Origin of the sequence: Hymenobacter defluvii, assembly GCF_017589435.1 — a bacterium.
GTDB classification, from domain to species: domain Bacteria; phylum Bacteroidota; class Bacteroidia; order Cytophagales; family Hymenobacteraceae; genus Hymenobacter; species Hymenobacter profundi.
Genome location: NZ_JAGETX010000006.1, coordinates 228554 through 286224, shown reverse-complemented (window position 1 = coordinate 286224; position 57671 = coordinate 228554). Strand labels below are relative to the sequence as shown.

Here is a 57671-nt window from a genome sequence, read left to right as displayed (position 1 = left end):
AGTTCGCGCACCATTTGCTGGGCCAGCGGTGTGTGCACTTCTTCGTCCAGCTCGATGTGGCGGTTGAGGTAGTACGCAAACGTATCGAGCTGGCCGGGGAAGCGCCGCTGCAAGTCGGCCACGAGGTGGCGAAACATATCTGGAATCACGTCTTCGCGGCCAAACGTGAAAGCCGCAGCCACGGCGTGCGGCTTGCCCGAGTCGATGATAGCAAACGTGCTCAGCACAAACTCCCGCACCGAGGCTGGTGCTTGCGCGGCTTCTAGAGCTTCGGCTACAGTTTTGCCCTCGGCCAACGTCGCCAGCAAGCGCTCTGCCGGCTGGGTATCAGCACCGCACTCCTGCATGGAGCGCAGGTACAGCTCGAAGTGGCTGCTGGGGCGGCCTTCAGGATCTACGTCGGTTTCCTCTTCCAGCACGATGTCGTTGATGAGGCGGCGAGTAGCGGGGTTACCCTTAGGCACCCAGGGTAGGGTTACACACGTTAGCTCACGCTGCAACGCTTTCAGCAGCGACATGAAATCCCACACGGCAAAGACATGATGCTGCATGAACGTGCGCAAATCGTCGAGCGACGTGAGCGCGTGGTACACACCATGGTCGACGAGTTGCTGACGGGCGGGAGCTAACTGCTGTTGCAGACCTTCTATGGAATTGAGATGAGCGGACATAAGTAGGAAAATAAAAAATGCCGCTAAGCCGAAGCTCAGCGGCACAAAAATACAGTTCAGCTTAAGTTATTTCGCTTTCTCGAAAGTCATGCCATACGAGTCCATGCAGTAGCGCAGGCCGGTAGGCTTAGGGCCGTCATCGAAAACGTGACCGAGGTGGCCGCCGCACTTAGCGCATACTACTTCATCGCGGCTCATGCCGAAACTTTCATCACTGGCTATCTTCAGGCTAGCATCTGTAGCAGGCGCCCAAAAGCTCGGCCAGCCCGTGCCCGACTCAAACTTGGTGCTGGAGTTGAACAACAGATTGTGGCAGCCGGCGCAGTAGTAGGTGCCCTTGGCGTGGTTATCCCAGTAAGGGTTGTTGTACGCGCGCTCGGTGCCTTTCTCACGCAGAATGTAAAATTGCTCGTCGGTGAGTTGTTTTTTCCATTCAGCGGTGGTTTTCTGCACCGGAAACTCGCCGGGCTTTCCCGTCACGGGCTTAGGCGCAGCATATTTCTTATCCACGTTGTTGACGGTGCGGGCCGGCACGTCGGGGCCATTGGGGACGGTTTTGGTTTTATTCTGAGAACAAGCCGTGGTGCTGATGCCAAGGGCTAACAGCAAAGCCAGCAAGGAGGTACGCATGAGGGTAGGAAATGAAAGGCCGGAGGAGACAACGGGTAGGAAACCCGTCTGTAATGAAACGTACGCAGTTGGCTTTGCGTTCGGTTCTGTCACGCAGCGCGGCTCTTTCAGTCACAGTGAGTTATCTTTTTGTTGCTGTGCGCTTTTGCCGCTAAAAATGCGTACCTTTGCACCCGCAAAACCCTTTGTATGCAGAACATTCGGAACATCGCAATTATTGCGCACGTTGACCACGGCAAGACTACGCTGGTGGACAAAATCATTCATGCCTCGAAAATCTTCGACGAACACCAGCAGTTCGACGACCTGATTCTCGACAACAACGACCTGGAGCGCGAGCGGGGTATCACCATCGTTTCCAAGAACGTGTCCGTCCGCTATAAGGACGTTAAAATCAACATCATTGATACCCCTGGTCACGCCGACTTCGGTGGTGAGGTAGAGCGCGTACTGAAGATGGCCGACGGCGTATTGCTGCTCGTCGACGCCTTTGAAGGCGCCATGCCCCAGACCCGTTTCGTGTTGGGCAAAGCCATCGACCTGGGCCTGAAGCCCATCGTGGTAGTAAACAAGGTAGACAAGGAAAACTGCCGTCCCGACGAGGTACACGAGCAGGTATTTGACCTGATGTTCAACCTGGGCGCCTCGGAAGACCAGCTCGACTTTGTGACCCTTTATGGTTCGTCGAAGCAAGGTTGGATGAGCACGGACTGGAAAGTACAGACCGACAACATCATCCCGCTGCTCGACGCTGTGGTAGCTTCTATCCCCGCTGCACCAGTGTTGGACGGCTCGCCCCAGATGCAGGTTACCTCGCTCGACTACTCGTCGTTCGTAGGTCGTATCGCTATCGGCCGTGTGCACCGTGGTACGCTGAAAGAAGGTGGTAACATGAGCCTGATGAAAGCTGACGGCTCGGTTAAGAAAGTTAAAATCAAAGAACTTCAGATTTTTGAAGGTCTTGGCCGTGTGAAGGTTCCCGAAGTTAGCTCAGGCGAGATTTGCGCCGTAACGGGCATCGAAGGCTTCGACATTGGCGATACGATTGCCGACCCGGACAACCCGGAAGCCCTACCCCGCATCAGCATCGACGAGCCGACGATGAACATGCTGTTCACCATCAACAACTCGCCGTTTTTTGGCAAAGAGGGTAAGTTCGTGACCTCCCGTCACCTGCGCGACCGTCTGTACAAGGAAACTGAGAAAAACCTGGCGCTACGTGTGAAAGACACCGACAAGGAAGACTCCTTCCTGGTGTATGGCCGTGGTATTCTGCACTTGTCGGTACTCATTGAAACGATGCGCCGTGAGGGCTACGAATTGCAGGTAGGCCAGCCCCAGGTACTGTTCCAGGAAGACGAGAGCGGCCACCGTTTGGAGCCCATCGAGCACTTGGTAGTAGATGTGCCCGAGGAAACCGCCGGTAAGGTGATTGAGCTGGTGACGATGCGCAAGGGCGAGCTGACCATCATGGAGCCGAAAGGCGACTTGCAGCACCTGGAGTTCAACATTCCGTCGCGCGGCCTGATTGGCTTGCGTAACAACGTGCTGACCGCTACCGCTGGTGAGGCCATTATGAACCACCGTTTCGTGAAGTACGAGGCTCATAAAGGCAACATCCCCGGTCGTATCTCCGGCTCGCTGATTTCGCTGGAAACGGGTCCCGGCACCGCTTACACCATCGACAAGATGCAGGACCGCGGCGAGTTCTTCGTGGATCCAGGTGAGGAAGTATACGCTGGCCAGGTTATCGGTGAGCACACCCGCCCCAACGACTTGACTATCAACATCCAGAAAGGTAAGAAGCTCACGAACATGCGTGCTTCGGGTACCGATGACAACGCGAAGATTGTTCCGAAGCGTCAGTTCTCGCTGGAAGAAGCCATGGAATACATCCAGAAGGATGAGTACCTGGAAGTGACGCCGAAATCGGTGCGGATGCGTAAGATCTACCTTGACGAAAACGAGCGTCTGCGCTACGCCAAGCAGGCTGACTAGTTTATCAGCTTTGCTCTATAGTTTGAAAAGGCCCGACATCTGTCGGGCCTTTTTCGTTTTTACCGTCTCACTTCGAATTCAGTGTAGCCCTGTACTTTCCCTACCGCTTCCTCTACCCGCTCTACCTTGGCGGTGCTGGGGCCGTGCTGACACCAGGCGGCCAGCTTGTTCAGCGTCTCCGCAGGCCCTTCGGCCTCGATTGTAACGGTATTATCATCGTTGTTACGGGCGTAGCCAGTGAGGCCGAGTAGGCGCGCTTCCTGTTTTGCGCTCTGCCGAAAAAACACGCCTTGTACGCGTCCATAAATGCGAAATGTGCGGTGTTCGTGTGCCATAACGTATGCCTACGGTAGGGCAAGGAGGCAGGTTGAGCGTGAGAACATCAACTGCTTTCAATACCCTACCTACTCATCGCCGTTTAGTAGCTTATCACAACGCTTCCCTACACCCACTTACTCCGCAACCATGTCCTACCTGCTCACCAATTGCACCATCTACAGCGGCACCACTGTTTTGCACGACCACGCCGTGCTGATTAAAGGAAGCCATGTGGCCGCTATTGTACCCGAAGTGGCCGCTCCTGCCGACGTGGACCGCGTGGATGGCCGCGGCTGCAACGTGAGCCCCGGCTTTATCGATTTGCAGATTTATGGGGGCGGCGGAGCATTATTTTCGGTCGATCCGACAGTGGAATCGTTACAAAAGCTACAGGCCTACGTGCGCCGCCATGGCACCACCAGCTTCCAGGCTACTATGCCCACCAACTCGCCCGAGATGATGCGGGAAGCGCTGCAAGCTGGCCACGACTACCAACAAGCCGGGTACCCCAGTCTGCTGGGTATTCACCTAGAAGGTCCCTACATCAACCCCGTCAAGAAAGGCGCGCACCAAGAAGAGTTCATCCAACAGCCCGCTACCGATGCGGTGGCAGAGTTACTTACGATAGGCAAAGGCGCCCTACGCATGATGACCCTGGCACCTGAAGTAACCACGCCGGAAATAATAGCCCTGCTGCGTCGGGCTGGAGTAGTCTTGTCGGCGGGGCACTCCAATGCGACGTATGCGCAGGGCGCGGCGGCGTTCAAAGAAGGTTTCACTACGGCCACGCACTTGTTCAATGCCATGTCGGCGCTGGAAAGTAGAGCGCCGGGACTGGTGGGCGCCATCTACGACGCCGATTCGGCCCACGCCAGCATCATTGCCGACGGCGTGCACTGCGACTTTGCGGCCGTGCGCATCAGCCACAAAATGCTGGGCAAGCGGCTATTTCTGATTACCGATGCCGTGGAAGCCGGCACCCACGGCGCCTACCGCTTCCGCCGGGCCGAGAACTGTTTCGTGGATGAAAACGGGACGCTGGCCGGCTCAGCCCTCAGCATGATGGATGCCGTGCGCAATTGTGTGCAAGAGGTGAGACTACCCCTGGAAGAAGCCCTGCGCATGGCCACCCTCTACCCCGCCCAGGTCCTCGCCCTCGATGATGAGCTAGGCCTCATCCAACCCGGCTACCGCGCTGATTTATGCCTATTTAATGCTGACTACGAGGTGCAAGGCACTGTGCTGGCAGGAGAGTTAGTTTGGAATGAGTAGTGAGATGGTGAAATGGTGAATACAAAAGTGTCTGTCCTCCTGAGCTTGCGAAGGACTTTATACCAATTGAAAGAGTCATTGGTACGATGGTCGTTCCCGCGTGATAAGGTCCTTCGCAAGCTCAGGATGACAGCCGTAATTTTTACTCACTACTCACAATTTCGCAACTTCACAAACTCACCATTTCACCTCTCTGCCGCACAGCTTCAAACGTCAGTATCGCAGTGGCTGTACTTACATTGAGGGAATCAATGGCGCCGCGCATGGGGATGATGATGGTTTCGTCGCAGGCCTCGCGCAGCTCGGGGGTCAGGCCGTCGGCTTCGGTGCCCATTACGAGAGCTGTAGGGCCACGAAAGTCGCGGGTAGTGTAGGGTAGAGCCGCGTCGGTGAGGGCAGCGGCGTAGGTGCGGATGCCGTGCTTTTGGCACCACGCCAGTAGTTCGGGCCGAGAGGTAGCTATTGTAGGCACCGTGAAAATACAGCCAATGCTGCTGCGAATGGCGTTGGGGTTATAAAGGTCGGTGCGCGGGTCGCAGACGATGACGGCGGTAGCCTGCGCGGCGTCGGCGGTGCGCAGAATGGCACCCAGGTTACCGGGCTTTTCTACGGCTTCCAGCACCAGCAACAGTGGATTGGAGGGTAGATGAATGTCGGCTAGTGAGTGGTGGGGCGGACGTACCAAGGCCAGCACACCATCAGAGCCTTCACGGTAGGCCACGCGCTCGAACACAGCTTTCGATACGGTTACCCACTCCGTGCTTTTGTCGAGCGCCGCGGCGAGGGTAGGCGGTTGCGCAGCGCCGGCCAGTTCGGGGCAGATGAACACGGTGGGCACCACTACACCTGCCTGCCGCGCCACGGTCAGCTCCCGCAGGCCTTCTACAATGGTCAGGCCCTGCTGGCGCCGTTCCGACGACTTTTGCTGCAACCGTAGTAGGGCTTTGATACGTGGATTCTGGGGGCTGGTGATGAGGTCAGACATGGTGGGCAAAGATACGGGCGGGTTGGTACCGACAGGCAATAAACTGGACGTTTGCGATTGCCTTAGTCTCATACCATACCCAAACTTTCCAACGTTATGCAACCATTGGATAGCCAGTGGTTATCCATGTGCTAATGGTTTGGCCGTTCCATCAATTTTCGGCTAGCAGCGTAGCAAAATTAATTTTACCTTCATGCCGACCCCGTTTTTTTGGGCTTCTGTTTTTTCTCTACGTCCCATGACTTGCCGCTCCTTTCTCTTCGCCGTACTCTTGCTGGGTGCGCCCGCCGCATGGGCGCAGCAGGAGGGCCCTCGCCAACTCAACACGCTGCCGCAAGCAGCCCCCACGCCCGTAGCCGCCCCCGACACGGTGCGGCCCCAACTGGCGCCGCCGCCCACCGTATCGGAGGCCGAGATGCGCCAGCAACAGCGGCAACGCCAGATGCAGAGCCTACCCCCGGCCAATACCAGCCGCTACGCAGTGGGCTTGAAAAGCGGGCAAGTATACCGCGCCTACGACGTCGAAATCAAGCAGCCCGTGTTTGGGCGCAACTTCCTGCTGCTTGACGGTCAGCAGCGCATCGACTTCGATCAGGTGCGGTATTATGAAGATGAAACCGGCTTCTATGTGCGTACTACCCTGCCTAAGTCGCGCCGCGAGGCTACCCTGCGCCGCGACCGGGTAGGCCGCCTGAGCCTCTATTCCATCACGCGCACGCAGTACGCAGGCGGTAGTCCTTTCGGATATAGCCCGTTTGGCTACGGTGGCTTCGGCATGCCATACGGCGGTGGTTTTGGGGGCTATCCTTATGGCGGCTACCGAACCGTTAAGACTACCTACTTCAGCAAGGAAAACGGCCCGGTACAGGATTTGAACATACGCAACCTCGGCGTAGCCGTATCTGACAACGCCGGCGCCAGCGCCCTGCTGGCCCAGGCGCGCCGCTACCAAACCATCACTACCCTTAGCTACGTGGCTGCTGGCGGCTTGCTGGTGGCCGGACTGGTATCCTCGTTTAACCCCAACCCGGGCCAGTCTGCTGTTTCGCCGTTGGTATATGCTGGCATCCCGCTGCTGATTGTGCCGCTGGTGTTACAGGGCAAGCAGCAAAACAGCATCAGACAAGCCATTACGATCTACAACAGCGGCAACAACGCCGGTCGGTAAAGTAGCGCGGGCAACCTTGCAGCCGGCGCTTTGCGTAGGCAAACAAGTGAAGCCCTCTCCCGCCGCCGACTCCCCTACCTTCGAAGCCTGTCAGGAAAAGGCGCTGCTGGTACACACGCGCCTCTGCGCGCAGTACGGCGCACCTTTTCCGTTTTTCAGTGAGAAAGACCCGCTGAGTGAGCTGATTAGCTCCTTGCTTTCGCACCGCACCAAAAACCAGGATTCGCACCGTGCCTACCAGCAGTTGCGCGCCCGGTTTCCGACTTGGGATGCCGTGCGCGATGCCCCTACGGCGGAGGTAGAAGCGGCCATCAATCCCTGCACCTGGCCCGAACAAAAGGCCCCGCGCTTGCAAGCCGTGCTGCGCGAGGTAAGCACCCGCTGCGACGGCCCCTGCCACCTGGAGTTTCTGGCTGAGTTGCCCATACCGGAGGCCCGCGCCTGGCTGGAACAGCTGCCGGGGGTAGGCCCCAAAACCAGCGCCGCCGTGCTGCTGTTCAGCACGTTGCACCGGCCCGCCATGCCCGTCGACAGCCACCATCACCGCGTGGCCCAGCGCCTGGGCCTGATTGGCCCGAAGGTAGGCGAAGGCCCAGCGCACGCCCTATTGGCCGCCCTCCTACCCCCCGATTGGACTGCTCAGCAAGTCTACGACCACCACGAAGCTCTCATGTTTCATGGGCAAAAATGCTGCTACTACGCTGCCCCCGCGTGTGGGCGTTGCGTAGTGCTGGACCAGTGCCCTTTTGGGCAAGTACGGGTAGGAGGTTGATTGTTTGATGAGCTGGTGTATTGATGAGCTGATATGCGCATAGTTTGATGTGCTGGGGTACTCATGGAGAATACTATCCCATCATTTCAACCATCTGAAGAAAACGGCGTTTCAATACTGTGTGCCGAAACCAGTAGATAGCACACCATCATATCAAACAAGCAACTAATGAAACAGACCTACGGCGTTCCAGCCCTCGTTTCCATGTTTTTGCCCGGTTTGGGCCAACTGATTAAAGGTCAGATCCTGAAAGCGCTGTTCATTTGGGTGATTAGCGGTGTGGTTGGCTTCTTCTTGTGGTGGACGTTTATTGTGCCTTTCCTGGTATGGGCCTGGAACGTGTACGACGCTTACAACGACCCCGCGTAAGGAAGCTGTTTTGGCCGTTCTGCACCTTAAAGCTAAGCCTAACGCCCGCCGCAACCAGTTGCTGGTAGCCCCCGATGGCACCGTAACGGTGCGCCTGCAAGCGCCCGCTCAAGATGGCAAAGCCAACATTTGTCTGCTGGCCTACCTAGCTGAGCTGTTTGGCATAGCGAAATCAAGTGTTGAGCTTCTGAGTGGTCACACGGCACCTTTTAAAAAAGTAGCCCTCCATGATGTGTCAGAAATTGACTTGCAAACGGTTTTGCAGCAATATAACACAGATTAGTTAGCACAAAACCGCGAAAGGGCGTAGCTTGCAAGTACAACGATTCGTGTTTGCTTATGGCTACTTTACCCGATCCATCCGCTATTCAACCACTGCTGGAAGCGCTTACCTTCTCGCCAGATAATATACCCCTTCGCAAGCACGTAGCCGGCCTGCTAGTGCAGGCACAACGCCTGCCCGAAGCCGAAGAATTGTACCGCACCGGCTTGCGGCAGGCACCCGCCGATACGGATTTGCAGTTGGGTCTGGCTGAGGTTTACACGGGTTTGCACAAGACCTCGGCAGCGTTTGTAGTAGTAGAAGAACTACTGACCAGCGCCCCTGAACACGCCCGCGCCCACTTATTGCACGCGCGCCTGCTTGCCCAAACCGGCCAGCAGGTAGCCGCCCGCGAGGCGTACGAAACCGCTCTGCACCATAACCCTACCCTGGAAGACGCTGCATTGGCGGCCCAACTGCGCGAATCGGCCACGCCTGTGCCCGCACAAGGCCCGCGCCCTACCGACAGCGCGCCGGTGGTAGACGAGCAGGCCCTGTTTGCCGGCCTCGAAAAGCCCAAGATCAACTTTGCCGATGTGGGCGGCATGGAAGCGGTGAAAGAGGAAATTCGCCTCAAAATCATTCATCCGCTACAATTCCCGGACCTCTATAAAGCCTACGGCAAAGCCACCGGCGGCGGACTGCTGCTGTATGGCCCGCCTGGCTGCGGCAAAACCCACTTGGCCCGCGCCACCGCTGGCGAGGTGCAGGCATCGTTTATCAACGTGGGCATCAACGACATTCTGGATATGTGGTTGGGCAACAGCGAGAAAAACCTACACCAACTGTTTCAGATGGCCCGGTTGCAGGCGCCGTGCGTGCTATTTTTTGATGAGGTAGACGCTCTGGCTGCCAACCGCCACGACTTGCGCCAGAGCGCGGGCCGCACGGTTATCAACCAGTTTCTGGCCGAGTTGGATGGCGCCGTTAGCGCCAACGACGGCGTGCTCATCATGGCTGCTACCAATGCGCCCTGGCACTTGGATGCGGCCTTCCGCCGTCCCGGCCGCTTCGACCGCATTGTGCTCGTAACGCCCCCCGACGAGGCCGCCCGCCAGGCTGTGTTGGAGGTGATGCTGCGCGAAAAGCCCCTGGCTGCCAACGTGCAAGTGGCAGCTTTGGCCGCCAAAACCGCTGACTTTTCCGGCGCTGACCTCAAGGCGTTGGTAGATGTGGCCATTGAAAACCGACTGCGGGAGTCGATGAAGCAAGGGCGCCCCCTACCCCTGGAGCAGGCCGATTTTCTGCAAGCCGTTGGTCAGGTGCGCCCCAGCACCAAGGAGTGGTTTGCTACGGCTAAAAACTACGCGCTTTACTCCAACGAGGGTGGCGTGTACGACGATATCCTGACCTATTTAGGTATCAAAAAACCGCGGGAGTAGGCAAACGGCTTGTGTGATGAGGCAGGAAGAAGAATGGTTTGCCCGGGCAGCGCTCCTGCTTCAGCACCACCGCCCCGTCGATGCGGCCCAGTTGGCCATGCGCCGGCTTCAGCAGGAACCGTACGACGTGCAGGCACACCTTACGCTAACGGAGGCGTTGCTGCGGCAGCGCCGGCTATCCGAAGCGCTGGAAATGAGCCGCACAACCATTGCACTGGCCCCCGAGGAGCCCAGCGCTTTCTTCCTGCTGGCCCAAGTGCAGCACCTGCTCAGCCGCTATATGGCCGCCGATGAGGCCATTATCCAGGCCCTACGCCTGCGCCCCGATATGGTGCGGTATTATGCTTTGCGGAGCCAGATTTTGTGGTTTGCAGGCTTGTATGTGGCCGCTACCGAGGTAGCCTATGCGGGGCTCAACCTGGAGCCCCAGCATGCGGGCAACTTATTGTGGTTGGGCATGGGCCTCAACAAACTGCACGACTACACCACCGCCGACGCCGTGTTTACGCAGCTGTTGGTGCTGGCACCGAGCACGGCCATCGTACGGCTCAACGTGGGCTCGGCGCTGCTGGAACGGCAGCAGGCCGCTGCCGCCCTACCCCACTTGCGCGAAGCCCTTCGCCTCGACCCTACTCTACAGGTAGCGCACCGCCTCTTACAGCAAGCTATCCACGATACGCACTGGTGGCGACAGCCTATTATGTGGGCCGTCGCGCAGAAAAATAAAATTCAGCACCATTGGCAAGCGCCGCATCTTCGGAGCAAGCTGTGGGCGGTTTTCCTGACGTTGTGCTGCTGCTTACTACTCCTACCCCTGGCTGGTGCATGGTTGCTGAGTGCCGTGTTGGACTGGCGATACCAGCAGCAGCAACGCGCCCCCACGCCTACCGATGCCTGGTTTTATGGTGGGCTGATCTGGGGAGGCGTTACCATCGCCAGTGCCGCCCTGTTGCCAGCCAGTCTACCCTTGGTATGGGCGCTGGTAGGAGGCGGGCTGGTTTTTCCGCTGCGCAACGCGTGGCGGCGCTTCCGAGAGGGCGACAAGCGGCTTCCCCTGGGCTTACTGTTGCTGCTCTCGCCGGGAGGCAATGCCCTGCTTATGCTATACGGCTTTTGGCAAAATCCTGATTCTGCTACCGAAAGCCGGGGCTTCCTGGCTATTTTTGGTCTTTTCCTGCTGATTTATCAGTTATTCCGGCCCGCTAAGCCACATGCTCAGCAACAAGAGTAGCAGGCCCCACTTACGCTGTTCTTCATGCCCGTAACTCACTGGACCGAACGCATCCTGCTGCTCCTACGTCAAGAGCGTGCCCCGCAAGCTGAGCAGGAGCTGCGCCAGATGCTGCACGACGACCCTACCGATGCCCTGGCGCACGGCTGGCTGGGCATGGCCTTGCTGGAGCAAAACAAGTTGGAAGAAGGACAGCAGGAAGCGGAACTGGCCATCCACCTAGCGCCGGAATACGATTTTGCCTACTACCTGCTTAGCCTGGCCCACCTGCGTCAGCATCGGCCCCAGGAGGCGCAGCAGGCCATTGAGCAGGCGCTGGCGCTGGACCCCGCCGACCCCAACTACCATCACACGCTGGGCATCATCCGGTTTCGGCGGGGGCAATGGGAAGCTGCCCTGCGCGCTGCCGAAACCGGCCTGCGCTACGACCCCGCCCATATCGACTGCCTGGGGCTGCGCGGACGGGCACTGGCTCGCCTGGGTCGCCGCGCCGATGCCGCCGATACGCTCCAGGAGGCCCTGCGCCACGACCCCGACGCGGCCGGCACCCACGCCGATGCCGGCTGGGTAGCCCTGGAAGCTGGCCGGCCTAAGCAGGCGCTGGGGTTCTTCCGCGAGGCCCTGCGCCTTCACCCTACCTCCGATTACGCCCGCGAAGGCTTGGTAGAAGCCCTCAAAGCGCGCTACTGGCTGTACCGCGGCTTCCTGAAATTCGCGTACTGGTCTACTACGCTGAGTGATGGCACCCGCCGAGCCTTGTTTATTGGATTATGGGTGCTGGCGCGGTTCGTGCCGCTGCTACTGCCTTTGTACTTGCTACTAGTGTTCATGAGCTGGTTTGCTGATCCGCTGTTCAACTCCTTGCTGCGCTTAAACAGCCACGGCCGCCACGCCCTCAGCCCCGACCAAGTGCGCCAGTCAAACCAGTTTTTGGTGCTGCTGCTGGGCGGCACGGTGGCGGTGGCAGGCGGGCTACTGGGTCAGTTGCCGGCCGTGGAGTTGCTGGGCTATGCCACGCTGGGGCTACTGTTTCCGGTAGTGGGCACATGGCGGCTGCTGGCACCCAAACGTCAGCGCCAGTCGATGTGGTTTGCGGGCGGCCTGGCGGTGGTAGGGCTCATAGCCGTCGGCTTAGTGGCGCTTGGCTTGCCACAAACCTACGTTACGCCCGCGCTGGCTTTGTATTTCGGTGGCCTGGTGGTGTACGTCTGGACGTATGCGTTGCGATAGAAAACTTTGCTCTGAAGCTGTTTAGACTTAAAACACGCTGTAAACACGAACGTCCCGCATTCATAAGGCGGGACGTTCGTGTTTACAGCGTACTTCTTCGCGTTTACCGAGAAATCAGCTCTGGCTCCGACTCATGTTGTGCCGGACTCTTGCGGAAGGTGCGCTCATACTCCTCATCAACGTGGTAGGTCGATTCTTCGTGCTGGCTCAGGTCGAGGCCTAGTTCCTCGTCGGCTGGTTTCACACGTAATCCGAAGATGCTGGCCGTTATTTTCAGCAAAATCCAGGAGCCTACAAAGGTGTAGGCTACTACGATAACCAGCGCCAGCACGTGGTAGCCAAACGTGGTAGCCGACCCGTGAATCAGCCCTACCTTATCAGCAAACACACCCGTGAGCAACATGCCTACGATACCGCCCAGGCCGTGGCAGGGGAAAACGTCGAGGGTATCGTCGAGAGTGGTGCGGCTGTTTTTCCAGTGCACGGCGGCGTAGCTAATCAATGAGGAAATAACCCCAATGAAGATGCTGTGTCCGCTCTGCACATAGCCGGCCGCGGGCGTGATGGCCACCAGGCCTACCACTGCTCCAATGCAGGCGCCCAGCGCCGTGGGCTTGCCACCCCAAATGGTTTCAATTAGCATCCAGGCAATGAGGGCCGCCCCCGAAGCCAGGGTAGTATTCACGAAGGAAAGAGCTGCTATATCGTTGGCGCCCAGCGAGGAACCAGCGTTGAAGCCAAACCAGCCGAACCACAGCAAACCAGTGCCCAGCATAACGTAGGGCACATTAGGCGTCGAGAAAGAACTCTGACGAATGTGCGTAGAGCGGCGCCCCAGCACCATGGCCCCGGCCAGAGCCGCAATGCCGGCCGAGATGTGCACCACCGTACCACCCGCAAAATCGAGCACACCCCACTGTCGCAGGAAGCCCTCGGGGTGCCAGGTCCAGTGGGCCAGCGGGCAGTAAATGAACAGGCTGAACAGCACCATAAACGCTAGGTAGCCCTTGAAACGCACGCGTTCCGCAAACGAACCGGTAATCAGGGCCGGCGTGATAACGGCGAACTTCAACTGAAACGCGAAGAATAGCACAAACGGAATAGTAGCCGCAAACGCCGGATTGGGCGCCGTACCTACATTACGAAGGGCTATAAAGGTCAAAGGATTCCCAATCAATCCGTGCCAGGAGTCACCGTAGGCCAGCGAGAAGCCTACCAGGTAGAACAGCACCGTGATAACGCCCATGGCTACGAAGCTCTGGAGCATGGTGCTGATAACGTTCTTGGGGCGCACCATGCCGCCGTAGAAAAACGACAGGCCCGGCGTCATAATCAGCACGAGGGCGGTAGCGGTGAGCATCCAGGCAACGTCGGCGCCATTCAGCGAATCGGGCGCGGCGGCGGGGTGCTCCATGGGCACCAGCGCTACTACTAAGCTAATGGCTACCAGCGCGAATAGCGAAAACAGGGTGTAGCTTGGCCGTAGAGTAGAAGGGGAAGACATACGTAGAGGTGATTGAGAGGACCAGGGGGTATAGTTTCCAAGGGCAATATACACTCGAAACGCATTTTTCATCCAGATACCCTGCAATATTTACCCCCTTTTTCTCAAAAACATCCATTATTTACGATTTATACCTATAAAGTTTATATCAAACAACACGTAATACTGCTCTTTTCCTTTTTCATCTTCTCTTTCAGTATTTTCTCTACCCCCTGGCCCTGCCAAGAACATTATCCAGATATTTCTGACCTGATCCAGTGTTTAGTAGCAAAATTTGCTCGTCGGGGCTGATAGTGCCGGCAGCTAGCAGATGACGCGTGGCCATCCACACGGCGGCGCCTTCGGGCGCTACAAACAGGCCCTCTAGCTGGCCTAGCTCGCGCATTCCTTCCAGCATATCTTCGTCGGAAATGCTTACCACCGTGCCGCCGGATTCTCGCAATACGCGCAGCATCATTTGCTCGCCCAGGGGGCGCGGCACCGCGAGGCCATTGGCAATGGTAGGCTGCCCCACATAAGCGGCGCAATTGGCCTGACGACCGAAATAGGTGTCGGCCAGCGGCTGGCAATTTTCGGCCTGCACGGCTACCATGCGTGGTAGCTTCGCGTTTTCAGGTAGCCAGCCCAGCACCTGCATCTCCCGGAAAGCCTTCCAGATGCCAATGAGGCCAGTGCCGCCGCCAGCAGGGTAGAGCAGCACGTCGGGCAGTTGCCAATCGAGCTGCTCGGCCAGTTCATAGCCCATGGTTTTCTTGCCTTCGAGGCGGTAGGGCTCTTTTAGGGTAGACACGTCCAGCAGCTCGTTGCGGCTATTCAGCTCGCGCACGCGGGCGGCGCAGTCGTTGATGAGGCCATCCACGAGATGCACTTCGGCGCCATACCAGTAGCATTCTTCCCGAAAAGCCGTGGGCGTATGGCGCGGCATCACTACCACGGCGCGCAGGCCAGCGCGGGCGCAGTAGGCCGCCATGGCCACGCCCGCGTTGCCGGCCGTGGGGATAATGCACCCCGTACTTCCTAGCTCCTTTGCCTTCGACACGGCCATGCTCAGGCCACGGGCTTTAAAGGAGCCGGTCGGGTTCTGGCCTTCATCTTTGAGCAATAGCTCGCGCAGATTATAACGGCCCGCCAGCTGACGCAGAGGCAGAATAGGCGTGAAGCCTTCGCCCAGGGTCACCTTGTTTTCATCGTCGAGCAGGGGTAGCATGGCCCGGTAGCGCCACATAGAGGCGTCGTGCACGTTGATGGCCGCGGCGCGGGTGAGGCGCGGGCGCTGGTCGTACACTGCCTCCAGCGGCGCCGCGTGGCACTCCGACACGGTTTGCAACAGGTAGGCAGTGTGAGGCTGGCCGCACACCGAGCAGTGTAGTTCGTGCAGACGAGAAATGAGTTCAACGGAAGTCAGCATAGTAGTAAAGTCTACGCAAAACTCCGTCCTGTTCATTCCTGAACCTAACAGCTATTTGGAATAGGCTATGCCAGTTTGGAATACTGGTTGTGTATGTGCGTCTGTCATCCTGAGCTTGCGAAGGACCTTCTCACGTGTGAACGACTATCGTACTAACGACTCGTTCAACGGGCAGAAGGTCCTTCGCAAGCTCAGGATGACAGACAACTTCAACCGCTCATCTTCTCTACCCCCCTCACCTATAATACCGCTGCGCGAACTGCACGAAGCTCTTGTAAGGCAGGTTGTTTTCGGTGCCTTTGCGCTGCACGAAATCGAAGTGACGCACCAGGTTTAGGTCGTGCACGGGCACTTCTACCAGCTCGCCGGCGGCCAGCTCTTTCATCACCGCTTGGCGGGGTAGGAAGGCCAGACAGGTATCTACGCGCACAAAATTTTTGAGCGCTTCGGTGCCGCCCAGGCGCACCTTCACGGGCAGGTCGGTTAGCTTGATACCTTTCTCCAACAGCGCTTCTTCCAGCACTGCCAGCGTGCCTGAACCTACCTCCCGCAGAGCCACGGGCACCCGAAGCAAGTCCTTCGCCAGCAACTCTTTCTGCCGAAACGGGTTGCGGGCCGAGCATACTGCTACTACCTCGTCGGTGAGCAAGGGCGTGTAAGTGACGTTGCTGACTTTGTGAATGCCTTCAATAATGCCCAGGTCGATTTCGTGGTCGAGCAGGGCTTTGAGTATGTTCTCGCTGTTGCGGTTTTTAAGCGTGAGCTGGGTGTTCGGGAACTTGCTGAGGTAAGCCGAGAGCACCGGCGGAATCACGTAGAGCGAAATGGTGGTGCTGGCCCCAATGACCATGTGCACCTGCGGCGAAAACGCCTCGCTGAGCGCCGCCATGTCGCGGTGCAGCTCGTGCTGGAGTTGCCGGGCCAGCAGCAGCTTCTGGTAGAGCAGTTCGCCCACGGGCGTCAGCTTTACCGTGTTGCCAAGGCGCTCAAACAGCCCCGTTTTGTAGTGCTCTTCCAAGGCCTTCACTTGCTTGCTCACCGCCGACTGCGTCACGAAAAGCGTTTGGCTGGCCTTGGTGAAGCTCAGCTGCCGGGCCACTTCCAGAAAAACTTCGTGCGGGTAGGAAAGCATCCAGCAAGTTTACTGTTTACAGCGAATTTCAGACTTGTACACGAAGCAAAAAAGCTTGCTTGTGCACGCCAGCAGCTGGCAGAAGGAGCGGCTCGATCTACATTATATGCTTTCGGGCTTCTGGCGTACCTTTGTCCTATCGTTATGACGATCTACCTTCTCGCGCCCATTCCTACTCCACCCTGAGTGACTTTCGCTCAGCTTAGTTCAGCCCCTACCTTCTGTAGCGGCTTTTTCGCGCGTTTTTAGTTTTCTGATTTTTTAACAGATAGTCTCTACAAGGCTTTTCTGGCCGACTGCGCACGCTGATCGGCATACCCCTCCTTTGCATGATTCTTCTCGATAAGTTAACCAAGGGCTACAGCCCGAAGGACGAAGTATTGGCCGGCCTCACTACCGCCCTGGCCCTGGTGCCCGAAGTAGTTGCCTTTGCCTTGCTGGCCCACGTGAGCCCCCTGGTAGGCATTGGCTCAGCCTTCATCATCTGTTTGATTACCAGTATTCTGGGCGGCCGGCCGGGTATGATTTCGGGCGCGGCTGGCTCAGTGGCTGTGGTAATTGTGAGCCTGGTGCAGCAGCACGGTGTGGAGTACCTGTTTGCCGCCGTGGCGCTCATGGGCCTGATTCAGATTGGGGTAGGGCTGCTGCGCCTGGGCAAGTTTATCCGGCTGGTGCCGCAGTCGGTGGTGTTTGGCTTTGTCAATGGTCTGGCTATCATCATCTTTATGGCGCAGCTAGAGCAGTTTAAGACCGAAGATGCCAGCGGCGCTACCCATTGGCTCACGGGCGGGGCCTTGTGGCTGATGCTGGGACTAGTGTTGCTCACCATGGCCATTGTGTACTTCCTACCCAAGCTCACGAAAGCTGTGCCGTCGTCATTGGTGGCCATTTTAGTGGTGTCGGCGATGGTGATTTTTGGCAATCTGCCTACCAAGTCAGTGGGCGATATTGCTTCTATCAGCGGTGGCTTGCCCCTACCCCACCTGCCTTCCATCCCCTTCACCTGGGACACGCTGGCGCTAGTGTTTCCTTACTCCGTCATCATGGCGCTGGTGGGCCTCACCGAAAGCCTGCTGACCCTGACGGTAGTAGACGAGCTAACCGATACCCGCGGCCGGGGCAACAAAGACTGCGTGGCCCAGGGCCTTGCTAACGTAGCCTCGGGCCTGACGGGCGGCATGGGCGGCTGCGCCATGATTGGCCAAACCATGGTGAACATCGAGTCGCGGGGGCGGCACCGGCTGTCGGGCATTGTGGCGGCGGTGGCGCTGGCGCTGTTTGTGCTGGTAGGCTCGTCGCTAATTGAGCGGCTGCCGCTGGCGGCGCTGGTTGGCGTGATGTTCATGGTGGTCATCGGCACCTTTGAATGGGCCAGCCTGCGCATCATTGGCCGCATGCCGCTCACCGATGTGGTGGTGATGGCGCTGGTGACGCTGGTAACGGCCGTGTCGCAAAACCTGGCGCTGGCCGTGCTCATTGGCGTGGTGATTTCGGCGCTGGCTTTTGCCTGGGAAAACGCCCTACGCATCCGTGCCCGCAAGCACCTCGACGAGCAGGGCCGCAAGCATTACGAGATTTTCGGGCCGCTGTTCTTCGGCTCCGTGGTAGCCTTCAACGAGAAGTTCGACCCGGCCGGCGACCCGCAGGAAGTTATTATTGACTTCCGCGAAAGCCGTGTAACGGATCTATCGGCCATCGAAGCCCTCAATAAGCTCACGGAACGCTATGCCAAGCTGGGCAAAACCCTACACCTGCGCCACCTCAGCCCCGACTGCCGCCGCCTACTCACCAACGCCCAGGCCCTGATTGATGTGAATTACTGGGAAGACCCTACGTATAAGGTGGTGGCCGACACGGCGGAATAAAGCGTAATCAGAACGTCATGCTGAGCGAAGCGGAGCGTAGTCGAAGCATCTCTACCGTGAGTAACTCCTGATGATAGAAACGAAGTGGTAGAGATGCTTCGACTGCGCTCCGCTTCGCTCAGCATGACGTTCCTTTTAACTCTTTTCACTTCTTTCTCGCATCTACCCTATGCCCTGGCTTCTCTTGTTTATTGCGGGTTTGTGTGAGGTAGGCTTTGCGGCCTGCCTAGGCAAGATGAAAGAAACCACCGGCAACGCGGCAACGCTGTGGCTGCTGGGCTTCTTCGCCTTCCTCACGCTTAGCATGACGCTGCTCTACCGCGCCACCCAAACCCTACCCATCGGTACGGCTTATGCCGTCTGGACGGGCATTGGGGCTGTGGGCACGGTGCTGGTGGGAATTGTGGTATTCCGGGAACCGGCCGACTTCTGGCGGGTCTTTTTTCTGACTACGCTCATTGCCTCTATTATTGGTCTGAAGTTCGTGTCGAATGAATAGGGCTATGGTTGAACTGTTGGCGTATCTACGCCTTAAACTATTAGATTGCGCACTGGCCTTCCTGCCCGCCGGAACGGTGTAGAGACGCATACTTACGTCTCGTCGTTGAACGATTCGGGCGGCAGACGTTCAACGACGAGACGCAAATATGCGTCTCTACACCGCGCCAGACTAACTCAACACAACTCATGGCCCTACCCTACCATCGTCTCGTCGTCAAGATTGGCTCCAACGTACTCACTCAGGCCGACGGCACGCCCGATCTGGCTCGTATTGCCCACTTGGTAGAGCAGATTGCTACGCTGAAACAGCCGGGTCGGGAGGTAATTGTGGTGTCGTCGGGGGCGGTGGCGGCGGGGCGCAGCCTGGTGCAGGTGCCCGACAAGGCCGATGCCGTGAGCAGCCGCCAGCTGTTGGCCGCCGTGGGCCAAGTGAAGCTGCTGACCACCTACGCCGAACTGCTGGCCCACCACCAGCTCACGTGCGCGCAGGTGCTGGTCACGAAAGAAGATTTCCGCGACCGGCAGCACTACCGCAACATGCAGAACTGCTTCCGGGCACTGCTCCAAAACAACATCATTCCGATTGTGAATGAGAATGATGTGATATCGGTGACGGAGCTAATGTTTACTGACAACGACGAGCTGGCCGGCCTGCTCGCCGCTATGCTCGACGCCGACGCCCTGCTGATTCTCAGCAATGTAGACGGCATCTACGACGGCGACCCGAAAGACCCCAGCTCCCACGTTATCCGCGAGATTGGCCCCGATACGCCCGATTTTTCGGCCTTCGTGACCACGCAACGCTCCCAGTTCGGGCGCGGCGGCATGATTACCAAGTGCCACATGGCCCACAAAGTGGCGCAACTGGGCATTGCGGTGCATATTGCCAACGGCAAAACCGAAAACGTGCTGCCCCGCGTGCTGAGCGGCGAAGTAGTGAACACGCGCTTCCTACCCAGTCGCACAGCCTCGGGCCGCAAGAAGTGGCTGGCCCATGCCGAGCCAGCCGCCAAAGGCACCGTGCGCCTCAACGCAGGCGCCTGCGCGGCCCTCAACACGCCGGGCAAGGCTACCAGCTTGCTACCGGTAGGCGTGGTGGCGGTGGAAGGCGAGTTTGAAAAGGGCGACATCATTCGGCTACTGGCTGAGGATGGCCGCGCCGTGGGCCTGGGCATGGCGGAGTACGATGCCACGCAAGCCCGCGAGCGGCTAGGCCAACAGCAGCAGAAGCCCCTGGTGCACTACGATTATCTGTTTTTGAACGCTGATATTTAGCTGTTAGCTGATAGCTTCCAATCACGAACAACAGCTATCAGCTAATAGCCAGCAGCTAACAGCTAATAGAAACCACGCCTATGAACCTTACGCCTACCTTCGAAGCCACGCAGCAAGCCAGCCGCACGCTCGCGCAAGTCTCCCCCGACACCATCAACGCGGTGTTGCTGGCGGTGGCTGATTCCGCTGTGCAGCACACCGAGTTCATCCTGACCGAAAACGCGAAGGACATGGCCCGTATGGCTTCCGACGACCCCAAGTACGACCGGCTTCAGCTTTCGGCGGCGCGCATCCAAGCCATTGCCGACGACCTGCGCAACGTAGCTTCTCTACCCTCGCCGCTAGGCACCGTGCTCACCGAAACCGACCTCGCCAACGGCCTACACCTGCGCAAAGTGCGCGTGCCGCTGGGCGTGGTGGGCATCATCTACGAAGCGCGGCCCAACGTGACCTTCGACGTGGTAGCGCTGTGCCTGAAAACCGGCAACGCCTGCGTGCTGAAAGGCGGCTCCGATGCCGATTTTTCCAACCGCGCTATCATCTCCGTTATCCATGAAGTGCTGCGCCAGCACGGCCTTGACTCAGCCGTGGCTACCCTGCTCCCCGCCGACCGCGAAGCCACCGCTGCCCTGCTGCAAGCCGTGGGTTATGTGGATGTATTGATTCCGCGCGGCAGCCAGCAGCTCATTGATTTCGTGCGCAACAACGCCCGCGTGCCCGTCATCGAAACCGGCGCGGGCATTGTACACACCTACTTCGACGAAACCGCCGACTTGGCGAAAGGCCGCGCCATTGTGGCCAACGCCAAAACGCGCCGCGTGAGCGTGTGCAACTCGCTGGACTGTCTGCTCCTGCACGAAAGCCGCCTAATCGATTTGCCTACCCTGCTAGCACCGCTGGCCACTGCGGGTGTGCTGTTGCACGCTGATGAGCGTGCCTACCCCGCCCTGCGCGGCGTGTACCCCGCTGAACTGCTGCAACCTGCCCGGCCCGAGGATTTCGGCACTGAGTTTCTGTCGTTGCAGTTGGCTGTGAAAACGGTGGGCAGTCTCGACGAGGCCCTGGACCATATTGCCCGCCACGGCTCCAAACACAGCGAGGCCATTGTGTCGGAAGACGCGGCGCACATCGAGCGTTTTTTGAACGCCGTGGACGCCGCCGCCGTGTACGCCAACGCCTCTACCGCCTTCACCGACGGCGCACAGTTTGGCCTAGGGGCCGAAATCGGCATCAGCACGCAGAAGCTGCACGCCCGCGGCCCGATGGGCCTAGAGGAGCTGACTAGCTACAAGTGGCAAGTGCGCGGCGACGGGCAGGTGAGGGCATAGCGGCACGCGCTATATGCTGGCGCGTGCCGGTCCGACGCCGTAGGCGTCCGACCAGTTGTCGTTGCCCGAGCTTCGTGCTGACGCTTGCCTCTCCTACCTCTATTGGCGCGAACATCAGCAACGAAAACCGGTCGGACGCCTACGGCGTCGGACCGGCAGACGACGGCAAGCAGCTACAAATCCTGCACACACCGAAAGCCCACGTGCATGAGGGCGGTTTCGGGGGTGCTACCCGCCCTACCCGACACGCGGTAGCCGTGGCACCAGCCTGGCTCGCATAGGAAAGAACCGCCCCGCTGGGCGCGCTCGGTGGTAGGCGAGTTGGCCACGGCCACCGAGTCCATGATGTCGGCGTAGGTGAGCTTGTAGTTGGCGCACCACTCCCACACGTTGCCCGACATATCGGCCAGGCCCAGCGGCGACGTGCCGAACGAGCCTACCGGCGCGGCGTAATGGAAGCCGTCGGTCTGGCGGTCAAAATCGGGGAAGGTGCCGTTCCAGGTGTTGGCCGTGAACCTGCCCTGCACTTGTAGGCTGTCGCCGGCGGGGTAGAGCGTGCGGGTGTTGCGGCCATTGCGGGCGGCGTGTTCCCACTCTATTTCATCAGGTAGGCGCTTGCCGGCCCACTTGGCGTACGCCTGCGCATCGTTCCACGATACTTGCGTGACGGGCTGGTCGGGCGCGGCGGGGCCGGCTTCGGGGCCGTAGGGGTACTGCCAATTGGCCCCATCTTTCAGGCCCCATTGCTTGGTGGTTTCGTCCAGCACGCCACCGTTGCCGAAGTGCTCGGCCTCCGTTTTGTAGCCGGTAGCCTGCACAAAAGCCCGAAACTGCCCTACCGTCACTTCGTGCTGATCTAGTAGAAATGGCTTCACCAGCACCCAAAACGCGGGCTTTTCCTGCGCCACGCCATCGGCGGAACCAACTTGAGTGTAGCCGCCGGGCACGTACACCATCCCGGCCGGCACGGCAGCGGGCAGAGCGTTGGTTGGAGCTATTTTCTGTGCCGGCTCGTGAGCAAACACCGTGATGGTAGGCGAATACTTCCGTTGCTCAAGTGGGCCAGATTCGCAGGCGCTTAGTGCCAGCAGTAGGCTACTGGCACACAGACTATTCAGAAAATGACGCATCAGCATACATGACGAAAGATTGGTCGGGGTAGTACAGCACGAGTAAATGTCAGCACATACTGCTTGCGAAAGCAACCGGATTGCGGTTTGTTCACGCCAATAGAACACAAATCTTTATAGGCATCATACTCAATATGCTAAAATGATTTAGCTTGTCGGCTGGTTCTTCTGGGTTAATGAGGTTCGCGGCATCCTTGCGCGGTGGGCTTCCGTGTCTCTTATCAGCAATAGCATGTTTCGTCTACCAGTCAAAAACACTGGGCGCTACGCCTACCACGCCGTTAGCAGTGCACTGGCCTTGGTGGTGCTGATGGGCTCAATGGCCTTCACCCTGGCGCCATCCAAATCGGCCAAACGCCCCAACATCATCCTCATCATGGCCGACGACCTGGGCTACTCCGATCTAGGTTGCTACGGCGGCGAAATCAACACGCCCAATCTGGACAAGCTCGCCAAGGATGGGCTTCGTTTCAATGCTTGCTACAATACGGGGCGGTGCTGCCCTACCCGCGCTTCCATGCTCACGGGCCTGTATCCGCACCAAGCGGGTATTGGCAAAATGACGTTTGCTGAGGGCAAACCTGGTTATCAGGGCACGTTGGATAAGCACACCGTAACCATTGCCGAGGCCTTGCGCGCGGCCGGCTACCAGACCGGTATGGTAGGCAAGTGGCACATTTCGGAAACGGTGGGGCGCAAAGACAACGCTGAGCAACTGAAGTGGCTGGCCCACCAAGCCGACTACGGCGCATTTTCTGACCCCAATACCTACCCCACGGGCCGCGGCTTCGAGAAGTTCTACGGCACCATTTGGGGCGTGGTCGATTACTTTGACCCGTTCAGCCTGGTGTACGGCAACCAGCCGGTGAAAACGGTGCCCAAAGATTTCTACTACACCAATGCCATCGGCGATACGGCGGTGTCGTTTGTGCGGCAGTTTGGCAAGCAGGCTGATAAGCCGTTTTTCATGTACGTGGCCTATACGGCCCCGCATTGGCCCATTCAGGCCCTACCCGAGGATATCAAAAAGTACGAAAACACTTACAAAAATGGCTGGCAGGCGCTGCGGCAGAGCCGCTACAAGCGCATCATCGACCTGAAGCTGTTTGACCCAGCCACCACGCCGCTGCCGGACTTTATGTTTCCGAAAAAGGACTGGGCCACCAACCCTACTAAGGACTGGGACGCGCACGCTATGGCCGTGCACGCGGCCATGGTCGACCGCATGGACCAGAACATTGGCCACCTGATTGCGGAGCTGAAGCGCACCAAACAGCTCGATAACACTATCATCATGTTTTTGTCCGACAACGGCGCCAGCTCAGAAGACCCCACCGAATACGGCCCCGGCTTCGACCGGGCCGGCAGCACCCGCGAGGGCCAAACGGTGGCGTTTCCGACCAAGAAAGAAGTCCTGCCCAATGGGCAACTAGTGCACGCTGGTATTGGCGCAGTGTGGGCGCACAGCATCAACACACCGTTTCGCTACTACAAGGCCAAGCAGCACGAAGGCGGCATTGCCACTCCTTTGATTGTGCATTGGCCCCACGGCGTGCAGCAGCCCGGCCGCCTGGTGCGCGAGCCGCTGCACGTGATTGATATGATGAGCACGTTCCTGGACCTGGCGCAGGCTTCTTACCCTAGTACCTTCGAGGGGCGCACCATCACACCTACCCCCGGCAAGAGCTTCGTGCCATTGTTGACCTCGGCCAAGGCGCCAGCCCAGCGTATTCACCCGGAGTTGTTCTGGGAGCATTTCGGCGCGGCGGCGTTCCGGCAGCAAGATTGGAAGATTGTGCGCCTAGACGCCAACGCGCCCTGGGAGCTGTACGACCTCAAAAACAACCGCTCCGAAACCAAGAACCTGGCCACCCAATACCCCGACCGCGTGACGGCTATGAGTCAGCGCTGGCAGCAGTTGGCCGAGGAATACAAAGTCTTTCCGAAGCCCACGGCCCAGCAGTAGCCTCTCCACCAAGTACTGAAACTACTTCGGAAGCGACAAAGGCAGTAGCAAGCGGCTTCGGTCGGCTTCTCCCATCCACCCTACCTTCCTACCCTATGACCTTTCTCTCCCGGCTTGTTTTTTCGTTGACCGTGGCGCTGCTCCCCCTACGCGTGTACGCCCAAACGCCGCCAACACCTACCCCTACCGCTCCCAAATCAGCGGCTTTTCAGGCTAGTGCGTTTCAGATGATGCCTCTGGGTGCGGTAAAACCGGCGGGTTGGCTTCAACGTCAGTTGCGCATTCAGGCCGATGGGTTGACAGGCCATTTGGACGAGTTTTGGTCCGATGTGGGGCCGAACAGTGCTTGGTTGGGTGGCTCGGGCGAGGGCTGGGAACGAGGCCCCTACTACCTCGACGGCCTCTTACCCCTGTCCTACCTCCTCGATGATGCTACCCTGAAAGCTAAGGCACAGAAATGGATTGACTGGACGTTGCAAAGTCAACGGCCCGATGGTGCCATTGGCCCTGCCAAGAATAAGGATTGGTGGCCGAATATGCTGGTGCTTAAAAGCCTGATGCAATATCAGGAAGCGACAGGTGACAAGCGCGTGGTCCCCTTCATGGAGAAATACTTCGCCTACCAGAGTAGCCAGTTGGCCGCTAATCCGCTACACGAGTGGGCCAAATACCGCTGGGCCGAGGAGCTGCTGCCCATTCGATGGGTGTACGAAAAGACCAAGAATCCGCAGCTGCTGACGTTGGCCCAGCAGCTGGCCGGGCAGGGCTACAACTGGCAGCAGATGTACGCGCAGTTTCCCTTCACCGAGCCAACATCGGTGGAGAGCTTGGGCCTATCGAAAGGATTGACCAACAAATCCTTGCAAGCCCACGGCGTCAATAATGCCATGGCGCTGAAAATGCCCGCGCTTTGGGGCATGACTGGCGGCACCACTGCTGACCGTCAGAGCATCTACCAACAAATCAAGGTATTGGACCAGTACCACGGGCTACCCAACGGCATGTATAGCGGCGACGAGCACTTCTCGGGCCGCAACCCGTCGCAGGGCATTGAACTGTGCGCGGTGGTGGAGGCGCAGTACTCCTACGAGCAGCTGCTGGCCCTGCTCGGCGACCCTGCTTTTGGCGACCGGCTGGAGAAAATCACCTTCAACGCCTTACCCGCCACCTTCGACCCTACCATGTGGGCGCATCAGTACGACCAGCAGCCCAACCAGGTGCTGGTGAGTAAAGCCAAGCGCCAGTGGTCCACCAACGGCGACGACTCCAATGTGTATGGCCTGGAGCCGTGGTTTGGGTGCTGCACGGCCAATATGCACCAGGGCTGGCCCAAGTTTGCGGCCAATCTCTGGATGGCCTCGCCCGATGGTGGCCTGGTGGCCGCGGCCTACGCGCCCAGCGAGCTAACCACCCAGGTAGGCAAAACGGACATCACCATTCGCGAGGAAACCGACTACCCCTTCCGCGACAATATTCGGCTTGTGGTAGCGAAATCAGCTAAGAAAGTGACTTTCCCGTTGCGCCTGCGCATCCCGGCCTGGGCCGATAAAGCGACGGTGACGGTGAATGGCAAACCTGTGGCCGATGCTCCGAAGGCTGGTACTTTCTACCAGCTAAAGCGCCGCTGGCAGCAAGGCGATGTGGTGGAGCTGCGCCTACCCATGGACGTGCGCGTGCAGCCGGGCTACAACCAATCGGTATCGGTGGAGCGCGGGCCGCTGGTGTATGGGCTGAAGCTGGGCGAGCAGTGGGACAAACTGCGCGACCGGCCCAACCAAGCCGATGACTACACCGTGCGGGCCACTACCCCTTGGAACTACGGCCTGTTGCTACCCTCAGCCAACCCCACCAATGCATTTCAGGTGAAGGAGTTGCCGACTACTGGCGTAGTCTTTTCGCCGGATAGCGCACCCGTTGAGTTGCGCGTGCAGGGCATGCGCCTACCCGAGTGGCAAATGGCGCAGAACTCGGCTGGTCCGCCGCCGGCCAGTCCGGTAGCCCGGCCCGCCGGGTCCACTCCCGAAACGCTGACGCTTATTCCGTACGGTGCTACTAATCTACGCATTACGTCCTTTCCGGTGGTGCGGCCGTAGCTCAGCGTACACTACCATCGCATAGCTCGTCAAAAATCACTTGTTAGCATGAGTAGAGTCTACTGGCCGCTACAGCCATCAGGCCCAACTTAGCCGGGTATAGTTACGTTGGAGTAGACCTCTTTTGGTTTGTTCCGCATGCTATTACTACACCGCCTTACGTGGTTTCGGGTGGCCCTGGCCTGGGGCGTGTTCACGCTGTTCATGATTTTGCTCGTGTATGGGCAGGCCCTCACCAGTGGCTTGTCGGTGCACTGGCGCACGGCGGTGCTGGGGCCGCTGGTCTACGGCATCATTGGCACCCTGCTCACGCCGGTGGTCTTTGAGCTGGCTACGCGCTTCAATCTCACAGCAGGTCGGCGGCGCTGGCTGGCCTACCTGCTGGTGCACGCCGTAGCAAGTGTACTGATTACGGTGCTCTACCGAGCCACCTACCTCGCGCTGCTCTACCTGATGGCGGTGCCGGGCGTGCGTCTTTCCTGGGCGGCCATTCTGGGCTCGGTCAACGTCTGGATTCCGATTTACTGGATGGTGCTGTTTGTGGCCTACGCCCTAGACTTTTACCACAAGTGGCAGCACCGCAGCCTGGAGGCCGCCCGCCTGGAAACTCAGCTGGTGCAGGCCCAATTGCACGCGCTGAAACAGCAGCTCAATCCGCATTTCCTCTTCAATACCCTCAACGCCCTTTCTACGCTGATTGAGGACGAGCCCCGCGCGGCCCAACGCATGACCGCCAAGCTCGGCGAGTTTCTGCGCTTGGTGCTCGACCACACTGAAGCTCAGCAAGTACCCCTGGCCGAGGAGCTGCATTTTGTGCAGCTCTACCTCGACATCGAGCAGGTGCGCTTCTCCGACCGCCTCACCTTCACGCACCACGTAGCGCCTGCCGCCCTACCCGCCCTGGTGCCGCACCTGCTGTTGCAGCCTCTAATTGAAAACGCCGTGCAGCATGGGCTGGCGGCGGTGGGCGGCGGCAGCATCCAGCTGCAAGCGCATCGGCAGGATAACCAGCTTGTGCTGGAAGTGCACAACAGCGGCAGCAGCCCCCATGCTGATAGTGTACGTGGGGTAGGGCTGGCCAATACCGAGCAGCGGCTGCGCACCTTGTACGGTAGCCGCTACGTACTTACCCTACGCTCGGGCGCAGAGCAGGGCACGGTGGTTCGCCTGGAGCTGCCCTTCCAGACAAATTAATCCTACCCTATTCCTGGTTTGCTGCTTCCTATGTCGTCGATTCGTACGTTGATTGTAGATGATGAACCGCTTGCCCGCCGACGCATCACCCAGCTCCTGACCCATGCTCCCGACTTCACGGTGCAGGGCCAGTGCAGCAACGGCGCCGAGGCCCTGGCTGCCCTATCTGGCGATGCGGAGGTAGACTTAGTGTTTATGGACGTGCAGATGCCCGACTTCACAGGCTTGCAGGTGCTCCAGCAACTTCAGGAGCAGCCGATGCCGCTGGTGGTCTTCGTGACGGCCTACGACCGCTACACCCTACAGGCTTTTGAAGCCCATGCACTCGACTACTTGCTCAAGCCCCTCGACCCCGACCGCTTTACCCGCTGCTTGGCCCACGTGCGCCAGCGCATGGCGCAGCACCAGGCCAAGCAGTTGCACCAGCAACTCACTTCCTTCCTGAGCACCCTACCCAGCCCCGCCGCTGCACCCGCGTTTCCTACCCAGTTGCTGGTGAAGCAGCCGGGGCGGCTTTACTTTGTGCCCACGGCGCAGGTGCAATACCTGGAGGCCACCGGCAACTACGTAACTGTGCATGCTCAAGGGCAGCCCCACGTGTTGCGCTCTACCCTCAGCCAGCTAGAGCGCCAGCTCGACCCCAGCGTGTTTCTGCGCATTCACCGCTCGCTTATTGTGAACACCCAGCAGGTGAAAGAGCTGCGGCCCTGGGCCCACGGCGAGTACCTACTCACGCTACAAGACGGCCAGCACCTGACCTCCTCGCGCAGCTACAACGACGCCATTCAGCAGTTTTTGAAGCAGTTTATTTCTTGAACTGCTTGTGAGTAGCTTGGCTAGCTGAACAGGCAAACCGGACTGCCTACCCCTTTTACAGTACAGCTTGTCCCTAATAATAGCCAGCTCGTCCCTACCAAGAGGCGGGTATGCATCAGTAGGCGTATGAGGGGTGACTCGTTAGCCAGCGGTTTTGATTAGGCTAACGGGCTCCACCCCTCACCCTTATGATGAACTTCATGAACAATCATCTTTCCTCTCTGACCACTGCGCGGACCTGGTCCCGGCGCGTGGTTTCTGCGCTTTTCCTGGCTGGTGTACTGGCCGGCGCTACTTCCTGCAACGACGATTCTGACTCCGATAGCTCGGGCATCAAACCCGCCGGCCCAAAGCCCGAATGGGGTCCAACGATTCACCCGGAGATGCAAACCGTCATCGAAAAGCTCGACCAGCTTAGCAATGGGGTTGCGCTCACGTCGCTCACGCCGCAGCAAGCCCGCATGGCGCCTTCGGCTACCGATGCGGCCATGGCCGTGATGCGTGATTACAACATACCCGCTCCCGTGTCGCAGGTAGACACCACCGGGCAGCGCATTCCGGTATCGGGTGGCACGATTCGCGTACGCATCTACCGTCCCAAAAATATGACGGGTACCTTGCCAGCCATTGTGTATTACCACGGCGGCGGCTGGGTTATTGCCAACCTGAACACCTATGATCCATCGGCGCGGGCCTTGTCGGAGCAGACGGGCGCCGTAGTGGTATCAGTGGCCTACCGTCAGGCGCCAGAGTTTAAGTTTCCTACCGCCCACAACGACTCGTTTGCAGCCTACCGCTGGGTACGTGACAACGCGACTACCCTCAACATCAACGCCCAGCGCATTGCGGTAGCCGGCGAAAGCGCCGGGGGCAACCTAGCCGGGGCAGTATGCCTAATGGCCCGCGACGCTTCGGTGCCGCTGCCCGTGCACCAACTGCTGGTGTACCCCATTGCCCGCTACGACATGAACACGCCGTCGTATACGCAGTACGCCAACGCCAAGCCGCTGAGCAAGCCGCTGATGCAGTGGTTCTACGACAAGTACCTGACGAGCTCTGCTGACGGCACCAACCCACTGATTTCACTGGTGAATGCTACCAACTTGGGCGGCCTACCCCCAGCTACGGTCATCAACGCTGAAATTGACCCGCTGCAAAGCGAAGGTCAAGAGTACGCCAGCAAGCTGAAAGCCGCCGGTGTATCCGTAACATCGAAGGTATATGAGGGCGTGACGCACGAGTTCTTCGGCATGGCCACGGTAGTACCCGAAGCCCGCGAAGCGCAGGCCTTGGCTGCCTCAGAACTGAAGAAGAGCTTGCAGTAGCCTTCTGCTACTTTAATAGTAGCTTAAGCCTAGTTTCTTATCAAAGCCAAAACGGCACGGTGTCCACGGAACGCCGTGCCGTTTTGGCTTTGATACAGTGCTCTGTTAGCAGACGGTTAATCCTGTGTTATTCAAAGGCTGATGAAGACACTAAAAAATAGTCGTTATGGGCTACTACCCTGTCGTTCACACGGTCGCGAAGCAGAGCTTCACGTTATTTGCTAAGTTAGACCCAATAAGGCACCGTACACGCCATCAACTACCTGCGCCATGCGGTGAAAATCCAGTGTATCGATGGTATCGGAGGTCTAGTGAGTAATTGCCGGTATTGGGATATAGTGCCGCCAGTTCTGGGAGCCGGGCACGTCGCTAAAGTACCCGATCATCTCGTAGCAGATCATGGCCCACACTACCACACCCGCTTCCTGCAACGACTTGGCGTGCACGGCGCTGCCCATGTTATCGGTGGCAAAGTAGGGCGGCTCTTCCAGGCAATACGCCACCAAGTCGAGGCGGTAGCATAGGGCGGGGCGCTGCTCGTGTAGCAGACGAGCCGTTTCCAGTAGGCCAGCCACGGCGCTGGCGTTGTCGTCGGCACCGGGCTGGTCGCCGCACACGTCGTAGTGCGCCCCTACTACAAGGCGCGGTGCATCGGGCGGCCCGTAGGAAGCAATGACGTTGCGATATTTCTGGCCATCGACGCGAAACACTTGGTCTTGCGGCTGGCCGCCAGCTTGGCGTAGCGCCGCCTGAATGTAGTTGGGTGCTTGGTTGAGCGAGGCCAGGTTGCGGTAGTTGCGCGCCGGTTGCAGTTCGGTCAGGAACTGCACATCGGCGTAGAGTCGGGTGTGGTTGGCAGCCATAGGAAGAAGCGTGGGCGTAGTGGAGTATCAGTTACTATACGACTGGCAAGGCTTTGTCTGCCTGAAAACACTCTTTTCTCTGGGTAGCTGAACAACACCTGAGCGCCCAAATGCCTACTCCTATCCCAACAGCTCCTGAAGTAACTGATACCCCTGCGGCCACAGCCCCAACCCTGATTCGGAGTTTAGATGCCCTAGCGCACCTACATTCACAAACCGGCTACCCCAGGCCTCCGCAAACCGCTGGGCTCTAGCTAGGCTGACGTACTGATCATCGGTGCTGGCTACCACGATGCTGGGAAACGGTAGGCGCGCCAGTGGCATGGGCGCAAAGCCTACTACTTCGGGCGGGAAGTCGGGCCGGTCGACATCGGCGGGCGCTACGAGCAGAACGCCTTGCAGGTGGTGGCGAGTAGTAGCGGCCCAGTGCACCACCGTAGCGCAGGCCAGGCTGTGCGCTACTAGTACCACTTGCGGGCCGGCAGCAGCTACGGCAGCTTCAAGCGTTTGCACCCAATCAGCGCAAACGGGGTGGTTCCAATTGTGTTGCTGCACGCGTTGGTAGCCGTACTGCTGTTCCCACTGCGTTTGCCAGTGTGTCGGGCCAGAGTTGCCTAGTCCAGGCGCGGTGAGAATGGTAGTAGGCATAAGGAAGTGGTTGTCTTGCGACTGTAAGCGCTTGCTGTGTAAGCTACGCCAGCGTGAAGCAAGGTAACTAGCGCAAGTTTAGCACAGTGTAGCTCGTGCCGACTATGCCGGGAGTTGTGCCTGCCTCACCAGAACGATGCTATGTGAACAGCACGGTCCTGCTATGTGGCAGATAAGGTGCAACCTCATCCTCGAAGCGAACCGAAGCACGAGTTACGTTACGCTAAACTCAGGCTAATTAAACAGGTATTTCGCTCATGTTAAGCTGAATTTAACATATACAAAAAAGCATATAACACCCGTTTTCTATACCTTACCCTTCTATCCAACTCCACTATACACAATGCCCCGTCTACCCCGCTTGCCGCTGCTGTGGCTGCTGCTATTCCTATGCGCCTGCACAAAAACCACCTCGCCTATTGCCCCCAACGGCGAAGAAATCGACCCTTACCAAAACCTGGTATTTGAGTTCGACCAAGCGGTAGTAGAGCCGGAGCAGCAAGACCGCTGGGATACCACGCAGGTAGTAACATTTGAGCCGGCCATGCGGGGCAAGTTCAAGTGGACCAACGACCGGGAGCTGATCTTCTCGCCCCTCACGCCGTTCCGACCCAGCACTACCTTCCGGGCGACGCTGCGGCCCCAGGCCCTACCCACCGACAAGCGCGACGTGGAACTGCCGGAAAACCGCCGCGTATTTCACACGCCCTATCTCCAGCCGGGCACGGTGCAAGCTTTTTGGGGCCGCTCGCGGCGGGCGGCGGGCACCGCCGAGTTGCGCCTCGACCTACCCTTTAACTACGCCGTGCGGTCCGCCGATGTACGCCCGCTGTTGCGCCTGACGCAGGACGGGCAGCCGGTGGCCTTCGAGGTGCTGACCACCGAGCCAGACCAGACCATCCAACTTGCCCTCACGCAGGACGTACGGCCCGGCTCCCCGCTCACGGTGGCGCTGGCGGCCGGGCTGCGCGCCGCTGGCAGCGACCAGCCCACTACGCAGGACTTCACCCTACCCGTAGATGTGCCCGACCCGCAGGCCCTGGCCGTGAGCAGCGTATCGGGCTACTTGCAGGGCGCCGACCCGGTTGTAACGGTGCGCACCAACCAGCCCGTAGCAGAGGGCGACCTGACAGGCGTGCTGGCCGTGTCGCCACAGGTGCCGTTTGCAGTGGAGACGCAGGAGGGCGGCTTCACGTTGAAAGGCGGGTTTGAGGTAGGCAAGAGCTACCAGGTGCGCATCGGCAGCGGCTTGCGCGGCACGTTGGGCGGCCAGCTGGACGAGGACGTGACCCAAACCGTAAGCTTCGGCAACGAGCGGCCTACCATCAGCTTTGCCAGCGGCGACAAGGCCATGTACCTCGACGCGCTGGGCGCCCGCAACCTGGGCGTGCGCATCAACGAGGTGGCGCAGGTGAAGGTGACCATTGCGAAAGTCTACGCCAACAACATACAGCAGCTGTTGCGTAGCGGCTCGCAATACGGCTACCCCGAGTACGACCCCGATTCTGAAGAAGACAACACGGACGACAACGGCGAGTACATCGACCGTTCGTTTCAGTATTACGACGTGGAGAACCTAGGCAACGTGCTGTCGGAGCGCACCTACACGGTGGCAGGGCTGCCCAAGCAGCAGGGCTTGCGTTTGCTCAACCTCAGCTTGAAAGAGCTGGAGTTTACCGACGGGCTGAAAGGTCTTTATATCATCAAAATACAGGACACCGAGCGGCAGTGGCTGCAAGTGAGCAAGCTGGTGGCCGTCACCGACATCGGCCTGATTGTGAAACAGGGTGCGGCGGGTAGCACGCTGGTATTTGCCAACTCCATCCGCGACGCCAAGCCACTGGCGGGCGTGTCGGTGCGCTTTGTGAGTAGCAACAACCAGGTGATGGGCACCGGGACCACGAACTCTGATGGGGTAGCGAAATTCGACAGCACCGCCGCTACCAGCCGGTTCCGGCTGGGCATGGTGATGGCGCAGCGCCAGGCCGATTTCACGTTTCTGGATTTGAGCCGCAGCCGCGTGGAAACGTCGCGGTTTGAGGTAGGGGGCTTGCAGCGCAACGCGGCCCGCTACCAGGCCTTCCTGTACGGCGACCGGGACCTGTATCGCCCCGGCGACACTATCCGCACGAATACCATCATTCGGACCGAAACCTGGCAGGCGCCACCCAAAAACCTACCCGTCAAGATTCGCCTGCTCCTACCCACCGGCAAGGAATACGCGAGTTTGCGCCAGCAGCTGTCGGCGGCGGGGGCGTTTGAGGCGCGGTTTATCCTACCGCCCAGCATCATGACAGGCCTCTACACGCTGGAAGTCCTCACCGGCAACGACGTGCTGCTGACCTCGCGCCAACTGAGCGTGGAAGAATTTATTCCGGACAGACTGAAGGTGACGGTGAAAGCCTCGCGGGCCGTGGTGAAGCCGGGCCAGCCGGTTTCGGCCCTCATCACGGCGCAAAACCTGTTCGGTCCGCCCGCCGCCGACCGCAAGTTTGAGGTGGAGTTTTCGCTGAAAGAAAAGCCCTTCACCCCGAAAAACTACCCCGATTATACTTTCGCCATCAACAGCGGCGAGAAGCGGCGCGGCAATTACGGCTACCAAGAGCAAACGCCGATTTCGGCCCGCTTCGAGAAGACGGTGCGTGAAGGCACTACCGACGACGCCGGCCGCAGCACCGCCACCTACCAGGTGCCCGACTACACCGACCTGGGTACGCTGGAAGGCGCAGCCTTCACCACAGTGTTCGACGAAACCGGCCGCCCCGTGAACCGCCTGGCTACTTTCGAAGTGCAGACTCAGCCTGTCCTTTTTGGTATTCGGGCACTGCCGGAGTTGGTGAGCACCCGCGAGAAGGTGCCGGTGCAGGTGGTGGCCCTCACGCCCGCCGGCCAGCCCACCAGCGCCCCGGCGCGGGTGCAGGTGGTGCGCCTACTCTGGGAAACCGTGATTGAGCACCAGGGCGGCCGCTACATCTATAACTCGCAGAAGCGCGAGCAAGTGGTATCTAGTCAGCAGGTTACCGTGGGTGCGGGTGGCGGCGCGGCGGTTCAGTTTGCGCCTACCTACTCCGGCGAATACGAAATCAGGGTAGCGCGGCCGGGCGCAGTTACCTACGTGGCTCAGCAGGTGTACGCCTACGGCTACGGCGACACCCAGGCCAACAGCTTCGAGGTGAACAACGAGGGCGAGGTGACTATTGATCCCGACAAAGCCAAGTACGAACCCGGCGAAACGGCCCACCTGCTGCTGAAAACGCCCTTCCCCGGTCGCGTGCTCGTGACCGTGGAGCGGGACAGGGTGCTGAACAGCTTCTACGTGACTACCGACGAGAAATCGGCGAAGGTAGACGTGCCGATTCGCGCCGGCCACGTGCCCAACGTGTACGTGACGGCCACGGCCATCCGCGAGATTCGCGACAACCACCTACCCCTCACGGTGGCCCGGGGCTTCATGCCTTTGATGGTAGAAAAGCCCGATTCGAAGCTGGCCGTCAGCATTAAAGCGCCCGCGCAGAGCCGCTCCCAAACCTTCCAGACCATTGAGGTGAGCACCGCCCCCAAGGCCCAGGTGACGCTGGCTGTGGTGGACGAGGGCATTTTGCAGATGAAGGACTACCGCACGCCCGACCCGCACGGCTACTTCTACCAGAAGCGCGCCCTGGAGGTGCAGGCCTATGACGTGTACCCCTTCCTCCTACCCGAACTCGGTACCAGCAGCAGCGGGGGCGACGCCGCCGACCTCTCCCGCCGCACCACGCCCGTACCCTCGCGCCGCGTGAAGCTGCTGGCCAAATGGAGCGGCGTGCTCACGGCCGACGCCAACGGCAAAGTGCGCTACCGCGTGCGAATTCCGCAGTTTTCGGGAGCCGTACGCGTCATGGCTGTGGCCTATAAAGACGACGCATTCGGCGCGGCCGAGCACACCATGCGCGTCGCCGATCCGGTGGTCATCAGCACTGCCCTACCCCGCTTCCTCAGCCCCGGCGACACGATAGACGTGCCGGTGACGCTGACGAATACGACGGGGAATATCCTGGATGTAAGGCTATTCCCTTCTAATGGTTTGATAAAGCATGTGCCCGATGCTATTTCACCGCTAGGTCCCGTCTACAACATTCGTGATGTCGTGCTAAAGCCCAATGCAGAGACTCGTGTAAATTACCGATATACTGCATCAACTATTGGGACGGGCTTTGTTAAAATTGAAATTCACGCTTATGAACGCAAAAAATCAAATGTGTCCGCTATACTGACACACGTTAATGACCCAAAACCAACCTATGTTTCAAGCGAAACCATCGAACTCCCCGTCCGCCCGGCGTCGCCGTTGCAAAAGCGCAACGGCTCTGGTGAGGTAGCGGGTGGCGCGACGCAGCCGCTGAAGCTGCAAACGGATTTCATCCCCTCGTCGCTGCAGAGCCAGTTGGTGGTGAGCCGCTCGCCGATGACGGTGTTTGCCAAGGACTTGCGCTACCTGTTGCAGTATCCTTATGGCTGTTTGGAACAAACCGTGTCTGCCGCTTTCCCGCAGCTGTATTACGGTGATTTGGCGGCCACGCTGGGGCAACAAACTGGCAAGGCCGCAAAGGCGAGTCTGTATAACCCCAACTACCACGTGCAGGAGGCCATCCGCAAGGTAGAGGCCCAGCAGATGTACAACGGCAGCCTCAGCTACTGGCCCGGCGGCGATTACGACAACTGGTGGGCCACAGCCTATGCCGCCCACTTCCTGCTCGAAGCCCAGCAGGCCGGCTTCCAGGTCAACAAAACCGTGTTCGACCGGGTGCTGCGCTACCTGCAAGCCCGCGTGCGCAAGCGCGAAACCGACACCTACAACATCATCCAAACTGGCGGCGCGATTCAGCCCGTCACGCGGGCTAAGCGCGAAACCACCTATTCGCTCTACGTGCTGGCCCTGGCCGGTCAGCCCGACGCGGTGGCGCTGAACTACTACAAGGCCAACCGCAGCCTGCTCACCGAGGATGCGCGCTGGGTGTTGGCCTGCACCTTTGCCGTGGCCGGCAACCAGCGCAGCTTCCAGCAACTCCTACCCGCCCGCTTCGCCCCCAAAACCACTGGGGACCGCGAGCTGGCTGGCTCGTTCTCCTCCCCCATCCGCGACGAGGCGCTGGTGCTCAACGCCCTCCTCGCCGCCGACGCCGACCACCCGCAGGTGGCCCCGCTGGCCCGGCAGCTCAGTCGGCAGGTGCAGCAGGCAAGTTGGCTGAACACCCAGGAACGGGCGTTTTCGCTGCTCGCGCTGGGTAAGCTGGCCCGCCGCAACGCCGCCAGTACCGTCACGGCGGCGCTGCTGGCCGATGGCAAGGTGGTAGGACAGTTCTCGGGCAAGGATGTGTCGGTGACGAACGTGGCCAACCGCCCGCTGGTGCTGCGCACGCAGGGTAGCGGCAAGCTTTACTACTTCTGGGAAATGGAAGGTATTTCGCCCACCGGCCGCGTGCCCGAGGAGGACAAGTACCTGCGCATCCGCCGCGAGTTCCTGAACCGCAACGGCCAGCCTGTGGGTAGCACCGCATTCAAGCAAAACGACCTGGTAGTAGTCCGCCTAACCCTGCAAGCCGCCGAAATGGCCGGCACTGTGGAAAACGTGGCCATCACGGACCTGCTGCCTGCCGGCCTGGAAATCGAAAACCCGCGCATTGGTGCCGTACGCGACCTGGCCTGGGTGAAAGATGCCGCCCAACCCGACTACCTCGACGTGCGCGACGACCGTCTGAACTTGTTCACCACAGCTACTGCTCAGCCGAAAGTGTTCTATTACCTGGCGCGGGCGGTGAGTAAAGGCACGTTCAAGCTAGGCCCGGTGAGTGCCGATGCTATGTATAATGCGGCGTATCACTCTTACTCGGGCGCGGGCGTGGTGCGGGTGCGGTAGAGCAAACTAACTTACCTTTGCGAGTAGATATGAATTACTTAGTTTATGTTGCCCAAGGTGCCGCAGTATACCGTGGAGAGGCTCTGTATAGCTTACTTTCCTATTTCGAAGTCGCGCCCCCTCTTCTAGCCAATGTACTGATTTATACGGATGCCCCAGATGCTTTCCGAAGAGTATTGGGTAGCCGTCCAGATGTCCACTATCCTGCAGTTTCTACTGCCGACTGGAAGGCATGGCGTGGGAAGTTCGACATGCCTTATATGTTGAAGATTAATGTATTAGAGCACGCCGCCACTTATTATCCTGGCAACTTGCTATTTCTGGACACGGACACCATCTGGCAGCGTGACCCTACTCCTATTTTCGAGCAAATTGAACAAGGTGTACGCTTCATGCACGAGGATGAGGGAACACTTAAAGACGGCAGCCCGCTGAGCCGCAAAATTTACCGACGCTTAGGCGGGCGAGAGTTTCAGGCAGGCGCCACACAAGTGCGCATCAGCCCAGAATCTAAGATGTACAACTCTGGGGCCGTAGGATTACGTAGCCAAGATGCTCATGTACTGCATGATGTAGTGCAGCTAGCTGATACGCTGTACGCTACCTATTGCAAGCCTGTAATGGAGCAGCTAGCCTGCTGCACACGTTTTGCACTGGACGGACCGGTGCAGGAAGTTGCGCCGTATGCAATACATTATTGGAATGTAAAAGTAGCCCGACCTTTACTCGTTAAGCTGTTTGATGAATATCAGGGCGGCTCACACGCAGATTTATTAGCCCGCGCCCACCGCATCGATTTACCCGGCCTACAAAAAACCGAAATGGCTTACCGTACCTTACCCAATTGGCGCCGGACTTTACTGAAGCTGGTAGGTCGTCAGTACAAAGAGCCTCGTATTCAACTCTAAGCTGCTGCCTACCCGTGCAATTGCTTACCCTGCGGTATGCCAATCATATCCATGTGGGGCCATTTCAGCATATCCTCCCGCTTCGTAATAGCAATGCGGTCGTGCCCTTGCAGATCGCCAATACGGTGGAGAGAGTAGCCCAGGCCTATCACGGTGTCAAATAAGTCGAAACGCTCGGCTTCGTTGAGACGTTTGTAACATTCCGTAATCAGAAAAGGCTGCCAGCGCGTAAGAATCTCGCGGATGGACTTGATGATTTCTTTGTCGTAGCCTTCCGCATCCACTTTCACAAGAGCCAATTTGGATAACAAGGCTTCGTGATTCGCATGCAGGAAATCGGGCAGATTTCTACCTGTCACTTGAAGTGTATAGGCATGTTTGTGGTTCTGATTTTCAATTTCAGAAAGGAAACCACCATTGCAAAAAGAAGCATCCGAGTAATTAAATTCGAAAGTGCCGTTCTGCTCGGTTACGGCGAAGTTGAGCGGTTTAATGTTCGTTTGAGTCGGGTTCAAGCTGGCGTTCTTTTCCAGAATCTTGTACACATATTTGTTTGGCTCTATAGCCAATACGCAGCCAGCTTTACCAACTGCAAGCCCCATTGGGACTGACGTATCGCCAGTGTGCGCACCAATGTCGATGGCTAAGTCACCTTCTCGTAGAAACAGCTTATAAAAGTTCACACTTTCTGCATCCATGACCTTCTCCCCCTCAAAAGGATGCTGCCATTGGGCATATTCTACTTCTCCGATAGTAGGAATATTGAAACGCTTGACTTCGTAGCCGTACTCTTGAAAGGTACGTTTTTGCTGATAGCGGGCAAGTTTCTCTTTAAAGTAGCTCAGCATAGTTTTAAATGAGGAAAGTGTACTAGAGTAACGGACAAAAATCGAATTCAAAGCTAGACATTTTCGGAAACAGCTAGCCGTAAATGATTCACCTATCGCTACACCCCTTCAAATACCTCCGCCTACTCCAACGTAAGGCCGGGCAGGGTGCGCGTCGAAATGGGGCCTGGCTGATAGAACGCGCCTTGTAGCTGATACTGCCCGTTTTCCAACACGTATACGATTACGTTTTCAGGCCAGGATCAACCATCCAGTATTCCTCTACCTCATTTTCCTCGTAGAGGTCAAACTTAGTTTTGCTGTCGTGCGTCATGCTGCCGAGGCTCAGGATTTCGATGATCCAATTGGGGTACCCACGCAGCCGAATTCGTTTAGCTTGGAAGGGTCGCAGACAACGCAGAGGTCGGGCTGTACGGTCGCGTCGCCGTTGGAGGCAGCTTTGATGAGACGCATATTGAAGGGCGCAAAAAAGACTTCGCATTTGTTGGTATCAAGTTGCTGGTCAATGGTCCATACCGGGTGGCGGCCTACCTTCTGATGGCGTACCCGCAGCGTGGGCTCATGCGCCGGATTTCCCTTTAATTAGCTCCATGAACTCGCTGAGCCGCCACGTAAGGTAGTCGGCGTAGGTGTACATTTTGGCAAAGTCGAGTTGAGAAATATCTGTGATAGTTGGCATGGCGAAGTGGGGTTGCGCTGATAAAGCAGACACGAGACTTTGCGTTACACTTACCTTTTTAACCCTGTATCTTGCAGCCATGAAACGGCGCACCAGCATACGGCTCCTCGTAGCACTAGGATTGCTGATTGTGCTGCTGTTCGGCCTTGACTGGGCGTTTCCTCTACCCCCCACCCCGCGCTATTCCCCTCTGGTGCTGGCCGCCGATGGCACGGTGCTGCACGCCTACCTCAACCCTACCCAAAAGTGGCGGATGAAATCGGAGCTACAGGATATTACGTCGGCACTACGGGCGGCTATTATCGAGAAGGAGGACCGGTATTTTCGTTGGCACTTCGGGGTGAATCCCGTGGCGGTGGTGCAGGCCGCTGGGCGCAACGTGCTGGGCCACGGACGCACCACCGGGGCCAGCACCATTACTATGCAGGTGGCGCGGCTGCTGGAACCCAAGGAACGCACCTTGGGCAACAAGCTGGTGGAAATGCTGCGCGCCGTGCAGTTGGAGGCACATTATAGTAAGGATGAAATCTTACAGCTCTACCTGAATCTGGTGCCTTATGGGGGCAACATTGAGGGCGTGAAGTCGGCTGCGCTGCTCTACTTCCAGCAGCCTCCACACTACCTCTCGCTGGCCCAAACCGTTACGCTGGCCATCATCCCGAATCGCCCTACCAGCCTCGTGCTCGGCCGCGACAACGGCAGGATCATGCAGGAGCGCAACCGCTGGCTCCGGCGCTTCGGCCGCGAAAAGCTGTTTCCGCCGAAAGACATTGCTGATGCCTTGCTGGAACCGCTCGATGCCCAGCGCCACGCTGCGCCTACCCTAGCCCCGCACTTGGCGCGGCGACTGGTACGGCAGTTTCCACGGGAGGCCATCATCCAGAGCACCTTGCAGCGCAGCCAACAGGCCCGCGCCGAGGACCTGACGCGCAACTACGTGCGCCGCCTGCACGAGCTAGGCATCACGCAGGCTGCCGTACTGGTGGTGAATAACCCCACCCGGCAGGTAGAGGCCTACGTCGGCTCGGCCGATTTCCGGGACTTTGCCGGGCAGGGGCAGAACGACGGCATCACGGCCATACGCTCGCCGGGTAGCACGCTCAAGCCATTTCTTTACGCCCTGGCGCTGGACCGCGGCCTGGTCACGCCCAAGCTGCTGCTACCCGATGTACCCACCAACTTCCAGGGCTACCGCCCCGAAAATTTCGACAAGCACTGCCAGGGCGAAGTGACGTTGGAGCGCGCCCTGGCCTACTCCCTCAACATTCCGGCTGTGCGCGTGCTGCAAGAGGTGGGTGTGCCCACCTTCACCGAGCAGCTCCGGCGGGCCGGCTTCCGCAGCATCACCCGCAACCGGGCACAGCTGGGGCTCAGCAGTATTTTGGGTGGCTGCGGGGCTAGTTTGGAGGAACTAACGGGCCTGTACGCGGCGCTGGCGAATGGGGGGAGGTATGCGGAGCTGCGCTTACGTGCACCCCACCCCCCGGCCCCCTCCCCTCCGGGAGAGGGGGAGCCTGAGGAGAATATTGAACGGAGTCGCCTGACTCCCCCTCTCCCGGAGGGGAGGGGGCCGGGGGGTGGGGTGCCCCGTGAGGTGCAGTTGGCCTCCCCCGCCGCCGCTTTCCTCGTCACCGACATCCTCTCGCAGCTTACCCGCCCCGACCTGCCCATCAACGCCACTAGCAGCCTGCGCCTACCTAAGATAGCCTGGAAAACCGGCACCAGCTATGGCCGCCGCGACGCTTGGAGCATTGGCTATAATAAGGAATACACGATTGGCGTATGGGTAGGGAATTTCAGCGGACAGGGCGCGCCTACCCTTACGGGTGCCGATGTAGCTACGCCCCTACTCTTCGACCTGTTCAACACCCTCGCCTATAACTCGCCCAACAACTGGTTTGCACCGCCTGCGGCGCTGGATTTCCGGCTGGTGTGCGCCGAAACCGGCCTAGTACCGGGCGAGAACTGCCCCAACCAGATCATCGACTACTTCTTGCCCAACGTGAGCAGCGGGCGGCGCTGCCAGCACCAGCGCGAGGTGCTGGTGTCGGAAGACGGGGCGTTTGCTTACTGCCGGGCTTGTGCGCCGGCTGCGGGCTACCGGCGGGTGCTCTACCCTAATTTGCTACCTGAGGTGGCGGCCTATAAGGAGGCACAGGGCATTTCGTACCGCCGCCTACCCCCGCACAACCCACAGTGTCAGCTGGTGCGCGGCGGCGCCGAGCGGGCGCCGAGTATCACCTCGCCCCTACCCAATACCGAGTACGTGCTCGACCGCCACGAGCACCAGCAGCTCCTGCTTAGCTGCACCACCGATAGCGAGGTACGGCAGGTGCATTGGTACGTGAACGACCAATTTCTGCGGACCGCCAACGCAACCGAGCGGGTATTCTTTCGTCCTTCGCCGGGTCCACTGAAAATTTCCTGCGCCGACGACCACGGCCGCAACGTGGATGTGCAGGTGTTGATAACGGAGCAATAGAACTTCCGCATAGGGTAGCCAGATACCCTCGTGCACAAAAAAATATCAAACTGTAACCATCTGTATTACAGATGTAAACCCCTGTGCTACAGCAGGATTTACACAATAATAACCTGGTCAGTTAAAACATTCTGTATTCCGAACGGGTACATAACGGGCTTGCGCTCCGCCGAAACCAGTTTCGGTGGGCTACGCAGCCCCGGTAAAACGACTGCATTACATGATACAAGATGTACTAGGGATAATGCCCCGGCCCCTCCACTGGCTTCGCATTAGCCCCCGGCACTGGCTGGCTGCCTTGGCCATGCTGCTGGTGCTGCATGGCGCCTCGGCCCAACCGACAACCGCCCCCGTAGGCCAACCCCTGCCCGCCAATGCTACCCTCGACCAATGCGTTGAGTTTGCTTTGCGCAACCAGCCCCTCGTACGCCAGTCGCAGCTGGATGAGCGCATTGCCGACCGAAACATACGCATCGGGCTTTCCTACTGGCTGCCGCAGATCAATGGCACGGGTGTATATACCCGGAACATTCAGCTCCAGGCATCGGTGCTGCCCGTCGATTTCACTGACCCTGCGGCTGGTCAGCGCATTGTGCGCTTTGGCCTGAAAAACGTGTCGACAGTAGGCTTGCAGGCGACCCAGTTGCTGTATAGCAACGACGTGTTGCGGGCTGCCCGCTCGGTGCGGGCCACCCGCCTGAACTACGCGCAGACGACGGCCCTCAACAAAATTGATGTAGTGACCAACGTTAGCAAAGCGTTCTACGACATTCTGCTGACCGAAGAACAGCTACGGATTTTGCTGGAGGTGTTGCAGCGGCAGGAACGCCAGGTGCGTGATGCCAAAGCGCAGTACGAAGTAGGCATTGCCGATAAAACCGACTTTCTGCGGGCTGATATTTCGTTGAAGAATGCAGCGGCGCAGCGGCGCAGTCTGGTGGCCGCGCTGCCCGGCAAATACGCTACCCTCAAGCAACTGATGGGCATTGAAGCGGGCAATAACCTGGCGCTTAAATACGACACGCTGGAAATGGTTCGTCAAACGTTGCTGGATACCACCGTGCAACTAGCCTACGAGAAGCGGGTGGAAATTCAGCAGCTCCAGACGCAGAAGCAGCTTCAGCGCTATACCATCGATTACTACCGTTTCGGCTTCCTACCCTCACTGTCGAGCTACTACAACTACAACCGGGTATACCAGGACAACGATTTTTCGGAACTGTATAAGCAAGCCTTCCCCAACCAGCAGGCAGGTTTGCAGCTGGCCCTACCCATTTTCACAGGCACGCGGCGCTTGCAGAATCTGAAAATTGCGGAGTTGCAGGACGAGCAGTTGGACCTGACCATCTTCGACGCCAAAAACCAGATCAACAGCGAGTTTGAGCAAGCTATGGGTGCTTACAAAGGCTCCCTCAACGAGTTCTACACGATTGAGCAAAACGTGGCCGAGGCCAAGGAGGTGTACCGCATCTTGAACCTGCAATACCGCGAGGGCCTGCGCACGTTCTTGGACGTGATTATTGCCGAAACCGACCTGCGCACGGCCCAGCTCAACTACTACAACGCGCTGTTCAACGTGCTATCCACGAAGCTGGACGTGCAGCGGGCCTTGGGCAACATTACCTTCAATCAGAATCAGTAAACAACGAATCCCATGACGTGGAATTCTAAGCGAGTGTGGCCCGTGTTTGTCAGCAGTGCGCTGCTACTAGCCAGCTGCGGCTCCAAAGACGAAGAAGCACAACAGCAAGGTCCGCCCCCGGCCGTGCCAGTGGCCGTATATAAAGTGCAAAGCGAAGACGTGGTGAGCACCGACACCTACCCCGGCACGGTAGTACCCCTAAATGAGGTGCAGTTGCTGGCCGAGGTAACGGGTTTTCTGACCAATATCTACGTGCAGGACGGCCAGCGTGTCACCAAAGGCCAAAAGCTGTATACCATTGACCGCACCCGCTACGCCGCCGCCGCCAACGAGGCCCAGGCCCAGCTGGACGTGGCCAAAACTAACTACGACCGCGCCGTGCAGGATGCCCAACGCTACGAGCGCCTCGATAAGCTCGACGCCGTGGCCAAGCAGCAGGTAGACATTGCCCAGGCCAGCCGCGCCAATGCGGCCTCGCAGGTAGAAGCCGCCCGCGCCAACCTGCGCAGCGTGAACCTCGATTTGAACCATGCTACCATTACGGCCCCCCTCACGGGCACCATTGGTATTTCGCAGGTGAAACTGGGCGCCTTGGTTACCCAGGGCCAAACGCTGATCAACACGGTATCGGCCGAAGACCCGATTGCGGTGGACGTAAACATTGGCGAAGCTGATATCACCCGCTTTCTGGAGCTGCAACGCAACACCAACGCCCGCCAGGACTCCTTGTTCACTTTGCAGCTACCCGGCAACCAGGAATATGCAATGCCCGGCAAGATTGTGACGGTAGACCGCGCCGTGGACCCGCAAACCGGGACGCTGCGTGTGCGCGTGCAATTCCCGAACCCCAAGAAGCTGCTGAAAGCCGGCATGAACGTGTCGGTGCGCGTGCGCAACCAGGACAACGGCAACCAACTCGTGATTCCGACCAAGGCGTTGGTTGAGCAGCTGGGCGAGTTCTACGTGTACGTGGTAGGCGACAGCAACAAAGTAGCCCAGCAAAAGGTAGCAACAGGCGCCAAAATACAAGGCAAAACGGTGGTGCGCGGCGGCTTGAAGCAAGGCCAGACCATTGTGAGCGACGGCGTGCAGAACTTACGTCAAGGCGCCGTAGTGCAGGTAGGCGACCCCAGCCAACCCGCCGCCGCGCAAGGTCAGGGCCAGCCAGCTGCTTCGGGCAAGTAGATTTTAAAAAGGCCGTCATGCTGAGCTTGTCGAAGCATCTCGCGTGCTGACGGCAGAGACTAGTTTTCATCAGCACGCGAGATGCTTCGGCAAGCTCAGCATGACAATGAAGTACAGTACACCGCTTCCTTGCTCAGCATGACGGTCAACATCAGCAACGATACGCGCGCTCTTCCTCCGCGCCCTACTTTATGATTTCAGACGTATTTATCCGGCGCCCCGTCACAGCCATTGTGGTGTCCATCGTCATTGTGCTGATTGGGGTGCTGTCCATTCTGAACCTGCCCATCAGCCAATACCCCAACATCTCGCCGCCGGTAGTGCAGATTTCGGGGAGCTTCACGGGGGCCGATGCCCTCACGGTGGAGCAGACGGTGATGACGCCCATTGAAACGCAGGTGAATGGTACGCCCGGCATGGCCTACCTGCAAAGCAACGCTACCAGCGACGGCAACCTGTCGTCGAACGTGACGTTCGAAATCGGCACCGACATCGACATTGCTACCCTCGACGTGCAGAACCGCGTGAGCGTAGCGCAGCCCCAACTGCCCGACGAAGTGAAACGCTTGGGCCTGACGGTGAAAAAGCGGAACCCGACTATCTTGATGGTAGTGGGCCTGTATTCGCCTAAGGGTAGCCACAACGTGCAGTTCCTCGACAACTACACCAACATCTACGTACGCGACGCTCTGTTGCGTGTGAAGGGGGTAGGCGACGTGACCAGCATCGGGCAGGACTTCTCGATGCGCGTGTGGCTGAACCCTGATAAGATGTCGCAACTGGGCCTGACCGCCACCGACGTCACCACCGCCCTGCGCGAGCAGAACATTCAGGTGGCAGCGGGCTCGGTGGGTTCGGCGCCGCAGTACGGTTCGCAGGCGTTTGAGTACACCATTTTCGTGAATGGCCGCTTGAGCACCGCCGAGCAGTTCGGCGACGTGATTGTGCGCACCGACCCGCAAACCGGCTCGCTGGTGTACCTGCGCGACATTGCCCGCATTCAGCTAGGCAGCTTCAGCTACTCCCGCGCCGCCACCGTGAACGGGCAGCCCGCTACCCTGCTACTCGTGAACCAGGTGCCGGGCGGCAACGCCCTGGAAACCGCCGATGGCGTGAATGCGGCTCTGGAAGAGCTGTCGAAGAAGTTTCCGCCAGACGTGGCCTACCGCGTACCGTTTGAGTCGGTAACGGTGGTGCGCGTGTCGATTGAAGAAGTGCTGCACACCCTGATTGAGGCGCTGGTGCTGGTAACGGTGGTGGTCTTCGTATTCCTGCAAAGCTGGCGCGCTACTCTCATTCCCATTCTGGCCGTGCCAGTGGCTATCATCGGCACGTTCATCCTGTTCATTCCGCTGGGCTTCACAATTAATACGCTCACGCTCTTTGGATTCGTATTGGCCATTGGTATCGTGGTCGATGACGCCATTGTAGTGGTAGAAGCCGTGCAGCACTACATCGACACCGAGAAACTCTCGGCGCGCGAGGCCACCGAAAAGGCCATGAAAGACATCACGGCGCCGGTTATTGCCATTGCCCTGATTCTGGCGGCGGTGTTCGTGCCGGTAGGCTTCATTCCGGGCATTGTGGGGCGCCTGTATCAGCAGTTTGCCATCACCATTGCTATTTCGGTTATCCTTTCGGCTTTCATTGCCTTGTCGCTCACGCCGGCTTTGTGCTCGTTGCTGATGCGCCCATCGGAGCAAAACGCCGATGCCAAGGGTATCAATAAGCTGTTTTACAAGTTCAACCAGTGGTTTGCGCGCGTTACGCACTCTTATTCCAATGGGGTGAAGCGCAGCCTGAAATTCACGCCGCTGGTTATCATTCTGCTGGTGTTGGTATATGCAGGCACGTTTGGGCTGTTCCGTGTGAAGCCCGGCGGGTTTATCCCGACGGAGGACGAAGGCCGTCTATACGTATCCATTGAGTTGCCAGCGGGCGCAGCCAGTAGCCGCACCCGCGCCGTGATGGCCCAAATGTCTAAGATCTTCCAGGAGAAGGCACCAGCTGTCAACAACTACTCCGGCATTGCGGGCCTGAACGCGCTGAATTTCTCCTTTAAGCCCAGTAGCGGCACCTACTTCGTGCAGCTCAAACCCTGGGACGAGCGCAAAGACAAGGCCTTACAATTGGAAGGAGTGATAGCCTCGCTGCAAAAAGAGTTTTCGGTGATCAAGGGCGCCAATATTCGAGTGGTGCCGCCACCGGCTATTCCGGGTCTAGGCAACACGGGTGGTTTCAGCTTCCAGCTGGAGCAACGTGAAGCCGGTACCGATATCAAGGCGTTTGAGGACAACATCAACAAATTTGTGGCCGCCGCCAACCAACGCCCCGAGATTGCGCGGGCCTACACCTTCTTCACGGCCCAAACCCCTGGTTACCAAGTAACCGTGAACCGCGAGCAGGCTAAGAAGCTGGGTGTGCCGCTCACGAACATCTTCAACACGATGTCGACGTTCATGGGCTCGGCTTACATCAACGACTTCACTAAGTACGGCCGCAACTTCCGGGTAGTGGCGCAGGCCGACACCGCCTACCGGCAGAACATAGACGATTTGAACGGCTACTACGTGCAGAATGCCCAGGGTCAGCAAATTCCGTTAGGCTCGCTCATCACCTATAAGTTGGTGGAGAATGCGCCGCTGATTTCACACTTCAACCTGTTCCGCTCGGCCGAAATCAACGGTGATGCGAAGGAAGGCTACAGCTCCGGCCAGGCTATTGCGGCCTTGCAGGAGGTAGCCGCCAAAACCCTACCCGCCGACTACGGCTTCGACTTCTCGGGCCTGAGCCGCGAGGAACTGAACGCTGGCAACAGCACCATTATCATCTTCGGCCTCTCCATTCTATTTGTATTCCTGTTGCTGGCGGCGTTGTATGAGAGCTGGTCGATACCGTTCTCGGTGTTGCTATCGGTGCCGCTGGGTGCCTTTGGTGCCATTGTAGCCCTCACGCTTATTCCTCGCCTCACCAATAACGTGTATGCACAGATTGGTCTGATTACGCTGATTGGTCTGGCCGCCAAAAACGCCATTCTGATTGTGGAATTTGCCAAGGAGCGCGTAGACGTTGGCGTGCCGGTGATGGAAGCTACCATTGAAGCCGTGGAGCTGCGCTTGCGCCCCATCATCATGACCTCGCTGGCCTTTATTCTGGGCGTACTGCCGCTGGCCTTCGCTTCAGGTGCGGGCGCGGTGTCGCGCCAGACCATCGGCTGGACCGTGACGGGCGGTATGCTAGCGGCTACCTTCCTCGCCATTTTTGCTGTGCCAGTGCTGTTCCTGAACATCACCAAGCTGGCCTATGGCAAAGAGAAGCTGGCCGAGATGTCGAAGGATTATAACCCCGAGGAGCACGGCCACGCCCAGCACGGCTCGCAGGAGCCCAATACGCCTCCCGAAGGCACATCGGAAGGCAATAAGAAAAACGACAAACAGACCGAAAAGCAGAAGCGCGACGAGCAAACGCCGCCAGAACTGGGCACGTAATCTGTTTTTTCTTGTCATCCTGAACGCAGTGAAGGACCTTCTTACGTAAGAACGACAGCCGTACCAACGACTCGTTCGCACGTGAGAAGGTCCTTCACTGCGTTCAGGATGACACTGTATCTTAGCACACTATGAAACACGTTGCCTTTGCTGCCTTGCTTCTGCTCGGTACCGCTCCTATGCTCCACGCCCAGCAGGTTTTGCCCCTTTACAAGGGAACCGTTCCTAATTCTAAACCCAGCGAAGTGAAGGAAGCCAGCGTTACGCTGGCCAACGGTGGCATACGCATCAGCAACGTAGTACAGCCTACCCTCACAGTCTTTCTAGCTCCGGCCGACAAAGCCACTGGCACGGCGGTTATCATTTGCCCCGGCGGCGGATACGCGCGCCTGGCCATCGACCACGAGGGCTACAACGTAGCTAAGCGCCTGAACGAAATGGGCGTGACGGCTTTCGTGCTGAAGTACCGCCTCCCCAACGACCAAAGCCAGCTGGACAAAAGCACGGCCCCACTGCTCGACGCCCAGCAAGCCCTTCGCATGGTACGCGAGCAGGCCACCGCGTTTAGAATAAACCCCAGTCGGATTGGGCTGATGGGCTTTTCGGCGGGCGGCCACTTGGCCAGCACGGCCGGCACGCACTTCGCACAGCCCGTGGATACGAAAGCCGGTAACACCTCGGTGCGGCCCGATTTTCTGATGCTGCTCTACCCAGTTATCAGCTTCTCGGATAGCCTCGCGCACGCGGGCTCGCGGGATAATCTGCTGGGTAAAAATGCGCTAGCAGCTCAGCTTCAGTTATACTCCAACGAGTTGCAGGTGACGGCCCAAACGCCGCCTACCTTTCTGGTGCACGCCCAGGACGACAAGACCGTACCCGTGCTGAACAGCCTGGTGTTCTACCAGGCTCTCACCCACCACAAAGTACCCGCCGAAATGCACCTCTACCCCGAGGGCGGCCACGGCTTTGGCCTGCACAACCAAACCACCCAAGACGACTGGACCGAGCGCCTGCGCAACTGGCTGGCGGCCAACGGCTGGCTAGCAAAGTAACTTCGCGCAATCCTGTTACAGTACAAAGTCCCCGGTAGCCACTGCCGGGGACTTTTACTTTCATAAAACAAAAAAATCTAGTTGGCAGTATGCACCGTATATGCCTCCTGTGTCCTCAAAGCAGGCAAAACCAGTGTGGCACAATGCTTGCAAAAACTTGTCAGAATCAAATACTGATTTCTCACCTTAACGATCTGTCATCATGAAAAAGGCCAGTTATATCTTCCTCGTCATGCTTTTCTTATTTGCAGCGGTGCGCCCCGAGGCACATGCGCAAAAGAGAATCAGTACGCAAGCTAAAGGCACTATCATTGGTGCGGGTGCGGGCGCCTTGGGCGGGGCTCTCATTCATAAGCGCAACCGAGCGGCGGGCGGCGTGGTAGGTGGTGTGGTAGGCGCCGGTGCCGGCTACGCCGTGGGCAAGCACATCGACAACAAACAGAAAGAGCGCGCCCGAATAGCGGCGGCCAACCGTGCGGCGGCCCAACGCGCCGCCGCTGCCCGTGCCACGGCCGCTCGTAAGGCATCTGCTACCAACGGGGTAGCCGCCGCTCCTGCTGCTATGGCGCTTACTTCAGCCTCGGCCCAGCCAGCTGCTGCCAGCACCGTATTGGCCAATGGCTACTTGGTGAATACCACCTACGGGGAGCGGGATACGCCCTACCCTACTTCCGAGTATCGCCGCAAGAGCTGGTAATTCGAGCTGGTTTGCTTCGGAAAGCTCAGGCCTGTGCTTGAGCTTTCCGCTTTTTTTGTCTTCCCTACCTTTTACTTTTTTATGAGAATCCTTTTTGGTCTACTGCTTGGTGGCGCGTTGGCGTCGTGCTCTTCCAATACGGCCTCCGATGCCGTGAATGTGCAAAGCCTCAACCAACAGTTTGTTGGTGCCTGGAACAGTAAGAACGCGGCCCAGCTTGATTCGCTCCTGGCCGATGACGTGCAGTTTGTGCAGGGCGAAACCCACTACAAGGGCAAGGCTGAAGTAGCCGACAAGTGGGTGAAAGCTACCATTGGCACCATTGCCAACCTGAAAACCTACACCGCCAGCTCCAGCGCCGATACGCAGCTCGCCTACGACGCCGGCACCTTCACGGCCGAGGTATTGCCCGAAACCGCTGGTGCTCCTCAAGGCGAAGGCGAAGGCAACTACATGCTGCTCTGGAAAAAGGACGCCAGCAATAAATGGAAACTCAGCTACGCTCAACTTGAAGATTTGCCCGTGCAAGTGAAGTAATTTCAGCCTTGGAAACATGCGCTGATAGTTGATCTTGCATTCTCTACCAGTATCATACACAACGCCCCCGCTACTGAGAGTAACGGGGGCGTTGTGTTAAAGCGAAAATCGCGTCTCGCTTAGCTAAAAGCGTCCTTTACGTTGCCAATGATGGTATCCGTGATGGTCATCTGCTCGGTTTGGGCGTGACCTTCGGGTACGGGTGGGGCCAGTTTGGGCTCGTCGCCGTAGGGTTGGGCTTTCAGAACTGAGAACTCGCCATTGCCGTCGATGCTAGGGCCATGCGTCCAGCGGCCTTCGGGCGTGCCCGAGCCATCAATATTGGGCGTGATAAAGGCGTAGCTGAACTCCTGATTTTCCTTGCTTTGGGGGAAGGAGTTAGGAATGGGTAAGCCTTTGGCGCCGCCTAGCTCTTCAATTACAGCCAGCCACTGCTGCTGGTGCATAGTGTCGCGGGCAATCATAAAGGACAGCATGTCTTTCATGCCGGGGTCGTCGGTGATTTCCCAGAGGCGGGTAGCCAGGGCGCGGCCGGTGCTTTCGGCAGCTACGTTGGTATACATATCGGCCATCAGGTTGCCGCTACCTACTACATAGGCACCGCTAAACGGTACGCCTTCTGAGTCGTAGGCCAAGGCACCCAGGCCAGCCGAGAGGAACTGACGTGGGTTCATGCCACCTAATACAGCGCCTACTACGCCATCTTGCTTAATAGCTGATTCTTGTACGCTTAGGGGTGCGCCTTCCAGGTTGAGGGCCACGGCCGTAGCCAGCATTTCAATGTGCGAAATTTCCTCGGTGCCGGTGTCTAGCAACATGTCGCGATATTTCACCGGGCCACGAGCGTTCCAGGCCTGAAACAGGTACTGCAAACACACACGCATTTCGCCTTCAATGCCGCCAATGGCTTGTTGCAACATGCGCGCAAACGCCGGATTTGGCTTCTCGACCCGCACTTTGTACTGGGTTTTCTTATCGTGGTAGAACATAGGAAAGGTGTAGGTGTGGAGAATAGAGCCACAGTCACGCTGTGGTTCCCTATCTATACGCCTCCCTATACTGCTACAACGATTCAGAAAATACGGATTTTAGAAACACTATTTTGGCCTTGCTTCTCCGTATAAATCCCAAAAGACCGAAGTTATACGGGTTTACCGTGTAACATTCGGGTATTCCTCGCCATCGAATACCGGCGTGAGGTTACCTGACTCTTCTTCCGTGAACATGCGCGAGCGAATCAGGAACCGCACGCCCAGCGGAATTTCCAGCGAAAAGCTGGCGCCCCTACCCTTCACCACATCTACCGTAAGTTGGGTATGTTTCCAATACTCGAACTGGCTGGCCGACATAAAAAAGTCGCAGTCGTGTATGCGGCCCAGCCACACGTCGTTGGTTCCTACCCGAAACTCGCCCGCTGCAAAGCACATCGGCGAAGAGCCGTCGCAGCAGCCGCCACTCTGATGAAACATCAGCGGGCCGTGCTCGTCGCGCAGCAAGTCGATGGTGGCTTCGGCGGCGGGAGTAACGAGGACGCGGGCGGTAGGCATGGGTAGGAAGTAAGGTAGGAGCAAAGGCTACTTGGTTTTGCGAGCGTAGGTATACACGGCGCCCGTACGCTGCTCGCGCACCAGCACCAGCTTATCCGGCGCCATTTCGTCGGGCCGGCTCACCCACTCGTAGGCGAGTTGGTGCTTCGCATCCCACACGCGGCGGTGGTTGCCGGCGCTGGAAATACTTTTTTGCAGGCTATTCGGCATATGGTCGGTGGCAGGAGGCGGCACGGTGGCAATACCGGCACTGGTTTGCGCTACCACTTTCTGAAGCTTCCAATCAGGGTTTTGCTGATGAGGCGCTGGTAGCAATTGCGCTTGCGCCGCCGAAACCGTGCTGATGACAGTGAGAATACTTAGTAAGGATTTCATAGGGAGGTGTATAGTATATTGATATGTTAGAGACGCAACTCACTGTGAAAAAGATGCTTGTTTGCGAAAACGTCTGTCATCCTGAGCTTGCGAAGGACCTTCTCACGCATGAACAATGCACGACTAATAGCAATTGAGTCTGTTTTGAATAAGCTAAGGCAATTAAAGGACATTTTGCTGTCAATAAACAACTCTATACTTTTAATTAAGTATATTTAATTATTCATCATTAGTATCTGAACCTCAAATGTTTCGACTATGAAAAGCATCATCTTATTCCTACTCACAACATTGCTTCTGACCGCTAGTAGTTTTACAGGTCCAAAAGCGCCAACAACAGAATCTTCAAGAATTGAAGTTATATTCAATCGGCAACTCACCTTTGATGATGTTGTTCAAATCAAACAACGTTTACTATTAAGAGGCATCACATTGAGATACAACAAGCTCTCATTTGACGATAATGGCAAGCTTACCGCTATCGATTTTCATGTGGATTGCAACGATGGTATCTCTGGTAGTGCAGAAGAAAGCAACCTTACTGATGATACTCGTATGGGTTTTTACCGTGATTATTCCAAAACGGCTAAGATTAAATTTGCCACTGGTAATTTTAAAGGCAGGCTTTGACACAAATCAAATAGTCCACTATCTACTAAAAAGAGCACCGGCAGTTTAAATTGCCAGTGCTCTTCTGCTTTAAACCATTACTAAAAGAATCCCAGCTTCTGCTGGCTATAGCTGATCAGCATATTCTTGGTCTGGCGGTAGTGCTCCAGCATCATTTTGTGGTTCTCGCGGCCAAAACCCGACTTCTTGTAGCCGCCAAACGGTGCGCCGGCGGGGTAATCGTGGTAGCAGTTCACCCACACGCGGCCGGCCTGAATGGCGCGGGGCACCTGGTATAGCTCGTGCGCGTCGCGGGTCCAGACGCCGGCGCCGAGGCCGTAAAGCGTGTCGTTGGCTATTTCGATGGCTTCGTCTACCGTTTTGAAGGTAGTAACGGCCAGTACTGGCCCGAAGATCTCCTCCTGGAAAATCCGCATTTTGTTGTGGCCGCGGAACACCGTGGGCTGAATGTAGTAGCCTTCGGCCAGGGCGCCATCTTCCTGATGGTAGGCGTCGCCGCCGGTTAGTACCTCGGCGCCTTCGTCCTTCCCGATTTCCAGATAGCTCAGGATTTTCTCGAACTGGTCGTTGCTGGCCTGGGCGCCCATCATGGTTTCCTTGTCCAAGGGGTTGCCGAGCTTGATGGCCTTCACACGCTCAATTACGCGGGCAATAAATTCGTCGTAGATGTCTTCCTGCACCAGCATCCGCGAGGGGCACGTGCAGATTTCGCCTTGGTTGAGGGCAAACATCACGGCGCCTTCAATGGCTTTGTCGAGGAAGTCGTCGTCGGCGTCCATCACGCTCTTAAAGAAGACGTTCGGCGACTTGCCGCCCAGCTCCATCGTCACGGGAATGATGTTCTCCGATGCGTACTGCATAATTAGGCGGCCCGTGGTGGTTTCGCCCGTAAACGACACCTTCTGGATGCGCGGCGACGAGGCCAGCGGCTTGCCGGCTTCCAGCCCGAAGCCGTTCACCACGTTCACTACCCCGGCTGGCAGCAAGTCCTGAATCAGCTCCATGAGCACCATAATGCTGGCGGGCGTTTGCTCGGCGGGCTTCATCACCACGCAGCAGCCGGCGGCCAGGGCAGGCGCCAGCTTCCAGGTGGCCATCAGCAGCGGGAAGTTCCAGGGAATAATCTGCCCTACCACGCCCAGCGGCTCGTTGATATTCAGCGACAATGTGTTTTCGTTCAGCTCGGTGGCGCTACCTTCTTCGGCCCGAATGACACTGCCGAAGTAGCGGAAGTGGTCTACCACCAGGGGTAGGTCGGCGTTGAGGGTTTCGCGGATGGCTTTGCCGTTTTCCACGCACTCCACGGCGGCCAGGTGCTCCAGGTTTTCCTCGATGCGGTCGGCAATTTTAAGCAGCATGTTGCTGCGGTTGGTAGCCGACGCATTTTTCCAGGTTTTGAAAGCTTCGTGGGCGGCATCCAGGGCCAACTCAATGTCCTCTTTGGTGGAGCGGGCTACCTTGGTAAAGGCCTTGCCATCAATAGGCGACGGGTTATCGAAATACTGCCCTTTGGTGGGCGCTACCCACTTGCCGCCAATGAAGTTGTCGTAATGGTCTTTGAAGGTAGGACGCTCCACCAGCGTGGTGGTTTTTTCCATCGTTTCCATAAAAGCGGGAGTTTTAGAGTGTGTTCGGATAGGGGCAAGCTACTTTTTACTCTGCCGAAAAAGATGTACTATTCTCGCAGTAAAGCGTTCTATTGTCGCAAGTTGCCTTAATCTTGTGGTTCAGCATGCGTATTTCTGCAAACGATTTCTGTACGCTGCACCAGAAGCACTTGAAACCACTCTTTTGCTCCACCCATCTGCTCTTTCACCATGTCCTACCCTACCCTGTCGTACCCGCTCCACACCCACGAGCAGCTGACTACGCTGGTCGAAAACCGCACAGTGTATTCGCTGGATGCTTTCGAGCTGAACGTGTTTGAAACCCACCGCGTGGCTGAGCAGGTACCTCTAAGCATGGGCCATCTGGTGCTCACGACCATGCTGCGCGGCAAGAAGGTGATGCACCTGCCCGGTCGCCCAGCGTTCGACTACCTCCCCGGCGAATCGGTGCTGGTGGGCGAAAACCAAACGATGGTCATCGACTTCCCGGAGGCCACCGACGAGGCGCCTACCCAGTGCCTGGCCGTGGCCATTCCCACCGAAACCATCCAGCAAACCGTTGATTTGCTGAACGAGGAATATCCGCACGCCGAGGCCCACCTCCCCTGGCACCTTGATACCGCCGAGCACGCCCACCTCACCAACACGCCGGAACTGACGGGCACCCTGGAGCGCCTCGTGCAGCTCTCCCGCGATACGGGCCGCGTGAAGGACGTACTGGCTAACTTCACTATTCAGGAAATGCTGGTGCGCCTGATGCAGACCCAGGCCCGGCAGCTGCTCTTTCAAAACTACGCCCGGCACGCTACCTCACACCGCTTTGCAGCCGTGGTACAATACATCAAGCAGCACCTCGCCGACAAGCTCACCATCGACAAGCTCAGCAACCTGGCGTGCATGAGCAAGGCTACGTTTTTCCGGGTGTTTCGGCAGGAGCTGGGCATCACGCCCGTAGAATACATCAACCAGGAGCGCCTGGCCGAAGCCAAACGCCTGCTGCGCCAACCCCTTGCCTCGGTGGCCGATGTGTGCTACCGGGTAGGCTTCACCAGCACGGCCTATTTTCAGCGGCTGTTTAAGCAAACCGAAGGCCTCACGCCGGGCGCCTACCGCAAACGCTGCCTCTGAAACGTGCCGTCACAACCATTGCCGGCGCTTGGTAGTTAGTAAACCTAACCCGGTTGTTCGGGTGCGTTTTGCTCTTGCGTTATGCCTACTTCGCCGGCCGCTGTGCCGCTTGCTGTTGCCGCTCCTGATCGGCCTGTTCCTACTACCCAGCCACCCATTGCACCGGCGTTGGTGTGGCTCATGGCCATTACCTGCGGACTGGTGGTGGCCAACCTCTACTACAATCAGCCCCTGCTGGTCGAAATCAGCGACACGTTTAGTATTACGGAGGGTAGGGCCAGCCTGGTAGCCACGGCCACGCAGGTAGGCTACACGCTGGGCCTACTCTTCATGGTGCCGCTCGGCGACAAGCTGGAACAGAAAAAGCTGATTATCCTGCAATTGCTGGGCGCAGCGGCCTGCTTAGTGGTGGTGGCTGTGGCGCCTACCTTTGGTATTTTGCTTACTGCCAGCTTGCTTACCGGCTTGTTTTCCTCGGTGCCGCAATTGTTGATGCCACTGGCTGCTCACCTCGCTAACGATCAGGAGCGTGGCCGGGTAGTGGGTAAGGTAATGAGCGGCTTGCTGATTGGTATTTTGCTTTCGCGCACCATCAGCGGCTATGTGGGGGCGCATTTTGGGTGGCGCACCATGTTCTGGGCAGCCGCGGCTACCATGGTGGTGCTCAGCGGCATCCTGCTTTTGATGCTGCCCCGGCATCAGCCGCTGTTCAGCGGCAGCTACAAAGAGCTGCTCCGCTCCTTGGGCAACCTCACCCGCGAGCAGCCGCTGCTGCGGCGCTCGGCGCTGGTAGGCGCCTGCATGTTTGCGGGCTTTAGTGCGTTCTGGACTACCCTCGTGTTCTTTCTCGAAAGTCCTGCCTACGGCTACCACAGCGACACGGCCGGTCTGTTTGGTTTGATTGGGGCGTCGGGTGCGCTGGCTGCGCCGCTGGCTGGCAAATCAGCCGATAAGCGCGGTGCCGAATACGCCTTGGGCGGTGGTATTTTGCTGTTTCTGGGCGCCTACGTGTTGCTAGCGCTGGGCGGGCACTACCTCATCGGGCTGATTATCGGGGTAGTCGTTCTCGACGTTGGCCAGCAGCTCACGCACATTTCCAACCAGTCGCAGGTGTTTGCGCTGGTGCCCGAGGCCCGCAGTCGCCTCAACACGGTGTATATGACGGCCTCCTTTATCGGCGCTTCAATAGGCTCCTACGCCGGCGGGCTGGCCTGGACGGCCTTCAGCTGGCCGGGCGTATGCGGGGTAGGGCTGGTATTTGTTGGCACAGCCTGGCTGGTTAATCGGTTCTACGGGCGGTAGGAAGGGTGTCATCCTGAGCTTGCGAAGTACCTTATTATGCTGAAACGATTTGTTATTATACCTGTCGCTCATACGTAATAAGGTCCTTCGCAAGCTCAGGATGACACCCTTCTTAACTCTCCTCGCCCCTTGCCCTCCTCAACTCTCTCACCATTGCGCCTCCGGATGACGGTGCACGTAGGCGGCTACCTCGTAGATCAACCCGGCGTGGCCGGTGTCTAGCAGCACCGTGCGGGCGTTGGTGAGGGTGGCTATAAACTGCTGCAAGCCCG

46 protein-coding genes and 1 pseudogene (2 of these 47 running past the window's edge) are annotated in these 57671 nt (G+C 58.2%); 30 read left to right on the top strand and 17 right to left on the bottom strand.

What is annotated here, in order from left to right; all coding sequences use genetic code 11:
* Positions 1-671: the 5' portion of a DUF3050 domain-containing protein gene (locus J4D97_RS13105; protein ID WP_208307947.1), read on the bottom strand. It extends 118 nt beyond the left edge of the window; only the first 671 of its 789 coding nucleotides appear in the window; the start codon lies at positions 669-671; its stop codon lies off the left edge, out of view.
* 66 nt (positions 672-737) lie between these two features.
* Positions 738-1301, bottom strand: a complete 564-nt coding sequence (gene msrB / locus J4D97_RS13100; protein ID WP_208307946.1) for a peptide-methionine (R)-S-oxide reductase MsrB — start codon at positions 1299-1301, stop codon at positions 738-740.
* Between the two features lie 189 nt (positions 1302-1490).
* Here msrB and typA point away from each other — a divergent pair, with 189 nt between their 5' ends.
* On the top strand, positions 1491-3299 hold the full coding sequence (gene typA / locus J4D97_RS13095; RefSeq protein ID WP_185282639.1) for a translational GTPase TypA: 1809 nt from the start codon (positions 1491-1493) through the stop codon (positions 3297-3299).
* A 59-nt stretch (positions 3300-3358) separates the two neighbouring features.
* On the opposite strand, the gene J4D97_RS13090 is transcribed toward typA, so the two are convergent.
* Positions 3359-3634 (bottom strand): acylphosphatase, encoded by a 276-nt coding sequence (locus tag J4D97_RS13090; RefSeq protein WP_208307945.1) that lies wholly within the window; start codon positions 3632-3634, stop codon positions 3359-3361.
* 130 nt (positions 3635-3764) lie between these two features.
* Here J4D97_RS13090 and nagA point away from each other — a divergent pair, with 130 nt between their 5' ends.
* On the top strand, positions 3765-4889 hold the full coding sequence (gene nagA, locus J4D97_RS13085; protein WP_208307944.1) for an N-acetylglucosamine-6-phosphate deacetylase: 1125 nt from the start codon (positions 3765-3767) through the stop codon (positions 4887-4889).
* Positions 4890-5058: 169 nt separating this feature from the next.
* Here the strand turns inward: nagA and J4D97_RS13080 are convergent, their stop codons facing one another.
* Positions 5059-5874, bottom strand: a complete 816-nt coding sequence (locus J4D97_RS13080) for a TrmH family RNA methyltransferase (RefSeq protein ID WP_208307943.1) — start codon at positions 5872-5874, stop codon at positions 5059-5061.
* 238 nt (positions 5875-6112) lie between these two features.
* Here J4D97_RS13080 and J4D97_RS13075 point away from each other — a divergent pair, with 238 nt between their 5' ends.
* From J4D97_RS13075 to J4D97_RS13045, 7 genes are all read left to right on the top strand, one after another.
* Positions 6113-7042, top strand: a complete 930-nt coding sequence (locus tag J4D97_RS13075; RefSeq protein WP_185282634.1) for a hypothetical protein — start codon at positions 6113-6115, stop codon at positions 7040-7042.
* 46 nt (positions 7043-7088) lie between these two features.
* Entirely contained in the window at positions 7089-7814 is a 726-nt protein-coding gene (locus J4D97_RS13070; protein WP_347879343.1) for an endonuclease III domain-containing protein, read from the top strand.
* A gap of 168 nt (positions 7815-7982) precedes the next feature.
* Entirely contained in the window at positions 7983-8183 is a 201-nt protein-coding gene (locus J4D97_RS13065; RefSeq protein WP_208307942.1) for a hypothetical protein, read from the top strand.
* A gap of 10 nt (positions 8184-8193) precedes the next feature.
* Complete coding sequence (locus J4D97_RS13060) at positions 8194-8466, top strand: DUF167 domain-containing protein (RefSeq protein ID WP_208307941.1); 273 nt, start codon at positions 8194-8196, stop codon at positions 8464-8466.
* A 56-nt stretch (positions 8467-8522) separates the two neighbouring features.
* Positions 8523-9887, top strand: coding sequence for an ATP-binding protein (locus J4D97_RS13055; RefSeq protein WP_208307940.1), 1365 nt, complete (start codon positions 8523-8525; stop codon positions 9885-9887).
* 16 nt (positions 9888-9903) lie between these two features.
* Positions 9904-11118 carry a tetratricopeptide repeat protein gene (locus J4D97_RS13050; protein WP_208307939.1) on the top strand — a complete coding sequence of 405 codons (1215 nt, stop codon included), beginning with the start codon at positions 9904-9906 and terminating at the stop codon, positions 11116-11118.
* Positions 11119-11142: 24 nt separating this feature from the next.
* A complete protein-coding gene (locus J4D97_RS13045) occupies positions 11143-12348 on the top strand; it encodes a tetratricopeptide repeat protein (protein WP_185282629.1) in 1206 nt (401 codons plus the stop codon).
* 103 nt (positions 12349-12451) lie between these two features.
* Here the strand turns inward: J4D97_RS13045 and J4D97_RS13040 are convergent, their stop codons facing one another.
* The 3 genes from J4D97_RS13040 to J4D97_RS13030 all read right to left on the bottom strand — a co-directional run bounded on the left by J4D97_RS13040 (position 12452) and on the right by J4D97_RS13030 (position 16392).
* Positions 12452-13852 carry an ammonium transporter gene (locus J4D97_RS13040; protein WP_374940588.1) on the bottom strand — a complete coding sequence of 467 codons (1401 nt, stop codon included), beginning with the start codon at positions 13850-13852 and terminating at the stop codon, positions 12452-12454.
* 205 nt (positions 13853-14057) lie between these two features.
* Positions 14058-15260 (bottom strand): threonine synthase, encoded by a 1203-nt coding sequence (locus J4D97_RS13035; RefSeq protein ID WP_208307938.1) that lies wholly within the window; start codon positions 15258-15260, stop codon positions 14058-14060.
* A 235-nt stretch (positions 15261-15495) separates the two neighbouring features.
* The gene (locus tag J4D97_RS13030; protein ID WP_208307937.1) at positions 15496-16392 is read right to left on the bottom strand and encodes a LysR family transcriptional regulator; all 897 of its coding nucleotides are present in this window, start codon (positions 16390-16392) and stop codon (positions 15496-15498) included.
* 329 nt (positions 16393-16721) lie between these two features.
* Here J4D97_RS13030 and J4D97_RS13025 point away from each other — a divergent pair, with 329 nt between their 5' ends.
* The 4 genes from J4D97_RS13025 (at position 16722) to J4D97_RS13010 (ending at position 21361) form a co-directional block, all read left to right on the top strand.
* Positions 16722-18257: a SulP family inorganic anion transporter gene (locus J4D97_RS13025; RefSeq protein ID WP_208307936.1), complete on the top strand. Its 1536-nt coding sequence runs from the start codon at positions 16722-16724 to the stop codon at positions 18255-18257.
* A 169-nt stretch (positions 18258-18426) separates the two neighbouring features.
* The gene (locus tag J4D97_RS13020; protein WP_208307935.1) at positions 18427-18756 is read left to right on the top strand and encodes a DMT family transporter; all 330 of its coding nucleotides are present in this window, start codon (positions 18427-18429) and stop codon (positions 18754-18756) included.
* Between the two features lie 188 nt (positions 18757-18944).
* Entirely contained in the window at positions 18945-20033 is a 1089-nt protein-coding gene (proB, locus tag J4D97_RS13015) for a glutamate 5-kinase (RefSeq protein ID WP_208307934.1), read from the top strand.
* Between the two features lie 80 nt (positions 20034-20113).
* Positions 20114-21361, top strand: coding sequence for a glutamate-5-semialdehyde dehydrogenase (locus tag J4D97_RS13010; protein WP_208307933.1), 1248 nt, complete (start codon positions 20114-20116; stop codon positions 21359-21361).
* A gap of 173 nt (positions 21362-21534) precedes the next feature.
* On the opposite strand, the gene J4D97_RS13005 is transcribed toward J4D97_RS13010, so the two are convergent.
* Positions 21535-22491 (bottom strand): formylglycine-generating enzyme family protein, encoded by a 957-nt coding sequence (locus J4D97_RS13005; protein WP_208307932.1) that lies wholly within the window; start codon positions 22489-22491, stop codon positions 21535-21537.
* A 232-nt stretch (positions 22492-22723) separates the two neighbouring features.
* On the opposite strand from J4D97_RS13005, the gene J4D97_RS13000 reads away from it, so the two are divergent.
* From J4D97_RS13000 to J4D97_RS12980, 5 genes are all read left to right on the top strand, one after another.
* On the top strand, positions 22724-24457 hold the full coding sequence (locus J4D97_RS13000; protein WP_208307931.1) for an arylsulfatase: 1734 nt from the start codon (positions 22724-22726) through the stop codon (positions 24455-24457).
* A 95-nt stretch (positions 24458-24552) separates the two neighbouring features.
* Positions 24553-26550 (top strand): beta-L-arabinofuranosidase domain-containing protein, encoded by a 1998-nt coding sequence (locus J4D97_RS12995; RefSeq protein ID WP_208307930.1) that lies wholly within the window; start codon positions 24553-24555, stop codon positions 26548-26550.
* 138 nt (positions 26551-26688) lie between these two features.
* Positions 26689-27744, top strand: a complete 1056-nt coding sequence (locus tag J4D97_RS12990; protein ID WP_208307929.1) for a sensor histidine kinase — start codon at positions 26689-26691, stop codon at positions 27742-27744.
* A gap of 30 nt (positions 27745-27774) precedes the next feature.
* Positions 27775-28560 carry a LytR/AlgR family response regulator transcription factor gene (locus J4D97_RS12985; protein WP_208307928.1) on the top strand — a complete coding sequence of 262 codons (786 nt, stop codon included), beginning with the start codon at positions 27775-27777 and terminating at the stop codon, positions 28558-28560.
* A gap of 188 nt (positions 28561-28748) precedes the next feature.
* Positions 28749-29885: an alpha/beta hydrolase gene (locus J4D97_RS12980; RefSeq protein WP_243900291.1), complete on the top strand. Its 1137-nt coding sequence runs from the start codon at positions 28749-28751 to the stop codon at positions 29883-29885.
* A gap of 308 nt (positions 29886-30193) precedes the next feature.
* Here the strand turns inward: J4D97_RS12980 and J4D97_RS12975 are convergent, their stop codons facing one another.
* Positions 30194-30748, bottom strand: a complete 555-nt coding sequence (locus J4D97_RS12975; RefSeq protein WP_243900290.1) for a M28 family peptidase — start codon at positions 30746-30748, stop codon at positions 30194-30196.
* A gap of 120 nt (positions 30749-30868) precedes the next feature.
* Positions 30869-31420, bottom strand: a pseudogene (locus J4D97_RS12970) (RBBP9/YdeN family alpha/beta hydrolase); the annotation flags it as partial.
* 319 nt (positions 31421-31739) lie between these two features.
* On the opposite strand from J4D97_RS12970, the gene J4D97_RS12965 reads away from it, so the two are divergent.
* Together J4D97_RS12965 and J4D97_RS12960 are read left to right on the top strand one after the other, a co-directional pair.
* Complete coding sequence (locus tag J4D97_RS12965; protein WP_208307927.1) at positions 31740-37292, top strand: alpha-2-macroglobulin family protein; 5553 nt, start codon at positions 31740-31742, stop codon at positions 37290-37292.
* Positions 37293-37321: 29 nt separating this feature from the next.
* Positions 37322-38200, top strand: a complete 879-nt coding sequence (locus J4D97_RS12960) for a hypothetical protein (RefSeq protein WP_208307926.1) — start codon at positions 37322-37324, stop codon at positions 38198-38200.
* Between the two features lie 8 nt (positions 38201-38208).
* Here J4D97_RS12960 and J4D97_RS12955 read toward each other — a convergent pair whose 3' ends face one another.
* Positions 38209-39048: an FkbM family methyltransferase gene (locus J4D97_RS12955; RefSeq protein ID WP_208307925.1), complete on the bottom strand. Its 840-nt coding sequence runs from the start codon at positions 39046-39048 to the stop codon at positions 38209-38211.
* A 223-nt stretch (positions 39049-39271) separates the two neighbouring features.
* Entirely contained in the window at positions 39272-39361 is a 90-nt protein-coding gene (locus J4D97_RS23545) for a Uma2 family endonuclease (protein WP_243900288.1), read from the bottom strand.
* Between the two features lie 445 nt (positions 39362-39806).
* On the opposite strand from J4D97_RS23545, the gene pbpC reads away from it, so the two are divergent.
* The 7 genes from pbpC to J4D97_RS12915 all read left to right on the top strand — a co-directional run bounded on the left by pbpC (position 39807) and on the right by J4D97_RS12915 (position 50810).
* Positions 39807-42209 (top strand): penicillin-binding protein 1C, encoded by a 2403-nt coding sequence (gene pbpC, locus J4D97_RS12945; protein WP_208307923.1) that lies wholly within the window; start codon positions 39807-39809, stop codon positions 42207-42209.
* Positions 42210-42453: 244 nt separating this feature from the next.
* On the top strand, positions 42454-43851 hold the full coding sequence (locus J4D97_RS12940; protein ID WP_185282609.1) for a TolC family protein: 1398 nt from the start codon (positions 42454-42456) through the stop codon (positions 43849-43851).
* Positions 43852-43863: 12 nt separating this feature from the next.
* On the top strand, positions 43864-45036 hold the full coding sequence (locus tag J4D97_RS12935; protein ID WP_208307922.1) for an efflux RND transporter periplasmic adaptor subunit: 1173 nt from the start codon (positions 43864-43866) through the stop codon (positions 45034-45036).
* 191 nt (positions 45037-45227) lie between these two features.
* Positions 45228-48524 carry an efflux RND transporter permease subunit gene (locus J4D97_RS12930; protein ID WP_208307921.1) on the top strand — a complete coding sequence of 1099 codons (3297 nt, stop codon included), beginning with the start codon at positions 45228-45230 and terminating at the stop codon, positions 48522-48524.
* Between the two features lie 131 nt (positions 48525-48655).
* Positions 48656-49576: an alpha/beta hydrolase gene (locus J4D97_RS12925; protein WP_208307920.1), complete on the top strand. Its 921-nt coding sequence runs from the start codon at positions 48656-48658 to the stop codon at positions 49574-49576.
* Between the two features lie 232 nt (positions 49577-49808).
* Entirely contained in the window at positions 49809-50273 is a 465-nt protein-coding gene (locus tag J4D97_RS12920; RefSeq protein ID WP_243900287.1) for a glycine zipper domain-containing protein, read from the top strand.
* 81 nt (positions 50274-50354) lie between these two features.
* A complete protein-coding gene (locus tag J4D97_RS12915; protein ID WP_185282604.1) occupies positions 50355-50810 on the top strand; it encodes a YybH family protein in 456 nt (151 codons plus the stop codon).
* 119 nt (positions 50811-50929) lie between these two features.
* Here J4D97_RS12915 and J4D97_RS12910 read toward each other — a convergent pair whose 3' ends face one another.
* The 3 genes from J4D97_RS12910 to J4D97_RS12900 form a co-directional block, all read right to left on the bottom strand.
* Positions 50930-51799: a manganese catalase family protein gene (locus J4D97_RS12910; RefSeq protein ID WP_185282603.1), complete on the bottom strand. Its 870-nt coding sequence runs from the start codon at positions 51797-51799 to the stop codon at positions 50930-50932.
* 162 nt (positions 51800-51961) lie between these two features.
* Positions 51962-52357: a DUF779 domain-containing protein gene (locus J4D97_RS12905; RefSeq protein WP_208307919.1), complete on the bottom strand. Its 396-nt coding sequence runs from the start codon at positions 52355-52357 to the stop codon at positions 51962-51964.
* Positions 52358-52384: 27 nt separating this feature from the next.
* Entirely contained in the window at positions 52385-52732 is a 348-nt protein-coding gene (locus J4D97_RS12900) for a hypothetical protein (protein WP_208307918.1), read from the bottom strand.
* Positions 52733-52990: 258 nt separating this feature from the next.
* Here J4D97_RS12900 and J4D97_RS12895 point away from each other — a divergent pair, with 258 nt between their 5' ends.
* Positions 52991-53362: a hypothetical protein gene (locus J4D97_RS12895; RefSeq protein WP_208307917.1), complete on the top strand. Its 372-nt coding sequence runs from the start codon at positions 52991-52993 to the stop codon at positions 53360-53362.
* 80 nt (positions 53363-53442) lie between these two features.
* On the opposite strand, the gene J4D97_RS12890 is transcribed toward J4D97_RS12895, so the two are convergent.
* Entirely contained in the window at positions 53443-54969 is a 1527-nt protein-coding gene (locus tag J4D97_RS12890) for an aldehyde dehydrogenase family protein (RefSeq protein ID WP_208307916.1), read from the bottom strand.
* A 210-nt stretch (positions 54970-55179) separates the two neighbouring features.
* Here J4D97_RS12890 and J4D97_RS12885 point away from each other — a divergent pair, with 210 nt between their 5' ends.
* Positions 55180-56097, top strand: a complete 918-nt coding sequence (locus J4D97_RS12885; RefSeq protein ID WP_208307915.1) for an AraC family transcriptional regulator — start codon at positions 55180-55182, stop codon at positions 56095-56097.
* Between the two features lie 81 nt (positions 56098-56178).
* The gene (locus J4D97_RS12880) at positions 56179-57399 is read left to right on the top strand and encodes an MFS transporter (RefSeq protein ID WP_243900286.1); all 1221 of its coding nucleotides are present in this window, start codon (positions 56179-56181) and stop codon (positions 57397-57399) included.
* 147 nt (positions 57400-57546) lie between these two features.
* Here the strand turns inward: J4D97_RS12880 and J4D97_RS12875 are convergent, their stop codons facing one another.
* Positions 57547-57671 carry the 3' portion of an alpha/beta fold hydrolase gene (locus J4D97_RS12875; protein WP_208307914.1) on the bottom strand. The gene runs 670 nt beyond the window's last position, so the window shows 125 of its 795 coding nt (coding positions 671-795); the start codon falls outside the window, past its right edge — the gene reads right to left on this strand; its stop codon occupies positions 57547-57549.

Coding starts and splice junctions, on each gene's coding strand:
- msrB (WP_208307946.1), bottom strand. CDS start 1,301: ATGCGTACCTCCTTGCTGGCTTTGCTGTTAGCCCTTGGCATCAGCACC.
- typA (WP_185282639.1), top strand. CDS start 1,491: ATGCAGAACATTCGGAACATCGCAATTATTGCGCACGTTGACCACGGC.
- J4D97_RS13090 (WP_208307945.1), bottom strand. CDS start 3,634: ATGGCACACGAACACCGCACATTTCGCATTTATGGACGCGTACAAGGC.
- nagA (WP_208307944.1), top strand. CDS start 3,765: ATGTCCTACCTGCTCACCAATTGCACCATCTACAGCGGCACCACTGTT.
- J4D97_RS13080 (WP_208307943.1), bottom strand. CDS start 5,874: ATGTCTGACCTCATCACCAGCCCCCAGAATCCACGTATCAAAGCCCTA.
- J4D97_RS13075 (WP_185282634.1), top strand. CDS start 6,113: ATGACTTGCCGCTCCTTTCTCTTCGCCGTACTCTTGCTGGGTGCGCCC.
- J4D97_RS13065 (WP_208307942.1), top strand. CDS start 7,983: ATGAAACAGACCTACGGCGTTCCAGCCCTCGTTTCCATGTTTTTGCCC.
- J4D97_RS13055 (WP_208307940.1), top strand. CDS start 8,523: ATGGCTACTTTACCCGATCCATCCGCTATTCAACCACTGCTGGAAGCG.
- J4D97_RS13050 (WP_208307939.1), top strand. CDS start 9,904: ATGAGGCAGGAAGAAGAATGGTTTGCCCGGGCAGCGCTCCTGCTTCAG.
- J4D97_RS13045 (WP_185282629.1), top strand. CDS start 11,143: ATGCCCGTAACTCACTGGACCGAACGCATCCTGCTGCTCCTACGTCAA.
- J4D97_RS13040 (WP_374940588.1), bottom strand. CDS start 13,852: ATGTCTTCCCCTTCTACTCTACGGCCAAGCTACACCCTGTTTTCGCTA.
- J4D97_RS13035 (WP_208307938.1), bottom strand. CDS start 15,260: ATGCTGACTTCCGTTGAACTCATTTCTCGTCTGCACGAACTACACTGC.
- J4D97_RS13030 (WP_208307937.1), bottom strand. CDS start 16,392: ATGCTTTCCTACCCGCACGAAGTTTTTCTGGAAGTGGCCCGGCAGCTG.
- J4D97_RS13025 (WP_208307936.1), top strand. CDS start 16,722: ATGATTCTTCTCGATAAGTTAACCAAGGGCTACAGCCCGAAGGACGAA.
- J4D97_RS13020 (WP_208307935.1), top strand. CDS start 18,427: ATGCCCTGGCTTCTCTTGTTTATTGCGGGTTTGTGTGAGGTAGGCTTT.
- proB (WP_208307934.1), top strand. CDS start 18,945: ATGGCCCTACCCTACCATCGTCTCGTCGTCAAGATTGGCTCCAACGTA.
- J4D97_RS13010 (WP_208307933.1), top strand. CDS start 20,114: ATGAACCTTACGCCTACCTTCGAAGCCACGCAGCAAGCCAGCCGCACG.
- J4D97_RS13005 (WP_208307932.1), bottom strand. CDS start 22,491: ATGCGTCATTTTCTGAATAGTCTGTGTGCCAGTAGCCTACTGCTGGCA.
- J4D97_RS13000 (WP_208307931.1), top strand. CDS start 22,724: ATGTTTCGTCTACCAGTCAAAAACACTGGGCGCTACGCCTACCACGCC.
- J4D97_RS12995 (WP_208307930.1), top strand. CDS start 24,553: ATGACCTTTCTCTCCCGGCTTGTTTTTTCGTTGACCGTGGCGCTGCTC.
- J4D97_RS12990 (WP_208307929.1), top strand. CDS start 26,689: ATGCTATTACTACACCGCCTTACGTGGTTTCGGGTGGCCCTGGCCTGG.
- J4D97_RS12985 (WP_208307928.1), top strand. CDS start 27,775: ATGTCGTCGATTCGTACGTTGATTGTAGATGATGAACCGCTTGCCCGC.
- J4D97_RS12980 (WP_243900291.1), top strand. CDS start 28,749: ATGATGAACTTCATGAACAATCATCTTTCCTCTCTGACCACTGCGCGG.
- J4D97_RS12975 (WP_243900290.1), bottom strand. CDS start 30,748: ATGGCTGCCAACCACACCCGACTCTACGCCGATGTGCAGTTCCTGACC.
- J4D97_RS12965 (WP_208307927.1), top strand. CDS start 31,740: ATGCCCCGTCTACCCCGCTTGCCGCTGCTGTGGCTGCTGCTATTCCTA.
- J4D97_RS12960 (WP_208307926.1), top strand. CDS start 37,322: ATGAATTACTTAGTTTATGTTGCCCAAGGTGCCGCAGTATACCGTGGA.
- J4D97_RS12955 (WP_208307925.1), bottom strand. CDS start 39,048: ATGCTGAGCTACTTTAAAGAGAAACTTGCCCGCTATCAGCAAAAACGT.
- J4D97_RS23545 (WP_243900288.1), bottom strand. CDS start 39,361: ATGACGCACGACAGCAAAACTAAGTTTGACCTCTACGAGGAAAATGAG.
- pbpC (WP_208307923.1), top strand. CDS start 39,807: ATGAAACGGCGCACCAGCATACGGCTCCTCGTAGCACTAGGATTGCTG.
- J4D97_RS12940 (WP_185282609.1), top strand. CDS start 42,454: ATGCCCCGGCCCCTCCACTGGCTTCGCATTAGCCCCCGGCACTGGCTG.
- J4D97_RS12935 (WP_208307922.1), top strand. CDS start 43,864: ATGACGTGGAATTCTAAGCGAGTGTGGCCCGTGTTTGTCAGCAGTGCG.
- J4D97_RS12930 (WP_208307921.1), top strand. CDS start 45,228: ATGATTTCAGACGTATTTATCCGGCGCCCCGTCACAGCCATTGTGGTG.
- J4D97_RS12925 (WP_208307920.1), top strand. CDS start 48,656: ATGAAACACGTTGCCTTTGCTGCCTTGCTTCTGCTCGGTACCGCTCCT.
- J4D97_RS12920 (WP_243900287.1), top strand. CDS start 49,809: ATGCTTTTCTTATTTGCAGCGGTGCGCCCCGAGGCACATGCGCAAAAG.
- J4D97_RS12915 (WP_185282604.1), top strand. CDS start 50,355: ATGAGAATCCTTTTTGGTCTACTGCTTGGTGGCGCGTTGGCGTCGTGC.
- J4D97_RS12910 (WP_185282603.1), bottom strand. CDS start 51,799: ATGTTCTACCACGATAAGAAAACCCAGTACAAAGTGCGGGTCGAGAAG.
- J4D97_RS12905 (WP_208307919.1), bottom strand. CDS start 52,357: ATGCCTACCGCCCGCGTCCTCGTTACTCCCGCCGCCGAAGCCACCATC.
- J4D97_RS12900 (WP_208307918.1), bottom strand. CDS start 52,732: ATGAAATCCTTACTAAGTATTCTCACTGTCATCAGCACGGTTTCGGCG.
- J4D97_RS12895 (WP_208307917.1), top strand. CDS start 52,991: ATGAAAAGCATCATCTTATTCCTACTCACAACATTGCTTCTGACCGCT.
- J4D97_RS12890 (WP_208307916.1), bottom strand. CDS start 54,969: ATGGAAACGATGGAAAAAACCACCACGCTGGTGGAGCGTCCTACCTTC.
- J4D97_RS12885 (WP_208307915.1), top strand. CDS start 55,180: ATGTCCTACCCTACCCTGTCGTACCCGCTCCACACCCACGAGCAGCTG.
- J4D97_RS12880 (WP_243900286.1), top strand. CDS start 56,179: ATGCCTACTTCGCCGGCCGCTGTGCCGCTTGCTGTTGCCGCTCCTGAT.